The organism is Acinetobacter sp. 24-47-64 (assembly GCF_057737055.1).
The window spans coordinates 979,449-1,037,119 of the sequence record NZ_CM173215.1; the positions used below are offsets into that span (position 1 = coordinate 979,449).

Sequence of the window (57,671 nt, forward strand, 5' to 3'; positions counted from 1 at the left end):
CTTACATCAGTAGCTTGTGCTGATAAGGTCACAGCAACTAACAACTCAAAGGGTGAAGAATAATTCAGCTCTGTTTTAGGGTTTGGGCGTTGAGCTCTTAATCTTTCAAAAAAAATTTGAATTTGGTTTTTTGTCATCTTTTTTACAGTTTTAGGTGTTTTAACGTTCATTTAAACACCCTCAATTGAATTGAGTTTTTCATATAAAGTATTGAGTTGCTCTTGCTTATCGACACTCTCACGTACAGCAAGTTGTTTTTCAAGCTTTTTAATTTGTGTACGTAATTTGGCAAGTTCGATTGTAGATTTTGCATCTAATGTCTTATGAAGCGCTGTTTTTTTTATCGTTTGAATAGTAGGTACTGATTGTAATTGTTTTGAAAATTGAGCAAAAAGCGCAGTATCAATTTCAGCTTTAACGACAGGACCTTTGCGATGAAGACTGCGATTTTCCTCACGTTGAATATGAGCATAATAACGATTTCTAAGATCATTTTGTTCTAGGATGCGGGCTTGCTCATTTGGTATGGGCTGTAAATCTTCAACAAGATCGATACAGTCAACTGGACAAGGTGGTATACATAATTCGCATCCAGTACAAAGATCAGTTAACACAGTATGCATTAACTTTCCTGATCCAATGATGGCATCTACAGGGCAAGCACTGATGCATTTAGTGCAACCAATACACTCGTCTTCACGTATGATCGCTTTCATACGCTGTGGGCGACCATCAAATTGAATTGGCCAAACGCTTTCTTCAGCTTTAAGCTTAGGGCGATTCAGTAAGTGAGCAATTGCGTCAGCAACAGGTTGACCGCCAGGGACACATTTATTCGCGTCTTCTCCTTCTACAATAGCTTTAGCATAAGGTAAACAACCATCACGGTGGCCACATAGACCACATTGGGTTTGAGGTAGGAAAGCATCAACTTGTTGTATCAATGAGATTTGTGCGTGCATGTACGTTAAAACTTAATCAAGCGAAAAGGAGATCATAGGTGCGAAATATGAATGATTTTAACATGATTAGTGTTAGTTTGGGGTGCGCTGTTATGGGTCATTTATCGCGCAATAAAAGCGCCGAATAAGCATTAATTCATAATTAAAAGTAATGAATTTGATAATTTAAAATTATTAAATACTATAATTAAGTAATTGAAATTAAAAAAATATTAAAAAAAATTATGAAAACTATTGTACAGTGCCTGTAAAAGATATTTAATACTTTGCGCCAAAACTTATCAATATATTGAAATTTTGACCAATTTTGATCCATTTTCTGCTGAGGATTAAGCGTTGAAATACAACAGCCTTAACGACTTCCTAGACTACGTTAAAAAACGTGATGCACATCAACCAGAATTTCTTCAAGCTGTTGAAGAGGTGATGACAAGCTTATGGCCTTTTATTGAAAAGAACCCTAAGTATGCAGCTCATGGTTTATTAGAACGTTTAGTTGAACCTGAACGTGCGATTCAATTCCGCGTTTCTTGGGTTGATGATCAAGGTCAAACACACGTTAACCGTGCGTTCCGTGTTCAGTACAACTCAGCAATTGGTCCATTCAAAGGTGGTATGCGTTTCCACCCTTCAGTGAACCTTTCAATCCTAAAATTCTTAGGTTTTGAACAGACTTTCAAAAATGCGTTAACTACACTACCAATGGGTGGTGGTAAAGGTGGTTCTGATTTTGACCCTAAAGGTAAATCAGAAGGCGAAATCATGCGTTTCTGCCAAGCACTCATGATCGAGTTATACCGTCACTTAGGATCTGACACAGATATTCCTGCGGGTGATATTGGTGTTGGTGGCCGCGAAGTTGGTTACATGGCGGGTATGATGAAGAAGCTCAGCAATGACACTTCATGCGTATTTACAGGTAAGGGTTTAACTTTTGGTGGTTCACTAGCGCGCCCTGAAGCAACTGGTTACGGTACAGTGTATTTCGCTGAGGAAATGCTTAAGACTCGTAACGACAGTTTCAAAGACAAGGTAGTTACAATCTCTGGTTCGGGTAACGTTGCACAGTTTGCTGCTGACAAAGCAATGTATTTGGGCGCAAAAGTTGTTTCACTTTCAGATTCAGCTGGTACTGTATACATTAAAGACGGTTTAACTCCAGAGCTTTTAGCTGAAGTAATGGAGCTTAAAAACGTTCAACGTGGTCGTATCTCTGAGTTTGCAGCGAAGAATGGTTTTGAATATCTTGAAGGGCAACGTCCTTGGGGTATTAAGTGTGATATCGCACTTCCATGTGCAACACAAAATGAATTAGATGCTGATGATGCGGATAAATTGCTTGCAAATGGTGTGATCTGCGTAGCTGAAGGCGCAAATATGCCTTCTACACTTGCTGCAGTTGAAAAATTCGTTGATGCAAAAATTCTATATGCTCCAGGTAAGGCATCCAATGCTGGTGGTGTTGCAACTTCTGGTCTTGAAATGTCTCAAAATGCGCTTCGTTTAGGTTGGTCTTTCGAAGAAGTAGATGAGCGTTTACATGCAATCATGAAAGAAATTCACCGTAACTGCGTAAAATTCGGTACTCAAGAAGATGGTACTGTGAATTATGTAGATGGTGCGAACATTGCTGGTTTCGTAAAAGTTGCTGATGCGATGTTAGCTCAGGGTGTATTCTAAGAATATATTCAAAAATAAAAAAACCGAGGCTTAGCCTCGGTTTTTTATTCTTTATAAAGAACCTTTTACAGCTTCACGCTCTACAGCCATATCAAAAATATAAGCATACTTTGATTGATCTGCAGCAGGATTTTTAATTTCATAACGTTTTACACGAATGATTTGACGTTCATTCGGACTATGTGAAAAACCTTCAATTTGATCGTAGAATAAAGTCCAGTCTTTATCGACTTGCGTTTTAATACCACTATCGTTGTATTTTATTTCTCTGACTTGTAGACAAGTTTGGGGAGCTACACCAGTACATTGTTTAGTTTCTGGCGAAATTTCAAGAAATATGGTTTCACCTTGAGTTTTGTATTTGGTTTCAGGTGTCATTTTACCCGTGAAGATAATCTTTTCACCATTCGGCTGTACCAAAGTCAACGTTGGATTATCACGATCATTTAAATTAAGCACGAAAGGAACAGCAGCTTGGGAAAATAGATTCCCAGCAAAGTGTTCTTGTTCGGCAGCCAAACCATTGCATCCCTTCATGGTAGATGCAAGTTGAGCAGCTACGATAGTATTGTTTTTTAGCTCAAACCCGCCAAATAAAGTATTGCAGCTCGTATGAATTGAAAGTTTTTTATCAGCGGTGAAGTTTAAAGTGATTGGTTGAGGCGCATTTTGTGGATTGGCTTGCCATTGGTATGCAGCGAGAGTTTGATCAGCATTTTGTTGTTGAAGCACAGACACAGCTAAATCCCCAGCTTTTTGTAGATCGGAAGTCTGACACGCAGCAAGTGTGATAGGCAAAATAGCCAAGGTAATTAATTTTAATTTCATAACAAGCTTTCTAAATTGTATTGATCCGAGGAAGGATAACGCAGGAGATCTAAAAAATTATGGATACATTCTGCACTTTTCAGTATCAAAATGTATCCATTGATCGATGATTATTTCGTGATGGTCATTTAAAAAATGATATTTTATTTTCTCTCAATCAAAGCGATAAATATCCATTCCTAAAGCACCCATGGTAAAACTACTATGTACAATGCTAAAACGATCACCAGTGCCCATAGAGAAAAATAAAGGTGCAAAGTGTTCTATCGTAGGGTGGTTACGATGAACAAAAGGAATCGTATTCCACGCTAAAATAGCAGGATAATCCGAATGAGTGAGCTGCTGCACCACGTAGTTTCTAAAAGTTGATGCCCATTCTGGAACTTCACTCGTTTCACCATGCCAAGCAAGCTCTCTTAAATTATGAGTAATGCTTCCCGAGCCAATTAATAATATTTGCTGATCTCTTAATGGAGCGAGAGCTTGACCAATTTTAAATATCTCTTCAGCAGACATCGTCATGGGTAAAGAGATTTCGACTACGGGGATATCAGCTTCTGGATACATATGTAATAAAGGCATCCATACGCCATGATCACGAGGTCGCGTACTATTGGCATGTGCAGTAATTTGTGCCTCAGCGAATAAATTTAAAACTTGTTCAGCAACATCTGGAGCACCAGGGGCAGGATAGCGAATTTCATAGAGTGCATCTGGGAAACCTCGAAAATCGTGCCATGTTTCAGGTCTAGTCCCCGTACTTACTTCGAGTGCATTGCTTTCCCAATGCGCAGACATGACGATTATCGCTCTAGGTTTGGGCAAATTGAGACTCAAGCGATGTAAAGCTGGACCAACCTGTTCAGGATTCAAAGCCAGCATTGGAGAGCCATGTGAGATGAATAAGCCAGGTAGCGTTTGAATAGTCATGAGGTTGGTTCCATTCTTAGATGTATGAGGTGATCATCGCAAATTTTAGAAGTCAGAGTAACCATTTAAATTTGAACATCATGTTGCAAATTCGGAACGATTATCCAGCACGATGGTACGGATGGTTATGATTAATGCTCATGGCACGGTAAAGTTGTTCAATTAACAGAATGCGAACCATAGGGTGGGGTAGCGTTAATTTAGATAAAGACCAGTGCCAAGCAGCAGCTTTACGAACTGCATCAGAATGTCCATCAGGTCCACCAATCGCGAGCACAACATCATTCCCTTCAAGCATCCAACCTTTCATGGTTTCAGCTAATTTTTCTGTACTAAACTCTTTTCCTCCCACTTCAAGTGCAATTAAAAGTTCATTTCCTTTCAGTGCATTTAAAATGCTATCGCCTTCGATATTACGGTATTTTAAAATATCAGCTTCAGAGTCATTCTTTCCGCGTTTCGCCATAGGAAGCTCAACAATTTGAGTTTGTACAAAAGGTTGAATTCTTTTGAAATAATCTTCAAAACCAGTAAGAACCCATGCTGGCATTTTTTGACCAATGGTCAAGATACGAATTTTCATGAAAATGTGTCACTAGAAGTTTCACGATATTATACATTTCAAAGTGATGAATTTATAAAATCAAAAGTTAAAACATAATGAGTTGTTAAATTTGCATCCATTGATATCTTATAAAAAAAGAGAGCCTAAGCTCTCTTTCTTCAGTTAAAAGACCGATTAGTGTCGTGCAGATTTTGATTCGTCAACTGCTTTCACAATGGGTGTTTTTACTAATGGTTTAGGCATAGAGGTTAATGCTAGTGGTAAAATTTCATCAATTGATTTTACAACTTTGATATCTAAACCTTCTTTCACATTATCAGGAATTTCGACTAAATCACGTGCATTTTCCTGTGGAATAAAGACCATTTTTACACCGCCACGATGTGCAGCCAGTAATTTTTCCTTTAAACCACCAATACGCATTGCACGGCCACTCAAGCTAGTTTCACCAGTCATTGCAATATCAGGTCGAATCGCAATGCCAGTAAACGCTGAAACTAATGCTGTCGTCAAAGCAAGACCAGCTGAAGGACCATCTTTAGGCGTAGCGCCTTCAGGTAAGTGCACGTGAATATCGGTTTCTTCAAAGCGAGTAGAATCGATACCCAAAGCATCAGCTCGTGTACGCACTACGGTCATCGCTGCAGTAATAGACTCCTTCATAACATCACCTAAAGAACCAGTGGTTACAAATTTGCCTTTACCTTTCATTGCTGCAACTTCAATTGTCAGTAGTTCACCACCAACTGAAGTCCAAGCTAGACCATTAACACGACCGACTTGAGCTTCTTCTTCAGCCATACCAAAATCGAATTTATGCGGCCCTAAGTAGTCAGGTAGATTTGCCGAATTAACTTCAATTTGAAGATTTTTCGCTTTTTTACTAACCGCTTCTTTAACCACTTTACGTGCGATTTTAGAGACTTCACGCTCTAAACTTCGAACACCAGCTTCACGTGTATAGCGTTGTACGATATCTCGAATTGCTTCTTCGTGTACACTTAATTCCTTAGCACGTAAGCCATTATTCTTGATTGCTTTAGGTACTAAGTAACGCTCAGCAATATTGATTTTCTCTTCCTCTGTATAACCAGGAAGGCGAATGACCTCCATACGATCTAACAAAGCTTCAGGTATATTCATACTGTTTGCAGTACAAATAAACATGACTTCAGATAAATCAAGATCAAGATCGAGATAGTGATCGTTGAATTTGTGATTCTGTGAAGGATCAAGCACTTCTAACAAGGCAGATGCAGGATCACCACGATGATCTTGAGCCATTTTGTCAATTTCATCGAGTAGGAATAAAGGGTTTTTTACACCGACTTTAGAAAGTGATTGCACAATCTTACCTGGCATCGCACCAATATAAGTTCTGCGATGTCCACGAATCTCAGCCTCATCACGAACACCACCAAGTGCCATTCGAACGAATTCGCGACCTGTTGCTTTAGCTACAGACTCACCTAATGAGGTTTTACCTACACCAGGAGGACCTACGAGACACAATACTGGTCCACGTAGTTTTTTTACACGTGACTGAACAGCAAGATATTCAACGATACGTTCTTTAACTTCATCCAAACCATAATGATCAGCATCAAGAATATCTTGAGCTTTAGCAAGATTGATACTTACTTTGCTCGCCTTATTCCATGGTGTATCTAAAATAGTTTCGATGTAATTACGAACTACGGCTGCTTCACTCGATGCAGGCTGCATTGCTTTGAGCTTACGGAATTCACCTTCTGCTTTTTTACGAACATGCTCAGGAAGATCAGCTTCAGCTAAACGTTTTTCAATCTCTGCGATATCATCTTCAGCACCGCCATTCATGTCAGAAAGTTCACGCTGAATAACTTTCATTTTTTCATTTAGAAAATATTCGCGCTGATTCTTTTCCATTTGACGTTTTACATTGTCATGTAAATTTTGCTCAATCTGTTGTTCTTCAGACTGTTGAAGCAAATAAGTCATTAACTCTTGTAAATGAGCTTCAAATTCATCGTGTTCGAGGAATTTTTGTTTCACTTCGATATTTAACGGCACGCGTGTTGCGACGAAGAACATGAGTTGCAATAAATCATCGATTTTATTTGCAGCATTAATTAACTCACGCGCATTACGTAGTTTTGCTTCAGCGTATTGGCTGAAAAGACCACGTAATTCTTCGAGGCGAGTTTGTTGAGTTGCCGATTCCATACGGATCGTCATTGGGCTAAGGCTGTGCTCAGCTTCTAAATAATCGTTTTGATCGTAAATATTAATCAATTTAGAGCGATAAATACCCTCGATTAAAACCTTAATGCAGTTTTCATCGTTCTCATGATTTACGACTTGCACAATCTTCGCGACAGTACCGTATTGATATAAATTGTCGTGATCAATTTCTTCTGTAAGAGAATCTTGTTGAGCTACTACAAAAACTAAATTGTCACTGTTACGAGCTACATCAACTGCTTTAATCGATTTTTCACGGCCGACAAAAAGCGCAATTTGCATGTGTGGATAAACCACAACATCACGCAAAGCTAATAGCGGTAACACGCTAGGGGTCTGAAGTTCTAAGTTTTCTTCATTCATAATAATATCAGTCATGAGCACTCCTAATGAGTGACAACGGTGTTGCCATATTTTTATAGTGATGTGTAATTTAAAAAATACAAGGGTGAAAATCGATAAAATTCGATTTATTTCTACTAATCTTGATAAATTCAGTTGGATTTAGGGTTAATTAACATTCTCCGTTTGAATTTTAATCGTTTTTTAGGGGTGATTAACTCATCTAATGGCTGATCCCAAGGCTGGCGATTTAAAGGATCTAAAATTAATTGAAAGTCATGCGCTAAACCGATGCGATAGGGGTGATTGCTCGCATGCTTTAATGTTCTATCATAAAAGCCACCTCCCATACCCATACGTGTTCCATGATGATCACACGCAACAAGGGGCATCAACAGTACATCAAGTTGTTTTACATTTTGCCCCAATCTATGCATAGGCTCATACATGCCTAATTTATGTTTAGTAAAACGTTTATTTAGATATTGATGCTTTGAAATTGGAACCCATTTCAAAGTTGAATCAAGTCTGGAGACTTTTGGGAGATAAACGACTTTATGCTTCGAAAAGCAATGCATGATTAGGATATGTGTTTGAACTTCACCGAATGCATCTAAATAAATCCCAATTTTTTGTGCAGATTTAAATTTAGAGTGAGATTGGATTTTTGACAAAACCTGAAAAGCAGAACGTCGTTGCGTAAAAATTGAGAGTTGTCTTCTACGAGAGCGTAGAGTTTTTCTTAAAAGTTGTGTTTGCAACTGCATTTCAAACTATACCAATCTAAGTGCATGTGTAAGGTAAGTAGTTTATCGATTTTTACTCAGGTTTAATCAACCTGATTTGAATATTTTCGATAGTATATTTTTCATTTACTCTAGGTGTAACAAATAAAAGATTAGGGTCAATTTAATTGTAAATTGAAGCCGATAAGCTGAACTCTATCGGATCAGTTAAGTTCTGATCATAAAAAATAGAAAAGGGAACGATAATGAAAAATAAAAAATACGGTATTCTATTTAAAAAGAGCAAGCATGCTTATCGTATGGTTATGCTCACGACAGTAATTAGTCTTTCTGGTCTAATCACAAATCATGTAAATGCTCAAACTAACTCTAAGTTGGATTTATCATTGTCCAGCCATTCTGTGAATAAAATAAAAAAACTACTGAATGATCCAAAAGTTTGGCAACAGATTCCGAAACAAGTCACCTTATGTGTGTATTCACCGAGCGGTGCTCATGGTGAAGCATTTGAGCAGGCGACGAGCTATATGAGTGAATTACCACGAATTGCTAAAGTTGCTCAAGATTTCGGCGTGCAAATGACTGTCAATCGTACGGCTAAGCTACAAATGCAGATAGATTTGAATTATCCAAAATTAAAGCAAAAAACATCCACTGAAGTTAATTTAAAAGTCTATACAGATGAACGGGTTTTAACTGAAGACTTTAGAAGTAAACGTTGTGATGGTGCTGGAATAAGTAATTTACGTGCTAAGCAATTCAACTCTTTTGTTGGAAGTATTGATGCAATAGGTGCAGTTCAAAACTATAAACAACTGACTAAAGTGATTCAGCTGTTAGCAAGACCTGAATTTGACTCGAAAATGGTCAATAAGGATTATGAGGTTGTCGGTATTGTGCCTTTAGGTGCTGCTTATATTATGGTAAATGATCGTAAAATTGATACTTTATCTAAAGCAGCTGGGAAAAAAGTTGCTGTAATGAGTTTTGACGCAACCCAAAAAAAATTAGTCCAAAATGTTGGTGCTCAACCAGTTTCAGTGGATTTAACTTCTGTAGGCGGAAAATTCAACAATAAGGAAGTTGATATTATCGCAGCACCTGCAATCTTATTTGAACCTTTGGAACTCTATCGTGGAATGACAAACAAGGGCGAGGTACGAGGCGCAATTATTCGTTTTCCACTGGTTCAAGTGACGGGTACATTGATTATGCATCGAAATAAATTTCCTGCTGGAATGGGGCCCATAGCAAGGGAGATTATTTCCAAGCAATTAACACCAGCTTATAAATTTATTGATCAAACTGAATCTAAAATTGATACTAAATTTTGGATGAATATAAGAGATGCTGAGAAACCTGGATATTTGAAAATTATGCGCGAAGCTAGAATTCAGATGACAAAAGAAGGGCATTATCATCCTGAAATGATGTCTATCCTTAAAAAGATACGATGTAGTGATGATCCTAAGAATTATGAGTGTGCGCTTCAAGATGAGTAACTAATAATCTATAAAATAGATGGTTTTTATAATTTTAATCGGTTTTATTTGTTTTTAGCCATGCTTTAAATTACTCACATCTTGGTTCATGAGTAAATGTGAGATGAAAATTTTTATCGCAGTGGTTACTTATACTTTGTTGATAAGTGCATGCGCATATGATCCAGTGCATTATGAGCAGCTTAGAATGTCAGAGAACGCGCAACACATGAAATTAAATGGTTAAAAAAGCCCCCAGATGGGGGCTTTATGCCTATTTCTTTTTAACGATATCGCTCCAAGACACATTAGCTGGCACGCCTGAATTAAAGCGAACTGATGCGGATGATGAATAATCTTTAGTTTGTTCAACGACAATCTTTTGATTGTACTCATCAATAATTTCTAACTTACCGCCTGCTTTCGGGTAAATTCTCCACCACTCTTTTTCGAAGGGTTGAGTTACACTGAAGTTGAATGCATATGAAAAATTAGCATCTTTAGGTTGGCCAACGATTGTACCTTTACTTGACACACTTTGTAATTGATCATCAAAGAAACGGTATTCATAATCTTGTAGCCCCATATATTCCAATGTAGTGCTAGGGTTGTTTTTATCTAAAATCTGGAATTTTAAAGGATCTTTTACAGAATAAATTGCGCCATTAGAACCAACTGTATCTTTTACAATTTTACCAGTGACTAAATATAGTTTAGATGTATCAGTCCACGGTGTATAAAGCGCATTATTAAACTCTACTGTGGTTGAGCTTAATGTTTCAGTAAGCGAAATAGATCCTCCTTTAAATGTTACGACTTCCTTGCCGAAACTAGTAGCACAAGAATCATTACCACTTTTTAGCTTGATTATTTGAGTAGTTCCACTTTTAGTTAGCTCAGTACAAATTAAATTTCTAAAAATTGTAAATGCACTTGTTCCTTGATCTGTTAATTCAATTACTCTACCTGTACGAGTAATGGGTCCATCACCCAATGTTTCGCCAATCATGTGTCCTAATGCTTGATTAAATCGATCATCCATGACATTTAAAGATTCTGAAAAACCAAGCGTTTCTTTAAGTTTTGTTAAAAAATCTTTATCTTTAAAAGGTATAAATGTAGAGCTCACATCGCCTGGTTTAATATAATTATCATTTGGCGTGTCAAGCTTCGAGTCACTTCCACCACCACATGCACTTAGTAATGCAGCAATACTCGCAACCCCAGCCAATTTTGCTAATTTAGACATATTCTCTTCCTTTAAATATAAATCTATTCTCATTGTTTATAATGTTTGACTAATAATATGAAGTCTTTAAACAATAAGAAGACATTAAAATGAAATACTTTTTGTGTAATTTCTATTATGGGGAATAATAATTTAAATTTTAGAAAAGTTACTAGGTCATTATTAACCAAATTTACAAATAATATGTCAATTTTTTTATATTGTTAAATATATATAAAGCAATAGGTTTAAATAATTAAATAATATTGAGGATTAAATATATTTATTTTAGAAAAGTGTGTAATAATTTGTTTATGGTGATGATAATGTGATAAAAATCAAAAATTATTAATATTGATTATTAATTTGGGATAAAGCACAAGGATGTTTATTCAAAAATAAGAAAAAATAAAATAAAGACTCCGGAGATGCCGCTGCATGTGTCGTTACCCTGAACCCGACGAGTTCAAGGTGGACGCGACGTATACTTGCTGGGTTTCCCACTCGAGGTGGGCATACGCTCTAAATATACAGAACACAATCCATAAGTTTAAGTATCGGCAGGGGAATAGACCCGCTGGCGAACATCCCAGAGTTAAATTAAGTATAACGAAATGAGTGAGATTGGCAAACCTTGGTGTACCCATTATTTGCGTGATAATTCACTCAGTAAAACTGACTGTGCAAACTTAGATCAAATTTATACAGTTTTTTCAACGTCTTCCAAGATTGTTGCAAGTAAGCGTTCACAATGAGAATATTCTTGTAAGGATTTGTTCATTGTTAAAACTTCTTGCATAAGCTCTAAAGCCACCATGATAACGAGCTTATTGTGTTCTACGTTAGGTGCTTTTCTACGAAATTCTTGAAATTTCTCATTCAGCAAATCACCAGCACGTTGTAAATCATCTTTCCGATCTTGAGTGGTTGAAAGTCTAAATGTTTGTTCAATTAGTCTTAACTCGACTGTAACGACTTCAGACATAATTATGCTTCCTCATTTTGTTCAGCCGGATTTTCTAATTGTTGGATTTCTTGGGCATGATGATCTTGATCAGTACCTAAAATGGCCAATCGTTGAATGATTTGCTCAACCTTAGTTTTAGCGAGTTCATTTTTTTTGATTAAACGTTGATTTTCAGCCTTCAATTCATCAATTTCTTTTTGAGCTTGACGTTGTTCAGCCAACATTTTTTCTTTGATTACTCTCAACTCATTCCTTTCAGCCAAGATTTCCTGAAATCTATTTTTTAAATCAGTACAACTCTTTTCTAAACGACTATAACGTTCTGCTAAAGCAGTAGCATCTTGATTTAAAGTTTTATAAATACCATCCAATTGATTGTATTTGTCATTTAGACTTTCAATCTGTTCTTGCTTTTGAGTGATGACGCTATTTTTTTGAGCAGTTTGAGTTTGATGAGTTTCCTGAAGTTCTTTCTGCTTAGCTTCAAGAGAACTATTCATTTGTTCGGTTTCGGACAAACGATGTTTAAGCGTGCCTAAATGCGTTTGTAAACGCTGTAATTGTTCTAACATAACGAGGTCGCGTAGTTTCGCAATCAAAGGTAATATATACAGAAGTATAGAGATTGGAAAAGCGAATGCAAGACGATATTTCAGGTTGGACAGATTGGAACCAACAATTCGGTTCAATTGAGGAAATTACTAGTCCTAGTGAGTTACATGGTCTACTTACAGGTATTGTTTGTGTAACTGAACCGCCATCTCATGAGGAGTGGATACAAATTTTGTCTACATTGAATGTGCCTCAATTAGAACCTACGGCGCTTAATTTACTGGCTGAGGAATCTGAAGATGTTTCGCATGCTTTATCAGAAGATGAATTAGATTATTTACCCATTTTGCCTGATGATGAACATGTATTGTCTGAGCGTGTTCAAGCTTTAGCAGATTGGTGTGCAGGAGTGGTATTGGGGTTTGGATTAGCGTCTGGGCATATTCGTGCTGATGAAGCTGAGTTGATTGAACACTTGCAAGATATTGCAGCAGTCGAGTTTGAAGATTCTGATAATGATGAAGAAGGTGAAATTAGCTATCAAGAACTTTATGAATTTGTTCGATTAATTCCAGTAAGTTTATCTGTTGGACGAACCAAAATTACTGTTGAAGAAAGCTCATTACTGAAACATGTAAAACCAACAATTTCAAAAAAAAATGAGCAAAGTGTCGTTGAGATGTTTACACCTCATCGACCAAGTTGATTACATTTAATCAAGAGTACTACTTAACATATAAGTAGTACTGTATTTTCTTAAATTAAATAGCCTAAGCTGCAGAAAAGATATGAAACTTACTCAATCAGATTTTCAAAAACGACGTGATCAATTAGCCGCTGAAATAGGCCTAAGAAGCATTGCAATTATTGCAACACGTGAAGAAATGTTTAGAAATCGTGATGCTGATTATAAATATCGCGCTGATAGTAGCTTTTTTTATCTAACAGGATTTGCAGAGCCTGAAGCAGTTGCTGTAATTGAAACATTTGATACTGAAGAAGAAGGTTATACCTACAGTTTATTTTGTCGTGAACGCAATCGAGAGATGGAAATCTGGACAGGTTACCGTGCAGGGATTGATGGTGCAGTCGATGATTATGATGCGGATGAAGCTTATGCGATTGATCTACTAGACGAAGAAATCATCGCAAAGCTTCAAGGAAAAGAAAGATTATTTTATAGAATTGGTCAACAAGCCAGTTTTGATGCAAAAATTACAAAATGGATTGCAGAAGCAAGTGGTGAAAGCCGACGTGGTACCGCTGCACCGACACAATTGATTCAGTTAGATGCAATTTTAGATGAGATGCGTCTACACAAAGAGCCAAAAGAAATAGAGTTAATGCAAATCGCATCTGAGATTTCTGCTCAAGCACATACGCAAGCGATGAAATCTGTACGACCAGGAATGATGGAATATGCTTTAGAAGCGGAGCTGAATTATATTTTTGGTAAAAATGGTTGTGTACCATCGTATAACAGTATTGTGGGTGGTGGTAAAAATGCTTGTATATTGCACTATGTTGAAAATAACAAACAACTTAATGACGGCGATTTAGTTTTAATAGATGCAGCTTGTGAGTATGAGTTTTACGCATCAGATATCACTCGAACATTTCCTGTAAATGGTAAATTTAATCCTGAACAAAAGGCGCTTTATAATATAGTGCTTGATGCTCAAATCGCTGCAATAGATGCGGTTAGAATTGGTAACTCTTACAAAGAGCCACACTACGTTGCTGTTCGTATTTTAGTGCAAGGCTTGCTTAATCTTGGAATCATGCAGGGTGATCTCGATGAAATCATTGAGACAGAAGCCTATCGTCAATTTTATATGCATGGAACTGGTCACTGGTTAGGCATGGATGTTCATGACGTAGGGGCATATAAAGTCGATGGACAATGGCGAACATATCAAGAAGGTATGGTGGTGACCATTGAGCCAGGATTATATATTGCTCCTGATGATGAAACTGTCGATCCAAAATGGAGAGGGATTGGTATTCGTATTGAAGATGATATTGTTGTCACGCAAGATGGACCGAGAAACCTGACTGCTAAAGTAGTGAAAACCATTGAAGATATCGAAGCCTTGATGGCGAGTTAACCATTTTCACAAATCTCAAAAGTCGATGGAAACATCGGCTTTTTTTTAAATGCCATATTTAATACTGAAAAATGAATTATGGCTTCATCTTCAATAACGCTAATTCATTATAAAAAGTAAAAACTTTATTGTAAGATGAATTTGATTAAGAGTTTATGTGTATGCAGCTATTGCTTGCTTTTATAAGGATCAAAACATGCAACAAGAAGTCATCATTGTCGGTGGTGGAATGGTCGGATTAAGCCTTGCTCTTATGCTGGCTAAAACTAACATTGCAGTGAAATTGTTAGAGGCGATCAGCTATCCTAACTATGATGATGCTAACCTTGCACCATATCATTCAAGTTTTGATGCCCGTAATAGTGCGCTGTCACGTCGAAGCGTGCAAATTTATCAAGAATTGGGAATTTGGTATTCACTGCAACAATATGCAACGCCTATTTTAGAAGTAAATATCACAGAAGAAGGAAGCTTCGGTAAGGCACGTTTAATCGCGGCTCAAGAGAAAGTAGAAAGCTTTGGCCAAGTGATTGAGAATGCATGGCTTGGACGAGTATTGTTATCCGAAGTCAAAAAAAATCCACTCATTGAGTTAATTGATGGTGTTCAAGTGACGTCGCTTAAACAGGATGAGAATTTAGCTTATCTCGAAGCATTAAAAGCGAATGAACATTTGCAGTTTAAATCCAAATTAGTCATAGCAGCAGATGGACGTGATTCTTTCTGTCGAAAAGCACTCGGTGTTGGTGCATCAGTGCATGATTATGATCAAGTGGCGATTGTCACTACAGTGCAGACATCGAAACCTCACTCCCATGTCGGTTTTGAACGTTTCAGCCCACTTGGTCCTTTAGCATTGTTGCCTTTACCTGGTGAATACCATCGCTCTGTTGTTTGGCCAGTGCCTAAAGGTACTGAGGGAGAGTGGTTAGGTGATGAAAATGATCAGCATTTTTTAGATGCTCTTCAAAAAACCTATGGCGACCGAGCTGGTAAATTTGAGAAAACTGGTCGTAGATTTAGTTTTCCTTTATCTCAAGTATTGGCTGAAAAACAAGCAGTAGGACGTGTTGTACTTATGGGTAATGCTGCTCATACCATTCATCCAGTCGCAGGTCAGGGTTTTAATTTGTGTATGCGTGATGCATATGTATTGACCCGATATTTAAAACAACAAGTCATCAAAAATGCCGATTTAGGTGAAGCTGCTGTATTGAAAGAGTATGAAAAATCTCGACTCAAAGATCAGCAACGTGTGATTAAGTTTTGTGATTCTGTGGTGCGAGGCTTTAGTAATCAAAATCCAATTCTAAAATTTGTGCGAAATACAGGTCTAATGTGCTTTGAAAATATTCCAGGTATTAAGCCACTCGTTGCCAATTATGCAATGGGGTTAAAAGCATGAATGATGCTATTTTAGATGTCGTGATTGTGGGTGGTGGTTTAGTTGGTGGATTAACGGCTTTATTGTTGGCTAAAGGTGGAGTTCAAGCGACTGTACTTGATGCAGCACCGATATTGGATCACGAGAAGACCTTAAAATCATTGAATCCTCGTGTACTTGCATTGAGTCAAGCCACTATTCATTTGCTTAATCATGTTGATGTATGGGGTAAGTTAGCTCGTCAACAACCCTACACGGGAATGCAGGTGTGGAACAAAAATGGCTTTGGTGAAATCAATTTTGGAACATCAGCGCATTCTAAACCTGATCAAGCACAAATATTAGGTTCAATGGTCGAACCAAGTATCTTGAACCTTGCGATTCAGAGCATGATGATCGACCAGATTGATGATTACCGTACTCAGATTCAAGTGAAACGTATTGAGCAAGGAAATGGTTGTTGGATTCTTCATCTCGCTGATCAAACTCAATTGAAAACGAAACTTTTAATTGGTGCGGATGGTGCAAACTCATTCGTACGTGAACAAGCCATGATTGATTTGGATGTTTTGGATTATCATCAGGCTGGTATTAGCTGTGCGATCAAGACGGAACAAGCGCATCAACATGTTGCGAGACAAATCTTCTTAGAAACAGGGCCACTGGCTTTTCTCCCAATGGCAAGTTTAGAAGATCAAGAATATGGTCATTGGCAATCCATTGTATGGACTTTACCAGATGATTATGCAGACGAATTTTCGTCACTCTCAGATGAAGATTTTGTACAATTACTGACACGAGAGAGTCATCATATGTTGGGCAAAGTATTAGCCGCAACGCCTCGAGCAAAATTCCCACTGAAAGCACGAGCTGCTCAACGTTATATTAAAGATGGCTTAGCGCTAATTGGTGATGCAGCCCATGTTATTCATCCACTTGCTGGTCAGGGGGTGAATATTGGTTGTCTTGATGCAGCAATTCTATGCGATGCGCTACTTTCGGACTACGCACGTGGCGTTTGGGCTCATGAGCAAACTTTATTGAAATATGAGCATCGCCGTAAATTTCAAAACGATGCCATGATGCATAGTATGTCTATGATTGGGTGGATGGAATCTGCTCCTGTTTTTCCTATTGTTTGGGCGAGAAACTTTGGTTTGAAACAAGTTGAAAATATCAGTGCGTTAAAATCGGCGTTTATGTCGCAAGCGAATGGTTTGAGTCAGCTCAGTAATACAAGATATCAAGTGAATTGAAATCTGATCTAAAAAGAATCATCAATATATATTTTTTTACCAATATGATTAAAAAATATACAAATGAGGTGCTTTAGATACTATGCGAATGATAAAGAGCTTGATACATTTCTCTAAAAATCAAAGCACGTTCCAATCAGGTGCGTGAAAACATTGATGGGGAGTTTGAAATGACAGACGCAAATGATTTTGATGACAACGAAGACAGTGTTGTAGACGAAAATGAATCACAAGCAGCAGAAAAAGGTGCGGCCGTAAGTGACGTTACTGTATCTGATGCCGATGTCGCTGAAGCTGAAACATTAACAGTGACAGCTAAACTCAAACAACGTCAGGCACTGGAAGATGAAGTTGCTGCTTTTCTAGCACGTGGTGGTCGTATTACTGAAGTTCCACCTGATGAATCAATAAAAGATTAATAAAAAAAGCACCATCAATATGGTGCTTTTTTTATTTTGCTTAATCATTCGCACCACTGAGCTCTAGCGCGCGTTGATATGCGACTTTCTTTTTGATTCCGATGAGATCAGCTGCAAGTTGAGATGCTGCTTTTACAGATAAATCTTGCAATAAACGATTGAGTAATTTGTCTAATTCTTCTTGCTGCATGTCTTTTTCAGTGGCTGCTCCAGCAATGACCAGTACAATTTCACCTTTTTGCTGGTGATGATCATTTGCAATAAATGATTGTAAATCTCCAAGGGTCATTTTTTTGATTGTTTCGAAGGTTTTGGTAATTTCACGTGCAAACCCGACTTCACGGTCAGCCCCGAACACAGAGACCATATCCGTTACAGAGTCTAGGATTCGATGTGGTGCCTCATAGATGATCATGGTATGCGTGTTGTCTTTCAGTTTATTTAATTGAATAAGACGTTGTGATTGTTTCGAAGATAGAAATCCTTCAAAACTAAAGTGATCACTGGGTAGACCTACAGCGCTTAATGCTGCAATAGCTGCACATGCACCTGGAACAGGAACGACACGAATACCATGCTCCTGAGCTGCACGAACCAATTTAAAACCAGGATCACTAATCAATGGTGTACCTGCATCACTGACGAGTGCAACATTTTCACCATTTTTTAACTTATCGATAATTATATCAATTTTGTTACTTTCATTGTGATCATGGCACGCTGTAAGCGGAGTTGAGATATTATAGTGTTTCATTAAAAGAGCGGACTGACGTGTGTCTTCTGCCGCGATAAGAGAGACAGACTTTAAAACATCAATTGCTCGATAAGTCATGTCATCTAAGTGCCCAATTGGCGTCGCTACAACAAATAACTGAGCACTCATAAGGTTTCTCCATGTTGGATCTATTAAGAATAAAAAAAGAATTCATTGGTATTGGCTTATGTGGAATGATTTTCCAAGCCCAAGCGGAAGTATTGGTTATTTTACCTGATTCAGGCCCTATGGCGCGAGCAAGTAATAGTATTAAAAATGGTATTGATGAGGCTTATCAAAAGTCTAAAAGTGAAATGCCAATCAAATATGTCAATTCGGATCAAAAACGATTAAAAGAGATCCTAAAGACGCAAGTCAGTCAAAACACCAAACTTATTATTGGTCCATTAACCAGACAGGATGTCGAAGCAATAATGAAAGAACCGCTTAAAATTCCTGTTTTAGCACTGAATGAAGTTCCTTCAAAACATGTGAAAGTGTGGCAGTTTAGTTTATCGAAAACTGATGATGCTCAAGTTTTAATTAAACAGATTGAAAGTGATCGAGTTCAGCATCTCTATATCTTGCGTGAGTCTGGTACTGAGTCTGAGAGCTTAAGCTTTGTAAATGCCGTGTTTAAAAATTTTCATGGTAAATTTTCTCTAGTCCAACAATTGCCTGATATAAAGTCAAATGAAGGTGTGTTGCTTTTAGGCAGTATGGCGTGGATCAACTCATTGAAGAATAAGCCTTCAAAACATTTGTATGTTCAGGCTTTTGCTATTGATCATAATATGGATATTCCGAAGGGAACTAAATTCTGTGATGTTCCAGTCATGGTTCAATTTTTAAAAAAACCTAATCAAACAACAGAAAATACTGCTGCATTCCAACGTCTCAATGCCTTCGGTCAAGATGTTTGGCGTTTGGCGGATTTGATGTTGAAAACGAAGAATCCTGATCAAATATCAATTCAAGGTCAGACTGGGCACTTGAGTTTTAAAGAGCATCGGATCGAAAGAAAACCTGCGTGCTTCGAGAAAACATGGTTTAGATTAAAAAATATTTAAGAGGACTTAAATGGATGAGTTCTCAACAATTAGGTATATGGGCTGAAGACCAAACTGAAAAAGTCTTGATCTCACAGGGTTATATTGTGCTGGCTCGAAATTTTCATTCTCGTTATGGTGAGATAGACCTGATTGCTCAACGTGATCTTGAGCTTATATTTGTTGAGGTCAAAGCCAGATCAAAAACAACCTATGCTTCAGCCCTAGAATCAATATCATCGAGCAAGCAAATTAAAATTGCGAAAACAGCAATGTCATTTCTTCAAAAATTTCCAAGCTATACAGAGTTTTATTATCGTTTTGATGTGTTTTGTTTTGATTTTCATAAAAAAATTGCAAAACCGTTACAGCATGAAATTTCTGATATAGATTATGATCTCGAGTGGATTGAAAATGCATTTACAATAAATGCAGACTTGATTAATCTATGAACCGAATGAGCTAAGCCATTTCCAACAATAGAAAAAATTCAAGTTTCACGAGGAGACGGATTGAGTGTTGAAGCGTATTGTAATTTCGATGGCGTGTGTTGCTAGTCTTTCAGGCTGTGCAAGTTTTATTTCAGGTGGAACTGGCGCAGAACCAGTTGGGGTGGTGAGTGGAGCTCGTTCTTTAGGTCAGGTATTTATTGACTCTTCAATTGAACGTACAGCAAAGATCAATTTATACAAATTGGATGCTCGTTTTAAACAATCTCGAGTCAATGTGAATAGCTTTCACAGTAATGTCTTGTTAACAGGTCAAGTGCCTGATGCGCATTTGAAACAGTTAGCAGAAGATAACGTTCGAGCGATGAGTGATGTGAAATCTATTCATAATTACATCACAGTTGGTCCTCAAATTGGTTACTCTACCATCATGCAAGATGCGACTGCGACAGCGAATACACGTGGCTTAATTATGCGTGCGCCAGTTGTTTCAGACAGTAAAGTCTTGGTTCATACTGAAGATGGCGTGTTATATGTGATGGGACGCTTAAATACAGCTGAAGAGCAAGATCTCATTGAAGTTTTACAACGAGTAGGGAATGTCACGAAAATTGTTACTTTGATTGATAACGTGGAATCTGCTCAAGTAGGCGCAGGTGTTCAATCATCATCACTTATGAACCCTTCAGCGGTGAGTACTCAACCTTATGTTGAAACACCCGTTGCAATTGATCCTGACGCTGGTGTCAGTTACCAATAATGTCGAATAAGATTGCGCAATTTTTTCCGAAATCAGTTCAGTTAAAACTGACCGAATTGAATCAAAAACTGAATGCTTTTCGCCCATATAATTTGGGTGGTTTGGCATTAAATCAATTGACCTCAAATAAAGGCTATTCTGTAAAAAGAAATATTGCTTATGGTCTTAAAGCTCGGCAACGACTGGATCTTTATGTTTGCCAAGCGCCAGCGAATAAACCTTTAGTTATATTCGTGCATGGTGGTGCATGGAGTAGAGGAAGTAAGGACGATTACAAGTTTCTTGGAGAAAGTTTGACACGTGCTGGATATAACCTCGCCGTAATAAACTATCATCTGGCGCCAGAACATATTTTTCCTCGTTACGTAACTGACCTTGCAGATTCAATTCAATATTTAATCAAAAGTGCTGATAAATATGGTATTTGTGCAGATCAAATAGCGCTTATCGGACATTCTGCTGGTGCTTTTAATGTGATGTCACTGATTTACCATCCTTCATTCATTGACTTTGAAGGACGAGATCGAATTAAAGCGTTGATTGGTTTGGCTGGACCCTATCACTTTAACTATCTAGGTGATCATTTATCTGAACATGCATTCGATAAAGCAGTAAATTTCAAAGCGGTGATGCCATACTATTTTGTAGAGAAAAATAATATTCAGCACTATATTTTTCTAGCAGATCAAGATACGTTGGTAAAAGATCATAATTCTGAAGAGATGCATCAAGCACTGTTAGCTGTAGAGAATCATAGCCAGCTCATTCGGGTGCCTCGTACTGGACATGTATCAATCATGGCAACAACTGCCACATTATTTGATCGACTCTTCAAAACTCGATCTCTCATCCTGAAAGTTTTAGAAGAGTCCTTCAAATAAATCTGTAACGATTCGGATTTGATTTATTCAGATTTGAAAGGAGTATTGTGAATGACATGTTGAATCATGGCATGCGCAATACTTCCTGCAAATGGAATTTCTGGTAAGTCATCAAATTTAAAGAATTGGGCATCACTAATTTCATCTTCTTGAAGCACAATTTCACCTGAATCATACTCGGCTCGAAAAGCAATCATTAAATTACTTGGGAATGGCCAAGGTTGGCTGGCAAGATATTGAATATTTTTAACGTTTAGACCAATTTCTTCCATGGTTTCGCGTTGCACAGCCTCTTCTAAAGTTTCACCAACTTCGACAAAACCTGCAATCAAACCATACATATTGGATTTATTTTTTGCATTTTTCGCGAGCAAAATTTCATTGTCACCTCGTGTAATTACCGTAATGACACAAGGTTGAACACGAGGGTATTGGTGATAATTACATGCTGGGCAGATCATGGCATATTCTGAACGGTGCACATCTGTTTCTGTACCGCAATGACTGCAAAATTTATGATTACGACGCCATTCTAATAATTGAACTGCTCGACTCGCTTGTTCAAATTGTTGCTTAGACCATTGAGTGATCAACTGTCGGATTGGCACAAGTTGATAACCTTTAGGAATTGCTTCTTCAATATGTAGATCTCGTGCAATTACTTGATCACCAGATTTGAAAATCAGATCACTCTCTAAACGTTCAACACGTGGTAATTGGAAGTTTTCATCGACGAGAAGTTGATGTTGTTTAAAAATATAAGCAACAGAGAGTTCAGACATTAGGCAACCGCTTTAATTTTTTGACTGCTGATGAGTGCAGTCTCAGATACTGATTTATGAATAGGATAATCATACTTCAAGCCATCAAGATGAAGTTCTAGACTGGCAAGCACATCTAGAATGTGCTGAAGTTGTTGGTGGGTGAGTGATTTCTGAATATCGTAATAGTGTTCAACCGCCTCAGCACTATTTTTTAGCGCATTACTTAATATTTGAGCATCAAGAAATAGAGCAGCACCGCTTAATTGTCTTAAATTGGTTGTGATGTTTAATAAATCATTTGTGTCTTGAGCATCATTGTTCTGAAAAAGTTTATCGCCTAGTTCTTGCAAGAGAATTCGAGCTTCTTTTTGCAGCGTTTCATGCGCATCATCTAACCGATCCAGTGATATATTCATATTATTCACATCAAGTTGAATGCGAGTTGGTGCAAAATTTCGCTTCAAAATCCCGATAGAGTTCATAGCCGACAGCATGCTGTTCATTAATCGTTGAGCAAAATCGGCATTTTGTTGAATATAGGTTCGATGAAAATGCTCTGCTTGCAGTTTCATTTCTGCATAAGCTTCATTAAGATTCATCACTAAAAAGATATTTGCCATACGATAGAGCTTTAAGCGAATATCTAAAATTTGATCGTCAGTAAAACTTTGATAGTGACTTTCAATATCTAACCTTAATTGATTCAATTCTTCTGTAATCAAGTGAGCAACGGTATCGATTGTTCTTTGATCAGGTCCAAACAGATGGCGACTAAAAATTTGTAGTTGAACATCAGTCAAAATGTTGTCCGAGATTTGAAAATACTCACGAAGCATTTGTGAATCGTAGTTTTCTTGGCTAATACAAATCGCTAAAGCATTAGCAAAGTCAGTTTCATCGACCTGAAAATGCTGGGGTGCATTTAAAAACTCTCGGATCTGACTGCCAACTTTAGCCAACCATTTTAGGCGTGCATCACTGAGAATGATTTGGTCAAGTTGATTAAATGCGATTTGCATCAGAAGCCAATATTGTTGACTCGGTGTTTCAAGAGAGAGCAGTGCTATATGATCTACAATGAGTTTAAAACGATCAAAATCGTCTTCAGTTTCATTTTGCGTCACTATTTTTATTAAACAATCTTTATATAGTGTATTCCAATAATCAGATGAATTAATCTGATTCGATGATGCTTGCGGTGTTAAAGTTAATTGTTTCTGAGTGGTCTGAATTCCATTACCCAATGCTGTACAAGGGATATTCAATACTCGCTCTAGATGGTTAAGTGTATCTAAGAGAAATTGGGGGACATCGACTTCACGTAAGCAAATAAATTCAATATATCGTTTTAGCATTGTTGTGCCATCACTTAATGCGGCGGCGTATTTCAGGTTTTTTGCGGTTGGATTTTGCATCATCTTTGACATGACTTGCGCACAGTAGTGTGCAAGTTGTGCGAGATGAGGAAGTTCGATCATGGCAAAAACTTGATTGGATTGCTCAAGTCGAATGAATGCGTCATCTATCCCAAAAGGAAGTGTTTGATCCTCGATAAGCTCTGATACTGTATTTTCGACCTGATCGATGATTTGATCAATTTCTTTTTTAACAATAAGTAATGCTGTAGGGTCAAAATAAATTGAACTTTGATAAGACATCGATCGAAACCTATGTTGGCCATTAATTTTGCTCAGAGCCCAGATAAGGGGAATTTTTGCTCTAAATGAATATAGCCGAACTGATCGTACTTTACAAAATGAATCAAGCAGATGGAAGATTATTTAGCAAATAAGCACGGCTCGCCATTTTTTTCTTGGTAATCTTCGATCCATTTTTGGTGTGCTGCTAATTCCTCATCAGAAGCATAAATGATTGGTAAATCTACCTCAATTTTTTGGTACTGATTTTGTCCAGTTTCAGAATGATGATCATGCGCTGAGAGTGCATCGATATCAAATGAAACTTGACCACCTGTCATGGCTAAATAAACATCTGACAGAATTTCTGCATCCAGTAAGGCGCCGTGGAAGGTACGATCACGCTGTGGAACTTCGTAGCGTTTCACTAATGCATCCAATGAGTTCTTTTGACCTGGATGTTTCGCTTTTGCCATTGCAAGTGTATCGGTCACTGCGCAGACTTCTGAAAGCGTACCAAAGCCAGCACGTTTGAACTCCATATCTAAGAAGTTCATATCGAAAGTTGCGTTGTGTGCGATAATTTCTGCACCTTTTAAGTACTCGTACAGTTCAGCAGCGATTTCTTCAAATATAGGTTTATCTTTCAAAAAATCATCAGAAATACCGTGAATTGCTTCAGATTCACCGACTGTTTTTTTGGGATTGATATAAATGTGAATTGAACTTCCTGTCAGTTTACGATTGATCATTTCAATCGCACCTACCTCGATAATACGGTCTGTATCTTGATAATAAAAACCTGTAGTTTCCGTATCTAAAATCAGTTGGCGTGGTCCCTGTAAATTTAAACGAGCAGGTGTGACCACAATATGTGGATGCGATTTTTCAGCTAACTGAGGAACGCTTTGATCTACAGATTCAGAATTTAAGTCCTGTGCATCAACTGTCTTAATAATATCTGAGGAGTTTGAGGTGACTTCATCCGTGCTGTATTCAGCTTGATCATCATTTTCTGCTAAATCAATTTCAACTTCTTCATCTTGATCATTGAGATCTAAACCAAACGGATCATTGAGCAACCAATCTTCAGACTGTTGTTTTTTATCATTCGCTTGCAGGGAATTTTTAAATTGTTCAGCCGTTTGGTCAGCGCCTTGATTAGCTAACTGATCTGCCATTTCATTGCCTGGATGTCCTGCATGACCTTTAATCCAGTTCCATTCAATGTCTCGACCTTGACAAACTTGATCCAAAGTTTGCCATAAATCAGGATTTTTTACGTCTTTCCAATTTTTCTTTTTCCAACCACTGATCCATTCAGTAATACCGCGTTTTACATAGTTTGAGTCTGTCCAAATGATAAGCTTTGCATCAACAGGACAAAATTTGATTCCTTCGATTGCAGCGGTTAACTCCATACGATTATTGGTAGTGTCTGGTTCACCACCACATATTTTATGTTCTGTATCCTTAGTGATGATGTAAGCACCCCAGCCACCTAGCCCAGGATTACCACGACATGCGCCATCAACATAAAGTGTTATTTCAGACATAGTTTGAACCAATCAATCGAATAAAGTGTTGAACATCAAGTTCGGAAATTTTATTGTATACGTAAATGCGAAACATCAGTGCGATAACTGGATATTTTTTAATGTCTTGTAACATTTATAAGCAATTACTCATCAAGAAGAGACTTGCCTGAACAACGAGCTCCTCTAAAATGGCTTATATACAATAAATTTACTATGCGTCTTTCGGAATTTGTATGTCTAAAACAACCACCGCAGTGTGGCAGCCATCTGCAACTTTTTTATTTAAAATTTCAGTAATTACTTCCGCAGTAACCGGATTAGGCGTAATGACTGGCTGTACAGCGAGTCCCACTTCTGCAAAGACGCAAAAGTCGAATCAACTCGGCATGTTAGATGCCAGTAGCTTAGATTCACTTGAAGATCTTTTATCTGCAACTGATATGCGTGCAGTTGAAGGTGATCGTTTACTTATTTTAAAACACGGCGATGTTTGGAAACGTATGACCGTTGGTTTTAAAATGGATGAAACAAAGTGGGATCCACGGATTGATGCTCAAAGAAGTTGGTTTATTACGCGTCAGCCTTATCTGGATCGTTTATCCGCTCGAGCTTCTCGTTATCTTTATCATACTGTAAAGGAAGCAGAGCGCCGTGGATTACCTACTGAACTTGCTTTACTTCCCGTCATTGAGAGTTCCTATGATCCAGCTGCAACGAGTTCAGCGGCAGCTGCAGGGATGTGGCAATTCATCCCAAGTACAGGTCGTATTTATGGATTAAGACAGACCAATTTGTATGATGGACGTCGTGATGTAGTTGAGTCTACACGTGCAGCCTACGAGTTTTTAGGAAGTTTATATAACCAATTCGGTTCATGGGAATTAGCTTTAGCGGCTTATAACGCTGGTCCTGGACGTATTCAACAAGCGATTAACCGTAATAAGGCTGCTGGCTTGCCTACAGATTATTGGTCATTACGTTTGCCTCAAGAGACAATGAACTATGTTCCACGTTTCCTTGCGGTTGCACAGATTATCAAATCCCCTGAAAAGTATGGCGTCAGATTACCACCAATTGCGAATCGTCCTCACTTTAGAGAAGTTCCAATTCCAGCAGGTGCGAGTTTAAACGAAATTGCTTCTCTGACAGGCTTAAGTCGTGCAGAACTTTATCAACTGAATCCAGGGCATCGTGGTGATATCATTGATCCTCAAAGTCCACAGCGAATTTTAATTCCAGCAGATTTAAATCCAAATATTGATCGTAAACTGAAAGCACTCAAACCAAGCAGTACAGGTCTATGGGCGAGCGCTTCAAGCCCTGTTTCTACATCTACGCCAGCAACCACAATTACAACGACAGTAAATACACCAAAAGCTTCAAATGCTTCCGTATTGGCAACTCAAACAGTGAAGCCAGTTAATAATACTCAAACAGCTTCAGTTTCTACAACAATTTCAACTTCGAAGGGTAGGACTCCTTCTGGTTCTGATGCATTGGCAGCTTTTGCTGCTTCGGCAGTGGTGCCAAGCGCACCTCGTATACCTGTTGCTGTTACACCGGCGCAAAATGTTAAACCTGTACGTGTCGAACCCGAAATCACTGCTGAAGAAAAAGCCAGAATCTTAGCTTCAATTGCATCTGAAAAAACCACAACAACTACGAGTTCTGATCAAATTATTGCCTCGGTCATTGAGCCACAGGCCACTGAAGCAGAAAAAGCGGAAGTCGTTAGAGAGATTAGTGCCATTGCACCTCAAGGTACTGAGATCGTCGATCCTTTAGATGGCAAGATTAAATTAACTGCGATTCAGACAAGTCAGTCTGTGGCAGCAGGACAAGGTTCAGAAGTTAAAGTTGGCTTTGCTTATCCTAAATCTGTAGCAGAAAGTACATTGCCTACTTCTGAGGAAGCCCAGCTTAATCAAGGTAAGGCATTTAAGAAAACTGAAAGTGAAGTGGTTGTAGAACCACCTAAGGGTAAACGTAGTACGTATACGGTACTCCCTGGTGACACGCTGGCAATTATTGCAATGAAAAACGGCGTAAGTTGGAGAGATATTGCAAAATGGAACCAAGTAGATCCAAATGCAACCTTATATGTAGGTGCGACCCTATATCTGTACGATGCTAAACCAGTAGCATCTGCCCAGAAAACGGATATAAAGCCAGCAAGTTATATTGTAAAAGCAAATGATAGTCTGACTAGTGTTGCAAACCAGTTTGATTTAAGTGTCCAACAACTGGCTGAATTGAATGGTCTAACTATCAATAGTAATTTACTGGTTGGGCAGAAGTTAAATTTAACCCAGTCTCAAGCATCTAAATCAAGCAAAACTGAACAAGCGCTAACTAAGGTTCAAACGAAATCTTATACGGTCAAACGTGGCGAATACTTAAAGTTAATCGCTGATCGATATGGACTTTCGACTCAAGAGTTAGCGTCATTAAGCTCAGGACTGAAAGCTGATAGTAGCCTGTACGCGGGTCAAAAAATTAATGTTCCTTTAGAAGAAGTGCAATCTGCTACAGCTTCATCAACAACTCGCGCGAGTAATGCTAAAACTGTACCTGAAATTCAGACTGAAACTTACCGCGTACAACGAGGAGATACGTTGTACAACATTGCAAATGCGCATAAGTTAACCGTTGTTGAGTTGGCGACACTGAATAATTTGGATATTGAAAAAGGATTGATGGTTGGTCAAACCATTAAAGTACCAGCGGGATCTAAAGTACCAGAGCAATATGTTGTTCAATCAGGCGATAGCCTGAATGCCATTGCAAGCAAATATAATCTTTCTGTTGCACGGTTAGCAGAAATGAATGGCTTGCGAACGAATGCTGGTTTACAAGTTGGGCAAAAGCTGAATTTGAAAGAAGATGAAAATAAAGCTTCCACTAAGCAGAGTTCGACACGAAATAATTCGGTTGCTGAGAAAGTGGAGTTTCACACTGTGAAGAGTGGAGAGACCTTAGCAAGTATTGCGCGACAATATGATATGCCGCTTCAATCATTACTTACGCAGAATGATCTAAATGCGAGATCAGTCCTTCAAATTGGTCAAAAATTAAAAGTAAGTGGCGATGTTGAAAAGACGGCTGCAAGTACAGAAAAAACACCAGTCCGTCAATCAAAATCGCGTGATACCGAGGATTATGCTGTCAAATCAGGCGAGTCTCTTCATGTTATTGCTACACGATTTGACATGACTGCAAAAGAACTTGCAGATCTCAATAAGTTAAACCTACGTGCTGGATTGCAAAGAGGCCAAATTATTCAAGTTCCTAAAGTGGTCACAGATTATAAAGTCCGTAGTGGTGATTCCCTGTACAGAATTGCGAATCGATTTGGTATAGACATTGATCAGCTTGCAGAAATGAATGGTTTGAAACCAAACACACCTTTACAGATTGGTGCTACGATTAAAGTTCCACATTCTTAAGTCTGCTTAAGCAATCAGGAATTTCATATCGAGATGTGCATTTCATCAACTTTGTCAAAAGCAAAGTTTATTTTCCTCTTCTTGCCCATTCATATCAGTGCATGGGCAAATCTTCAAACGACGCCTTATATTGCTTTACAGTCAAAACCGAAATATCTGAATTTAGATGCGATGCCATATGCCAACCCAGACGCACCAAAGGGTGGAAAGTTGGTGAAAGCGGCTGATGGGACATTTGATAATCTAAACGGTATGAATGGGCAAGGAAGTTGGGTTGAAGGTACAAATTACTTGTTCGATACGCTATTTTCCAAGTCATTAGATGAACCAAATGTGTTTTATCCACTTTTGGCTGAGAAAATTCAGTTTGATCCAACCCGAACACAATTTGTGATTTTTCATTTAAATCCACGTGCTCGATTTAGTGATGGATCTCCTGTACTGGCTGAGGATGTTAAATTCACGTTTGAAATGTATTTAACTAAAACCAATCCCGGTTTACAGATGTATTTGTCTGATTTAGATAAAATTCAGGTTCTGTCTAAACATGCCGTAAAAATGGTATTTAAATCAGAAAGAAATACTGAAATGCCAGCAATACTTTCACAGATGCCAATTTTTTCTAAAAAAGATTGGCAATCTAAAGATTTTAGTCGAGCAACACTCAAACCCATTTTAGGATCAGGGCCATATACAATTAAAAATCTTGATGCTGGTCGTAGTATTACCTATCACCGTAATCCCCATTATTGGGCTAAGGATTTACTTGTAAATCGCGGTCGTTATAATTTTGATCAAATTAAATATGTTTATTACCGTAGTTCGGACATTGCATTTGAAGGATTTAAAGCTGGACAATATACATTTCACCAAGAGAAATTTGCTCGTAAATGGAAGACGGAATACAACTTTCCAGCATTTAACTCAGGATTGGTTAAAAAATATAGTGTAGCTTTACAAAACCCTGCTCCGACACAAAGTATCGTTTTTAACACACGAAAAAAACCGCTAAACGATATCTATTTTAGACAAGCAATGACCTATGCTTATGACTTTGAATGGCAAAATAAAGCATTGTTTTATCAACAATATCAACGTTTACAAAGTCATTTTCAGTTTAGTGAGCTCGAAGCAAAGTCAGTACCAAGTCCAAAAGAATTAACAATATTAAAACCTTATTTATCTCGGTTACATCCTTTACAACGAGAAGGGGTATTAAAAGCGTGGAAATATCCCGTCACTGATGGTACAGGTTACAATCGTAAAGGCTTACTCACTGCTCGGAAAATTTTAATTGAGCAGGGGTATTCATTTAAAAATGGTAGTTTGCATGCGCGTGATGGAAAACCAATTCAATTAGAATTGCTTCTTCATCAAGAGGGCTTACAACGGACGCTCATGCCTTATATTCGAAATTTAAAAAAATTGGGTATTCAAGTTTCGATTCGGCAAGTCGATATGCCTCAATATTTACAGCGGATGCGTCAATATGATTTTGATTTAACCACGATGGTGATGCCTCAATCACTAAATCCTGGGAATGAGCAAGCGCAATTTTGGAGCAGTCATGCTGCAGATGAAGAGGGAAATTATAATTTTTCTGGTGTGAAAAATAGCGTTATAGATGAAATTATACAACGTATTATTCATGCACTCGATCGAGAAAAATTAATATTAAATACACGTATCTTGGATCGTTTATTACGTGCAGGATATTATCAGATACTTACTTACGGAAATGATCGTGAATGGTATGCGTATTGGAATATGTATAAACAACCACAGATTAAACCCAAACTCGCTGTTGGTGAAGATTATTGGTGGGTAGATCAACAGCAAGCTCGCAAAGTGTCTGCTTATCTTGGTCGAAGTAAAGGCTCACGTTAAAGGTTAAATTTATGGGTCTTTATATACTTAAACGACTTTTGCTGATCATTCCCACCTTATTTTTGATAATGCTGATCAATTTCGCCGTCGTTCAAATTGCTCCTGGTGGACCTGTAGAACAGGCAATACAGAGAGCTGAACAATTTCAAGGCATTGGTGTTGTGTCTGGTTCGACATCTCATATCAATGAAGTCCAGAGTTATTATCAGGGTACACGAGGACTCAGTCCTGAAATGGTCGAGCAGATCAAAGCGCAATATGGATTTGACCGCCCTGTGCATGAGCGCTTTTTTCTAATGCTAAAAGGATATTTTCAACTCGATTTTGGAACGAGCTTTTTTAAAAATAAATCAGTAACAACATTAATTTTGGAAAAAATGCCAGTCACGATCTCCCTTGGATTATGGAGTACCTTACTGATCTACAGTATCGCCATTCCTCTAGGGATCAGCAAAGCGAAAAGACATGGCAGTCTGTTTGATCAAACGACCTCCTTAATATTGGCGGTAGGTTATGCAGTGCCAACTTTTGTATTTGCTATTCTACTTATTATGATTTTTTCGGGGGGATCGTATTTACAATGGTTCCCATTACAAGGATTGGTCTCTGAGAATTTTGCTGAACTCAGTTTCATTGATAAAGTTAGAGATTATTTTTGGCATCTTACAATGCCTGTCCTTACTATTATATTAGGTGGATTTGCGACCCTCACATATCTAACAAAATACTCTTTTATGGAAGAGTTAAATAAACAATATGTGACGGCAGCTCGTGCTAAAGGTCTGACCGAGCAACGCGTTTTATACAATCATGTTTTCCGTAACGCCATGTTAATCGTTATTGCAGGATTACCTGAAGCACTGATCGGAATTTTTTTTGTTGGTAATCTATTTGTAGAAATTATATTTAATCTTGATGGTTTGGGTTTGCTTGGATTTGAGGCAATTCAGCAGCGTGATTATCCCGTGATTTTTGGAACATTGTTTATCTTTACGTTGGTCGGTCTAATTTTGAGATTACTCAGTGATGTTCTATATCAATTGATTGATCCAAGAATTAATTTTGATCATCGAGGAGCATAAAAATGTCTCCACTTTTCGATCAACGAGTTTCAAAATTTAAGTCACATCGACTCGGATACTTCAGCTTCATTTTATTTATCGCGATCTTTATTTTATCCTTGGGGGCAGAGTTTATTGCCAACGAAAAACCAATACTTATTTATTATAAAGAAGAAATTTATTTCCCAATTTTTAAGCCTTATCCTGAAACAACATTCGGTGGTGTCTTTGAGACTGAGTCTGATTATAAAGATCCAGCTGTTCAAGAATTGATTAATGAGCATGGATGGCAGATTTGGCCTATCATCCCATTTTCATATCAAACACCTAATTATGAATTGGCAGAAGCTGTACCATCTCCACCGACCTCCGTGAATTGGTTAGGCACAGATGATCAAGGTCGTGATGTCTTGGCAAGATTAATATATGGTATTCGTATCTCTTTGCTGTTCGGCATTGCACTTACTATTGGATCTGCATTCATAGGAATTACCATTGGTGCTGTCCAAGGCTACTTTGGCGGTTGGTTGGATCTGATCGGTCAAAGGCTGTTAGAGGTGTGGGGTGGTCTACCAATGTTATTTATTGTGATGATCTTAGTGAGCATGTTTACACCAAGCGTATATTGGCTGTTTTTAATTATGCTGATGTTTGGTTGGACTGCGTTAGTTGGTCTTGTTCGTGCAGAGTTTCTGAAAGCCAGAAATTTGGATTATGTGCGAGCTGCGAGATCACTCGGTGCTACAGATAGTCAAATTATTATCAAACATATTTTACCCAATGCTATAAGTTCGTCACTCTCACAGCTTCCTTTCATTCTTACCGCTAATATTACCGCACTTACAGCATTAGATTTTCTGGGCTATGGTTTGCCACCTGATACAGCTTCAATTGGTGAAATTTTATTGCAGGGTAAGAATAATCTATCAGCACCGTGGTTGGTTTTATCTGGATTTTTTAGTCTAGCAGTTGTGTTATCTATTCTTATTTATATTGGAGAGGCTGCTCGAGATGCATTTGATCCAAGAGGCTAAACCAATACTTGAAGTCAACAAGCTCAATATACAGTTGAATGAACAAAAAATCTTAACTGATTTGTCTTTTAAGCTAAATGCGGGTGAGACAGTAGCCATTGTTGGTGAAAGTGGTTCAGGAAAATCTTTAGCTTGTCTAAGTCTTCTAGGTCTTCAAGATCGCGCTCTAGACTTAAGTGGTGAAATCATATTTCAAAATGAAGATCTGCGTCTAAAACACGAAGATCAGTTGCGCTTAATACGTGGCAATAAGATCGCGATGATATTTCAAGAGCCAATGACAGCGCTTAATCCATTACATACAGTTGAAAAAATTATTTCAGAACCATTATGGTCGAAGGGGCTTAAGAAGAAAGACATTCGAAAAAAAATAGAAGAAGTGCTTTGTGATGTAGGGTTGGGGAACTCATCAGACATCCTCAAGCGATATCCACATCAGTTGTCTGGTGGGCAGCGTCAAAGGGTGATGATCGCAACAGCTCTGATTTCGGAACCTGAAATTTTAATTGCAGATGAACCAACAACAGCCCTTGATGTATCACTACAGAAGCAAATTTTAAATTTAATTAAAGACCAAGCGCATCAAAAAAATTTGGCCTTAGTTTTGGTTAGTCATGATTTAAGGTTGGTGCAACAATATGCTGATCAGGTATTGGTTTTGTCTAAAGGTGTCACAGTTGAACAGGGTGATCTCTCTCAAATATTCCTGCAGCCTTGCCATGAATATACTCGAATGCTCCTTAATCAGCAGTTTGATTCGATTTCACCTATCAGTGAACAGGCGAAAGAACTTTTAAATACTGAACATCTTCGAGTGCAGTATCCACCTAAGCTGAATTTTCTGAATGTATTTAAAACTCAATTTATAGCGGTGGAAGATTTATGTTTTCAGCTTAAACAAGGAGAGTCGCTTGGTATTGTAGGTGAAAGTGGATCTGGAAAGACCAGTGCTGCACTCGCGCTTGCACGACTCATAGAGTCAACAGGTACCATTGAATTAAATCGTATCAATCTCAATCAGTTGTCTGACAAGCAACTTAGAGCGCATCGAAAAGATTTTCAAATCGTTTTTCAAGATCCTTTTTCGAGTCTCAATCCAAGAATGGATGTTTTGTCATTATTAACTGAAGGGTTAAGATTAAAAAAATTGAGAAAGAGTGAAAAATTAAATCTCGCGATTCAAGTCCTTGAAGAGGTTAATCTCACAAAAGAATTTCTTGATCGTTATCCTCATCAAATGTCGGGTGGACAGCGACAAAGAGTATCGCTGGCCAGAGCACTTATTCTGAAACCTCAATTACTCATTCTGGATGAGCCAACATCTGCATTAGATCGCAATACACAAATAAAATTGGTGAAATTACTTCAAGATATACAGCAGAGAACAGGGATCAGTTACATCTTTATTAGTCATGATCTGAAAATTGTGAAAGCGTTATGCCATCGAGTTATGGTGATGAAAGATGCAAAAGTTATAGAAATTCAAGAGACAGAACGTTTATTCCGTGCACCGATTCATGCTTATACGCAACATCTTATACAAAGTAGTTTATAAAAGTTATTTGACAAGAAGGATTGTCAATTCTAGACTGAAATTCAGGGAAGTCACGCCTAATTGGTTTTAGGTTTAGATAAGCACAAAATTGAGAACTTCAAGATGAGTAAAATTGCTGAGCCGATTCAAATTCGCAATACAACTTTCAAAAATCGCATTATTAAAGGCGCAATGAGTGAAGCTCTAGCGAATGCTGCTGGTGAACCAAATCATTTGCACACAGGCTTGTATGAAGCTTGGGCAAGAGGTGGTTTAGGGTGTTCAATCACAGGAAATGTGATGGTTGATCTACGTGCGAAGAATGAGCCTGGTGTCGTCGTGGTCGAAAATGAACGAGATTTACCTAAATTAAAGGCATGGGCTGACCTAGGTAAACGTTATGGTATGGTCCAGCTTGTTCAATTGTCTCATCCGGGCAGACAGTGTCCTAAAGGCTTAAATAAAGAAACTGTTGCACCGTCTGCTGTTCCATTTAGTGCTATGTTGGCTACTACCTTTGCTACTCCACGGGCTCTCGAGCATGAGGAAATCCTAGATCTAATCCAAAGATTTGCAACCTCTGCAGCGATTTGCGAAAAAGCGGGCTTTGAAGGTGTTCAATTACACGGTGCTCATGGATATTTAATCAGTGAATTTCTATCGCCACTGACCAATAAGCGTAATGATCAATGGGGTGGAAGCATTGAAAATCGTATGCGTTTCTTATTAGAAATTTATAAAGCTGTTCGAGCTGCAACATCCGAGAATTTTATCGTTTCAGTGAAATTGAATTCCGCAGATTTTCAACGTGGTGGAATTACTGAAGAAGAAGTGATTCAAGTATTTAAAGCTATTGATGATGCAGGTATCGATTTAATTGAAATTTCAGGTGGTACGTATGAAGCGCCCGCAATGGCAGGTGCTAAAGCTGAACAGCGTAAAGCAAGTACCATTGCACGTGAGGCTTACTTTTTAGATTTCGCAGAGAAAATACGTAAAGAAGTAAAATGCAGACTGATGGTTACAGGTGGATTCAGAACCGTTAAAGGGATGAATGATGCTTTAGAAAGTGGTGCATGTGACTTTATTGGAATTGCACGCCCGCTCGCTGTAGAAACGGATTTAACTGATCGTTTGATTGCAGGACACGATGTTAGATATGCAGTAAAACCAATTAAAACAGGGATTCCATTTATTGATAAAATGGCAATTATGGAAATTATTTGGTATGCGGCACAATTCAAAGCGATTGGTGAGGGTAATCAACCTAATCCAAAACTTTCACCTTTAAAAGTTTTTCTGAATTATGCAAAAGGAAATGTGAAGGCTATCATTCAAGGTAAAGTTAATTCAAGAAAATCTGCATAGTGTGAATCAATATATATAAGGAGCCTTCATGGCTCCTTATTTTATGCTGCGACTTAGAACTAAAGCGCAAGCGTTTGAAAAGGGAAAAGTATCTTAGAAACTTCTTGGGTTGCCCATAATCCGATCGCTCGTGGATGATAGTAAGGTGAGAGATATGGAATTAATAATGCTAGTTTATCGTTTGTATGATCTAATGAATCACATTGATGTTTGATCTGTTCAAGTTCATGTTGATTATTGTATTTTGAGAGCCAGTTTTGATCTCCTGTTAGAGGCATTCTTTTTAAACGAATAGTTAATGATTCCCCTTGAATCCAGTCTTTGATCAGCATTTTCTCAGTTGCATTAAATACACCAAACATTTTGCCATCACTATCGTGAATAAGTTTCCAAAAACGACTTTCTTCGACAGGTCTGTTTTTAATAATCCATTGTTTATCAATTAAGATTTGAACAAATTCAGATATTAATTGAGGTTGAGCGAGCCACTCATTAATAGACTTGCCACTGAATTGACATTTTTGGTTATGGATATGTTGACCGACAACTGCTTTTCTTTGCAGAAGTTGATAAATGCTTTTAGTCAGATCAATTTCTTGAATGATATTCGTCGAGCTCAAGCCAAGATCATTCATTTGGAAGCCCATTTTCACCAGTTCAAGATATTTTGATTTATCTTGAGCTTGATGATAATGATCAATAAATGCCTGTATTGATTTTTCAGCATGTCCATTGTGTGCATTATCAATCGTAATATGAACATTAAAATAATGAGGATCAATTCCAAGTTCTGCTAATTCATAATTGGTAATTAACAGGTGTAGTGGTAATTGTTCATAACCCAAGTTAAATCCAATTACTATTGGAAATAAATCATGTGGTACATATGCGAGAGCAAGTTGAACAGCGGCTTGTTCGAAATAAATATCATCTAAATAATTAATGTATGGTTCAAGCTCGAAATGTCGCAGTAAGTTTTGATACATGCAAACATGATTTGCTTTAGCATCTCCCAAGCCAAGTTCTTCTAAGTAGATATAGCTTAGATCTTTGCTTTCAAACAGAGAGGGGTGCGTAAGAGATGAATATAGCCATGAGCCATCTACATACTTAACTGGAGCAACTTTATATAAAAATTCTAAAGCATGAGAGATGGTTGGAAAGTAGTCACGCCCAAGGCCTGATTTTCGTTGATCTAGATAACTTTGAAATTTAGAACAAGTTTGATCATGTTCGTGTTGTATATGTTGCCTAACTTGGTCTACCTGATCAATCCACGATAAATGAGTCGTATTGAGTTGATCGAATAGTGAAAGAACATAGGTTTCAGCATATTCTGTTTTACATTCACGATTCACTTTAGGGTCTAAAAAAAACTCAACCCAGTCTTTATTTGTTTTAGGACTAATTGTATTTAATTGTGATGGGGATGCTAGGGGATTAAGTACGGTGTTGTCCAACATCATCTTCTCCAAGCGTTATTTAGGGTTTAAACCACCATAACCTGCAAAGATGATAATGTTGTTTATTTTGTGTTCGATTTTTAGGGTGACTAAGTTATAAAAAAAGCCCAAGTCTTAAATGCTTGGGCTTTTTTATGAGATGTATCATCTCGAATATGGCGTCCCTACGGGGATTCGAACCCCGGTTACCGCCGTGAAAGGGCGATGTCCTAGGCCTCTAGACGATAGGGACAGTGCAGAAATATATTTTAAACCATGTTATTTCAATTGAAATTAATGGCGTCCCTACGGGGATTCGAACCCCGGTTACCGCCGTGAAAGGGCGATGTCCTAGGCCTCTAGACGATAGGGACTTAATAAAATCTACTTCTGAAAATTGGCGTCCCTACGGGGATTCGAACCCCGGTTACCGCCGTGAAAGGGCGATGTCCTAGGCCTCTAGACGATAGGGACGTTTCAGAGGTGGGCGTATAATAGGGTGAAAATAGGGGGGTGTCAAACGCATTTCAGCAAAAAAATTAAAAAAATGGTGTGTTCGTATGAAAATAAAACAATATTGAATTTAAAGGCTAAATTTAGATCAAATCTCCAAGAAATATTAGAAAAGCATTGGAAAAATAGGAACTGTCTAAGTAAAAAATAGCGACCGAAGTCGCTATTTCAAAATCAAGATTTATCGTGATAAAACAGGTAATAACTGGCATAGCATACAGCAATGAACGCTAAGCACCCGAAAAAGCTAATACGCATACTTGGATCAAATACCATACTTAAGCATGTGATAAAACAGAACACAAAACCTAAGATTGGGACAATTGGAAATAATGGAGCAGCAAAGCCCAGCTCTTCTTTTTTGCGCCCTTGCTTATACCAATCGCGTCTGAAATTAAATTGGCTTAAACAAATACTCATCCACACAACGACCATTGTAAACGCAGCAATACCTAATAAATTGGTAAAAATAGTCTCAGGTGCGAATTGTTCTGACAATAAGCCTGGTAACCCACCGATCATTGTCACGATCACTGCAACATAGGGGATACCACGTGCATTCACTCTAGAAAATACTGCAGGGAGCTGCTTTTTGTAAGATAAAGACCACATCATGCGTGACGCAGCAAACAAACCAGAGTTAGCAGCTGATAATAAAGCGGTAATAATTACAAAACGGATGATATCTTCTGCATAGGGAATACCAATATGCTGGAAAACAGTCACAAATGGAGAGCTACTCACACCTTCAGCAGCTAAGCCAGCTTCTTGATGTGGAAGAAGTGACGTTACTACAATGATTGTACCTACGAAGAAAATCAACAGACGAAAAATCGCTGTATTAATCGCTTTAGGAACATTTTTAGCTGGGTCTTTAGTTTCACCAGCAGCAACCCCAATTAATTCTGTTCCAGAGAATGCGAAGTTTACGATAAGCATCGTAGCAAAAATTGGGAATAGACCTTCAGGGAACCAACCTTGAGCAGTTAAATTGCTAAATAAAGGCGCCGTTTCGTAACCTTGATAGCCAATTACGCCAAAAATTGCGAGTAGGCCTAAGAGAATAAATGCAACAACAGTAATAACTTTAACTAATGCCAGCCAAAATTCAGATTCTGCGAACCATTTTGTGGAAATCATATTTAAAACAAATACGAATACACCAAAGACTATAGTCCACATCCACATGGAACTATCTGGGAACCATTCCTGCATGAGGAGGGCGGCGGCTGTAAACTCAGTTCCTAAAGTAACCGACCAAGTTAACCAATATAACCAAGTGATGGTATAGCCTGTTCCTGGTCCAATATATCTTTTGGCATAAGCACCAAACGAACCAGACTCAGGCATATGAACGGCAAGCTCACCTAAACACAGCATAACCATGTAGGCGATAATCCCGCCAAGGATATAAGAAATAATGGCACCTACAGGCCCCGTTTGTGCAATGACTTCACCCGAACCTAAGAAAAGTCCAGTACCGATTGCGCCGCCAAGCGAAATCATAACCAGATGTCGAGTACTCATAGCGCGTTGTAAAGGCGCAGAATTGCCCTGATGCGAAGCATCATTCGGAGATGAGTGCATAGGATTGAAAATTCGAAACATATGAAGCGAGTTATTGTAGTGAAAAACTACAATTCTTCAATGAAATAATAGTAATTTTGAATATTGAGTGATCGTATGAAACGATAATGGCGTCCCTACGGGGATTCGAACCCCGGTTACCGCCGTGAAAGGGCGATGTCCTAGGCCTCTAGACGATAGGGACGTTGCGAGGTGCTTGTATATTAAGGATAGACATATCAATTGTCAAAAGCTTCGTATCAAAAAAAGTTTTAATCGTTCATACATTAAGCACAAACAAACAATTAGTTTTAATTTTGATTAAACTGACAACAATAAGGTTTTTCATGTATTTGAATAATATGGAGAGAAGGTCCTCACTATAAAAAAACGATCCGCTTTATATTCATCATATCAAACCAGCCATCTGTAAAATTTGATAAGATGACGTGGTAAGACAATGAAGGAAAGAGGCGTGTTGCCATTTAAACTCTGGGTCGATGCTGATGCATTACCTAAAATTTTGCGTGAAGTCATTTTAAGAGCTTCTGATCGTTATCAACTCGAAGTAACTTTTGTCGCCAATCAAAATGTAGGAATAACTCCTTCCGTTCGTATTAATTCAATACAGGTGATGAGTGGAGCAGATCAAGCTGATAAAGAAATTATCGAACGTATGAAAGAGCATGATATTGTCATGACGCAGGATATTCCTCTAGCAGCTCAAGTCATCGAAAAGGGTGGCGTTGCAATTCATCCACGTGGTGAAATTTGGACAGAAGCTAATATTAAGGCACGATTACATTTGCGTGATTTCATGGAAACTTTGAGAGGGGCTGGGGTTCAAACCGGTGGACCACCGCCAATTTCAGAAAGAGATAAGCGTGAATTTTCAAGTGCTTTGGATCAAACGATTCAAAAACAAAAAAGAAAAACTGCCTGATTTATCTTATCAATCGAGTTCACATGCCAGAAAAATCTAAACTTATGCTCATTTATGCCTTATTGGTCATCATCTGGGCAACAACTCCACTTGCGATTGTGTGGAGTGTAGAAGATATTTATTTAATGTGGGCATTGGTGATTCGATTAGGCTTGGCACTGCCTATCGCGGCATTGCTTCTCATTGTTTTAAAGGTGAAATTTCCATTAAATTCAATTGCATTGCATAGTTATTTTGCTGGTTCATTTAGCTTGATTGGTTCGCAATTTTTTACTTATGTAGCTACTGATTATCTAAGTTCTGGCATGATTGCACTGATGTTTGGATTAGCACCAATTATGGCAGGGCTTATTGGAAAATTTATCTTTCAACAAGATTTGCATAAGCTGCAATGGTTAGGAATGATCGTCGCGATTACTGGGCTCGTAGTGATCAGTTTTACTGGATCATCACAACATATCCATCCCATTGGAATTGGTTTAATGTTGCTTAGCGTTTTTTCATACGCAATGTCAATTTTTTGGGTAAAAAAAATAAATGCTGATGTAGCACCGATGGCACAGGCGACAGGTTCAATACTGGTTTCTACCTTTGTTGCATGTTTAATTGTGCCATTTATATGGAAATATTTACCTACTGAATTACCTTCAATGAAGTCATTACTTGCGATCATATATTCTGTTGTTATGGCTTCATTAGTGGCTATGTTTTGTTATTTCTATTTGGTCAAAAAAATCCAACCGACGACATTGTCACTGACAAATGTAATGACTCCAGTTCTAGCACTTGGTGTAGGCGCTGCATTTAATCATGAGAAATTAACGCTAGGTATGATACTGGGAGCAATGATCCTACTTCTGGGATTGTTTATGTATTTTTATCGGGATATAGAAGCGAATCAGAAATTTAAACAAAAAGTATTAAAGCCTTAAGTTGGATGCTCAGCAATTCTGTGAGTTTTTTAAATGCTTCAAGGCTTCTGTTAACTTTACTTTGTCTTGGGGATGTAACGTTAGAAAATATGCACCGGTTCTAAACAGCCCATTTTCTTCTTGATTGCTGTAGACAACTTGTGCAGTTGCAGCGATATGAAAATCGTTTTCAGGGTGACTCAATGTGATGTGTATATAGGTTTGTTCAGGGATATGTTGCTCAGCATAAAAACTAAAACCCGTTTCAGACAAATTGACTTGAGTAGGTACTGGTAACATGGTTTGTACAATAGAGTCGTAAAGTGAGCCCGTAATCAGGTTTAATTTTTGATTAAATAAGGATAATATCCGAGCAATTTGTTGATCTTTTTGATTTAATTGTTCTAATTCGTACATAAGCGCATGATCAAATTGATCTAATTCTGCAAGTAAGAGAAAATAGCGCGGTAGTACAAAATTTGAATCATAGGGATCATTCAAAGCGACATCTTTAGTGATGATCTGATAATTTATTCTTAAGGCAGCATCAATACGTGACATGACGCGTCTTTCAATATTGCCACTTTGATGCTGAAGATTTTCCATTAAAACACCTCGGACTAGATGGTATGTTTAAACCGATCTCGCTGTATATAGGGTTGAGATACACTCGCGCACGGCGAAGTAATCACTTTATTTCTTTTATTGCTTTAGTTTCCATGATCGGTCTGACTTTGGGCGTCGCTGTTCTCATTACTGTGTTATCTGTAATGAACGGTTTCGATCGTGAATTAAAAAACCGTGTCTTGGGAATGGTACCTCAAGCGACTGTTTCCTCTACACAAATTCTAACAGACTGGCCTGAGCTTGCAAAGAAAATAGACCAACATGAACATGTGACGGGTGTTGCACCTTTTACACAGTTGCAGGGGATGTTAACAGCCCAAGGACAGGTTGCAGGGATAATGGTCACGGGTATTGAGCCTGACTATGAAAAAAATGTATCTATTATTCAAAATCATATGGTTCAAGGCGACATCAACTCATTAAAGAAAGGTGAGTTCGGGATTGTTTTGGGCAAGCAGATGACGGATGCTTTAGGTTTAAGTCTCAATGACAATGTAACATTGGTATTACCTGAAGCGACACCATCACCCGCTGGCGTTGTTCCAAGATTTAAACGTTTTAAAATTGTCGGTATTTTTAGTATTGGTGCGGAAGTGGACTCGATGATGGGTTACATCGCGCTAAATGATGCTTCGACATTGTTGAGACTGCCGGATGGTGCACAAGGTATCCGTATGAAGCTAGATGATATCTTCAAAGCACCACAAGTCGCTGAAGAAGTTGTTATGGATTTACCAGGCAATTTCTATCCATCAAATTGGACTTATACGCACGGCAATCTCTTTAGTGCCATTCAGATGGAAAAAGCAATGGTTAGCCTTTTACTTTTCCTCATTGTCTTGGTTGCAGCATTTAATATTGTATCTTCATTGGTGATGGTGGTTACTGATAAAAAATCCGACATTGCTATTTTAAGAACCTTAGGTGCTTCACCAGCAACGATCACTAAGATTTTTATGGTACAGGGTACGGTGATTGGTGTTGTAGGAACACTGGCAGGAGCAGCACTAGGTATCATCTTTGCAACGAGCATCAGTGGATTTATTGGCTGGCTGAACACCGCTTTTGGACTAAATTTATTCGATGCATATTTCATTAACTATTTACCATCGTATCTACGTTGGCAAGATGTGGTGGTGATTGTTAGCTTATCACTAGCGCTAAGTTTCCTTGCAACAATTTATCCAGCGCTGCGTGCTGCTAAAGTTCAACCAGCAGAGGCTTTACGCTATGAGTAATATTGTCTTAGAAGCCAAAAATATTCATAAACATTTTACAGATGGTAAATCAACTGTTGAAGTGATTAAGGGATTGGATTTAGTTGTTGAGCAAGGACAATTTGTTTCAATTGTTGGATCAAGTGGTTCGGGTAAGAGTACGCTGTTACATGTATTAGGGGGGCTTGATCGTCCGTCCGAAGGTGTAGTGATGCTTAATGGGCAGCGTTTTGACACTTTAGGCGAAGCTGAACGCGGTTTCCTACGTAATGAACACCTCGGATTTGTGTATCAATTTCACCATTTACTTCCTGAGTTTACGGCTTTAGAAAATGTATCAATGCCGCTGATGTTACGTAAAGATGCAAATTTTAAAGAAGTAAAAGAACGTGCAGAATATTTGTTGAATAAAGTGGGTTTATCACATCGTTTAACGCATAAACCAGGTGAGTTATCTGGCGGTGAGCGACAACGCGTTGCGCTTGCACGAGCTTTAGTGGCTCAACCTAAATTGATGATGGCAGATGAGCCTACTGGAAATTTAGATCGTAAAACTGCCGTCACAATTTTTGAATTGCTTTCCGATCTGCGTAAAGAATTTAATATGGCAATGCTCATCGTGACCCATGATGAACAGCTCGCACAAACTGCTGATAAGATTTTGCATATGCAAGATGGATTGTGGGTATAGGCTCAAAATCCGATTAACAGTCTTGTTAAAGCCCACTTAGGTGGGCTTTAATCTATTTAAGAAAAATAAACATAAAAGTTAGATGTTTTTAATATTTATTCTCATCTTTTGGATCATTGGTGTTGCTACGATCAGCTTTCAGGTTGAAGCTGAATATTCAACTCTCTTGCTGGGTATGGCAAGTATCATTTTGATCATGGGTTACTTTTTACGATTAATAAGGCAACCTGATCGATTCATTTATCCTCACACCTCAAGTATTGTCCAGTCATCATCAAGAATGCTTGTGCTAACGGGAATTTGTCTGATCACATTTGTTTTGGGGCATCAACATGCAAAAACAGCCTTACACGATTGTTTAGATAAACGTGTTCAATATATTGAAGAAAAAGAAATAGTTGTTTATATCAATAAAATTAATCAGCTGAAAATGGATCAGGAAGGTCGATCAATACAGCAGCGTGCGCAAGTGATCGACAAGAAGCAAGGACAATCTCAAACGCTATTATTATATTTGCGAGAGTCAAAACTTGATACGACATTAGAACTTGGGCGCTATTATAAAGTTACGGGAAAATTAAGACCCGCACATAGTTATGCAGTAGATGGGGTCTTTGATCAAGAGAAATGGTTGTTGCAGCAAAATATAGCTGGAACAATGCGTGTAGATTGGATCGTACCTGTAAGTGAAGCGGTGTTATATTCTGAAGGTTATTTATCTTCAACCGATGTGCATCGGAGCCTTATCGCACGATTGAGCCTGAGCATTGAAAAAGCACGTTTAGCTTTTAGGGATGATATCGAACAGGGAGTATTCAGGAATAAGGGTTTGCTAGTCGCGTTACTCACAGGTGATAAGAGTCTACTGACGGAGCAACAAGAAGAATTATTTAAAAAACTAGGCATTACGCATTTATTGGCTATTTCAGGTCCACATGTTCTAATTTTTGCTGGCTTATTATCGTGGTTCATGGGGTATCTTGTATCAATTTTTCGTCCTCATATTTTTCTAAAAGTTCCCAAAACATATTTACTTTTAATCCCTTTCGTATGTGGGGTAATTATTTATAGTTTTTTTTCAGGGCTCGAAATTCCTGCACTAAGAACTACATTGTCAGTTTGTCTAATTAGTATCGCTATTTTATTCAAATTTAAGATTAAGCCTTTTGTGCTATTACTTATAAGTGCGAGCTTAATGCTCTATTTAGACCCTTTTAGTATTTTATCTGCTGCATTTTGGCTTTCTTACGGCGCATGTTTGATTTTGATTCGTGTATACCAAACGATCGCTCATGAACAGCAAAACACTGCTTTAATCAACAAATATCATTTTCTAGATAAAGCAAAAATGTATCTTAAAATACTTTTGCAATCCCAATGGAAAATATTTATTGCACTGATACCACCCACTTTACTGATATTTCAACAGATTTCTTTACTTGCGCCATTTGCTAATTTAGTTGCTGTTCCAATGATTGGGACCTTGATCGTGCCATTGGAAGTACTGGGCTATTGTCTTAGCTATATTCCTTTTGTTGGTCAATTTTTATTTCATCTGGCTGATGTATTGATATCGGTTCTTTTGGTGCTACTGACTAAGCTGGGAGCAATATTAGACAATCCATTGAAATGGGTAGCGTTAACGAAAGCACAAATGTTATTGCTCGTTTTGGCAGTATTCATGTTCTTTATGCCAAAGAATGTAATCCCTCGATTATGGATACCCGTATTAGGTGTGGCATTGCTGATGCCTAAACGTGATGATGGATACGATATCATTGAAATTTTGGACATAGGGCAGGGGCAGTCCATACTCTTACAGTCATCAGGGAAAACTGCTTTAGTTGATACAGGCGGGAGCTTTGATGAGAATACATTTAGTATCGGAGAAAATGTAGTTGTCCCTTTCTTAATTCAACGTGGCATATCAAAATTAGATCAAGTTTTTATCAGTCATCTTGATCAAGATCATGCTGGAGCATACCGCACTATTGGAAAACATATACAAATTGATCAAGTTATCTCAAATGAAAAAGATGATAGGTTTCAGTATGTTGAATTTGATTATTGTCGACAGCATCAACAGGTACAATTGGGTAAGATCAATATACAATTTCTTTCACCAGTTGAATCACAATTAAATTTTGTCAGTCAAAATCGTAATGAGCTTTCGTGCGTAATGTATCTGACATTACCCTATGCTAACGATTTTAAGCATATTCTGATTATGGGGGATGCAGGGTGGGAGACAGAGTATCGTATTTTAAAGCAGTATCCTGAACTTAGAGTAGATATTTTAATCTTAGGACACCATGGCAGTCGACATAGTTCATCTTACGACTTTTTAAAAAATACCAAACCTAAAATTGCCATTGCATCGGCTGGTTTTGATAACCGCTATAATCATCCACATCCTGTTGTCAAAGAGCGCTTAAAAGCGCTTAATATTCCGCTACTCGATACCCAATCGAAGGGCAGCATTCGAATGACCTTCGATAAAAACGGAGATGTACAATTTCGATATCATCGAGATCAAAAAGCATGGTTAACTCGGAATAACCCCATAGATTAACTTGCTTTTCTAACTTGTTCTATTTTTGCTCTGGCTTGTTCTGCAGGGATACGATAAATGTTATGTAGATCAGGATTTGCACGGAAACGTTTATAGCTCCAATGAGCATGTTCAGGATAACGATGAATCAGGCTTTCTATTGCACGGTGAATTACTAACGTTCCGTCAGCGGGAGTGCCTTCATAAATCGAAGCATCCATTGGTTCAATAAATACATCAAAATCTTCAGTTTCATTGCGAATTGCATAGACCAAAAGGCCTTTGGCTTTAGTTTTTTGGATGAGTTTGGCACTTAAATTACTGGACTCGAGTGGTATGCCAAAATAATCGATCATTTCACCACCGTGTTTAGGATTGTGATCTGGAAGAATCACAGTTGTCCCCCCTAATTTAAGGGCTTTAAAAATTTGTCTTATACCACTCTCATCTGTAGGGACTAAAGTTGCTTGTTCTCGACTACGAGCCTGGCGCACAAATTGATCTGCTTCTTCATTCTTGATGGGTTTATACATGATGGTCATCTTAGTATATTGTGCGAACCACGCATTCATGACTTCCCATGTACCAAAATGTGGTGCGAGTAAAATAATACCTTTCTTTTCAGCCATTGCTTCATGAAAATATTCAGCACCAGTGACATTGCGTATTCGTGAAATATTGGTTTCGTTTGAGCTTCCCCAAATACTAAAAAATTCCATATAAGATTGAAGTTCGTTTCTTACCGCTGCACGAGTCACTAAATGTTTTTCTTCATCAGAAAGATGCGGTAAGCAAATGTCGATATTGAGGCGGATGGTATTCGTAGTTTTTGTAATTTTTAGCGTATTAATCAGCCCTGCAAGCATTTTTGCAAAAAAACGAGAAAAACGAATCGGACGGCGACTGAAGAAATTTAACAGGCGGGTTGTGGTCGATGTTTTGGTTTCAGGCATTAGATTCAAAATTTGGTAAGTTCATAGAATATTGTGATTTGGGTTTATTATATGTTAAATCTTGACTTATAAATAGTTTGACCTCATTCCTTGTATATAATGTCAGCTTAAATTTAATTTGGATGGTATGTATGTCCGCTTGGCCGCCTGAACCACAAAATGAAAATCAAAAACCAAATAACCAACCGAACGGAAAAGAATGGCAAATTTTAGAAAAAGCTGTTCTCGCATCTGTAGAAGAACAGAGACGTGCAAGACGTTGGGGAATCTTTTTTAAATTTCTTACTTTCGCATATCTGTTGTTTATAGTTTTGGTCATGGGGAAAAGTTGTTCAACGACTTCCACTGATAGTGCGGTGTCATCACAGCATATTGCTACAGTCGATATTGTAGGAACGATTGCTGCAGACCAGCAAAGTGTGAATAGTGCAGATACGATCAAAGGTTTGAAAAAAGCATTTGAAAGCAAGCAATCGCAAGCTGTTGTTTTAAATATTAACTCTCCGGGTGGATCTCCAGTTCAGTCTGATGAAATTTGGCAAGAGATCCAATATTTAAAGTCGGTTTATAAAGATAAAAAACTTTATGCATTAATTGGTGACACAGGTGCTTCAGGTGCTTATTACATAGCGTCTGCAGCGGATGAAATTATTGTTAATCCATCAAGTTTAGTCGGCTCAATTGGCGTCATTATGCCAAACTATGGAGTGAGTGGTTTGATGCAAAAACTTGGCGTTGAAGATCGCACCATGACTTCAGGTGAGAACAAAGCATTATTGTCGATGACACAACCAGTTGATCCTGCACAACGTGCACACGTACAAGGTGTATTGGATAATGTTCATCAACATTTTATTGATGCAGTTAAAAAAGGTCGTGGCAATAAATTGAAATCGCAAGATCCTGCTATATTTTCAGGTTTGTTTTGGACTGGTGAGCAGGCTGTGAAGCTCGGTATCGCAGATCGGATTGGCAGTATTCACACACTGAAACGCGAATTAAAAGTCGAAAAAACGGTAGATTATACTATTCAACGTAGCCCCTTTGATTCTGTGCTTGGGCGACTTGGAAGTGAATTTGGTCAAGGTTTTGCTTCTTCAATTTCCAAGCAGATTCAATCTGAGCAGGTGAATCGAATCCAATGAAACCATTGATCCATTTTGCTCATGCCAACGGGGTTCCATCGAAAGTTTATCAAAAATTTTTTGATGCTTTGTCTGATCAATTCGATGTGATTTATACGACCAATCTTGGTGTTGATCAACGTTATCCTGTAGATCAACACTGGGAAAGTATGACACAGCAAGTGATTGATAATATTGTTCAGAAATCCCATGGTCGTAAAGTGATTGGTATCGGGCACTCCTTAGGAGGAGTTTTGACGTTCAAAGCTGCTTTGAAATGCCCAGAACTTTTTAGTCAAACTATTCTTCTCGATCCACCTCTTATTATGGGGCTAGAATCATTTGCTATGCATATTGCAAAGTCTTTGAAGTTAAAAGCAGTGGATCAAATGTCACCAGCGGCATTGTCTAAACGTCGACGTGATCATTGGGATAGTCGAGAGCAAGCTGCAACATTACTTCGACCAAAAGCCCTATATGCAGCATTTGATGAGCAATGTTTTAATGACTATATTCAATTTGCATTAGTTGAAGATCCAACGCGTGGCGGCGTTGAGTTGGCGATTCCAAAATCTATTGAAGTGGATATTTTTAGAACCAATCCTTCATTATGGTGGCTGCCTCAACCTAAGCTCAAAGTTCCAAGTCAATTAATTGTTGCTTCTGAAGGTCCATTCTTAGCACGTAAATTCCCTCATAAAGTGAGGAAAAAGTTTGGTGTGCCTTTTAGTATTTTTGAAGGTGGACACATGTTCCCACTTGAACATCCTGAGCAATTGGCTGCGCATTTAAAAACTATTTTGACGCCACTAAAAAACGCAGCCTAAGCTGCGTTTTTTAAATCAAATATGACAGAACTGTATTGGATCTTTCAAAATTTGATTTTTATAGTGCACGCCTTCGGATGTGACTTGAATGGTTTGATTACAAATCCATTCTACAACTTGAGGATAAATTAAATGTTCAAGTTGATGTACACGATCAGCTAAAGATGCAACATTATCATGGTGCGACACTTTGAGTACGCCTTGAGCAAGTGCTTGACCTGCATCTAGTTCTGCAGTGACATAATGTACTGTACATCCATGCCATAAATCACCAGTATTTAATACACGTTGATGTGTATGCATTCCTTTGTAATTTGGTAGTAGAGAAGGGTGGATATTGATCATTTTACCCTCCCATGCTTTAACGAACTTAGCACTTAAAATACGCATAAAGCCCGCTAAAACTACAAGATCAGCTTCCCAGTCGAGCAGTTGCTGATGCATAACATCATCAAACGTTTCACGGTCTGGGAAGTTTTTGTGTTCAATCACTGCAGTTGCAATGTTGGCATGAGTAGCACGCTCAAGTGCGTAAGCATCAGGTTTATTTGAGATCACACCGACAATTTGACCTGAAAGGTTTGCATCAATTAATGCTTGTAGGTTTGATCCGTTACCTGATACTAAAACAGCAATTTTAATCATGTTTTAACAATAAACTGATTAAGCGAAGATCACACGAATTTTTTCGTCTGCACCTTCGACAGATTCAGCATTGTCAACAATGTGGCCCATTGTCCATGCTTTTTCACCGAGTTGATTTAAGAATTCAACTGTTTTATCAGCTTCAGCAGCATCAACAACTAGAACCATACCTACGCCACAGTTGAATGTGCGGTACATTTCAAATTGTTCTACACCACCTTCACGTTGAAGAAGTTTGAACAGCTCAGGCCATTCCCAAGAAGATTCGTTTACTACAGCTTGGGCACCATTTGGTAATACGCGAGGTAAGTTACCTGGTAAACCGCCACCTGTGATGTGTGCCATCGCGTGAACATCAACCTGTTTGAGAAGCTCTAAAATAGGTTTAACGTAGATACGAGTTGGCTCCATTGCAACATCAGCAAGTGGACGACCATCAACAATTTGAGTTAAATCAACATTTTTTACATCTAAAATTTTACGAAGAAGAGAGTAGCCGTTAGAGTGTGCGCCGCTTGAAGCAACACCAACTAATACATCACCAGCTTTAACTTTAGAGCCATCAATAATTTTACTTTGTTCTACAACACCTACACAGAAACCAGCTAAATCGTAATCTTCACCTTCATACATGCCTGGCATTTCAGCAGTTTCACCACCGACCAACGCACATCCAGCAAGTTCACAACCTTGACCGATACCTGTCACTACATTTGCTGCGACATCAACATTGAGGTGACCAGTTGCGTAATAATCAAGGAAGAAGAGTGGTTCAGCACCACAGACAAGTAAATCGTTCACACACATTGCAACCAAATCCTGACCAATTGTGTCATGACGGTTTAAATTCAATGCTAAACGTAATTTTGTACCAACACCGTCTGTGCCAGATACGAGAACAGGTTCTTCATAACCTTTAGGAATTTTACAAAGTGCACCGAAGCCACCAAGACCGCCCATTACTTCAGGACGAGTCGTGCGTTTAGCGACAGATTTGATACGATCGACTAACGCGTCGCCCGCCTCAATGTCGACACCTGCATCTTTGTAGCTTAAACCAGTGTTTGGGGTAGAAGTTGAGTTGCTCATATTGAAGTCTCCGCATTCGCGCGGGGATTATAACCCGAATATACGAAACTCTTATGTTATTTATGCACTAAAATGTTATCTTTACTAAAATATTTTCCTTTACATAACGAATAATCTTAAAAAAGGCGAGTTTCTATGGTAGATCGTACCCTACGCCGTGTTTTTATCCTTGCAGGGATAGCTTTATTTCTCTGGATTTTATACTTATTAAAACCGGTCGTAATCCCATTTATTGGTGCATTTTTAATAGCTTATCTTTTCAGTCCATTGGTTGATCGATTGCATAAGATAGGTTTACCTCGTTGGTTGTCTATCAGTTTGGTATTTATTGGTATTGGTGTCGTGATCACATGGGCAATGTGGTATTTGGTTCCATTAATTTGGGAACAGCTGATGTATGCTAAATCTAGTATCCCGAAAGTAGTTCATTGGGTAAATTTTAGCTTCTTACCGTGGTTATCAGATACTTTCAATATAGTGCCACTAGAATTAGATGTAGATCAGATTTCAGCAGCTGTTATGGAGTATGTTCAAACCAATTATAGTGCTGACAGTATCCAAGCGATGGCACTCAAATTGGCACAATCTGGTCTGAATTTTATTCAGATTGGTGGGACAATTGTACTGATTCCAATTATTGCATTTTATTTCCTCTTAGATTGGGATCGAATGCTCAATAGTTTGCGTCGACTCATTCCACGTCCTTATGAAGCTTCAACGCTTGAAATCGTAGGTGAATGCCATAGCGTACTAGGTGCATTTGTAAAAGGACAATTCCTCGTGATGATCCTTTTGGGGATTGTTTATGCTGTTGGTTTACAACTGATTGGTCTGGAAGTTGGTTTGATTATTGGCATGATTGCAGGCTTGGCAAGTATCATCCCATATTTAGGATTTGCAGTAGGAATTATTGCTGCTGTGATCGCAACTTTCTTCCAATTTGGTATGGATTGGACTCAACTCCTTTTAGTTGCAGTGGTGTTCATGGTAGGGCAAGCTGTTGAAGGTTATGTGCTTCAGCCATTCTTATTGGGAGATAAAATTGGTCTTTCTCCAGTAGCGGTCGTATTCGCTGTATTGGCTGGTGCACAATTGGCTGGTTTCTTGGGTATGTTGATTGCATTACCTGTTGCAGCTGTAATCGTGGTACTGCTCCGACATGCACGTGACACTTATGAAAGGAGTACAATTTATGGTACGCCACCTGTTGCCGTAGCTGATCATGGTGGTGGTGAAATTACAATCCAAACCGATCAGGTTGATATTGAGCTTGATCTCAAACCACAATCAATCAATAATCAACAAGATATTGCAACATCTGAAAAAATCGATGTGCAGAAACAAAATAAAGAACCTTAAGGTGACCAAGCATTTATGCGGCAACTGCAACTTGATATAGAACCTCAACTTGATGCACGGATCAGTGATTTTTCCGGCCCAGGTTGGGGACCCGTCATTGATGCAGTTCGCCAACTTCATGCTGGATTAATGAATCGATTTTACCTTTATGGCGGTGCGGGCACAGGTAAGAGTCACTTATTAACTGCGATATGTGACTCATATCTAGATGTTGGGAAATCTGCAATTAAAGTTTCATTGCTAGAATTGCTCGATGCTCCAATTGAGGCGATTACTTCATTGGATCGCTATGATTTGGTCGCTCTAGACGATATTGAAGCGATTAGTGGTGTACCGCATTGGCAAAAGGCGGTATTTCATTTAATAAATAATAATAATGATGGTGGAGGACAACTAGTCTTTTCATCTAGATCTGCGCCAATTGAATTGAAACTTGAATTACCAGATCTTCAGTCGAGATTAACTCAAGCGGTGAGTGTTAAAGTGCCAACAGGTCAATCCTACGCTGACCGCTATGCCTTATTACATTCTGTGTTAGATCGTAAAGGTGTGCATTTTGATCCTTTAATTATTGATTATCTGCTGACCAATGGCCCGATACAGACCAGTACCTTATTACAAACGGTTGATCAATTATCAAAGTTACTACAGGGTGAAAAAGTTAAGCTATCCAACGCAACCCTTAAGCAAATCTACGCGCTCATCGATCAGTATAGTGCTTAAATGCTTTTTAAATGTTATTCAAAACTCAAAATGTAGACTTTATCTGAACTCGGCAATTTTTTACTTAAAAATAATTGAGAATTCTAAAAATTTGTGACAGATTAGTCAAAATGGACAAATAGCGCTACATAATTAAAGTTCGCTACTTAAAAAAATAAAGAAAAATTAAGGAGATGGTAATGCTCAGACGGGGCTTAGGTCTTGTATTGTTGTGTGCAACAGGGCATGTATTCAGTGCAGATATTGTGGTTACGACCACTGAAGATATCACCAAAAATGATGATCAATGTTCGTTGCGTGAAGCAATTGAATATATTAATCAGGGTAAACCTGAAGCAGGTCTCAATGGCTGTGGTGGTAAAGATGCCACAGATAATATTATCTTATCTACGAAAGAATATCTCCTAAACGAGCAAGTTCGCATCTCTAAACCGATGGTTTTTAGAACGCAGTATGAAACTACCATTGTTGACGATATTCCTGGTACAAAAAATGCCGTCATAGCAATGAAGGGTACTGATAGAATTTTCCATATTGAGCGAATTCGTCCTAAAGCTGATAATGAAATTAGAGATGCTGCAATTGGTGTGGAATTTTACGAAATTACCTTGCAAGGTTGTACTGCATCTGTATGCAAAGACAAAGGTGGGTTAATTCTCAATTATGAACGGCTAAAATTTGATAAAAGCCATCTTATCAATGGCAAAGCAAATTTTGGTGGTGCGATTTATAATGTTGAATCATTTATTGAATCCGAAACTAGCAAAATTCGTTCCGCGCGAGTGAATCTAGTTAATTCGTTACTGGAAAACAATCAAGCACAACAAGGTGCTGTTTTGTATAGTGAATTTCCTGATTTTGACATTGGTGCTTCTGTTATTAAAGGTAATAAAACAACAGATTCAGAAGGTTTCGCAATTTATAGCCATAAAGTGTTGAGTGAAGATGAAACTAAGGTGACCAATCTCAATTATGCCAAAGTGATCAATTCAACAATTTTTAATAATAAGGGCTATATTATCAATGTGAAGGATGGTATTGCGCTTAATAACAATACGCTGGTCTTTAATGATTTTGGCTTGATTTTTAATGCGCCGTTTAAGAAGGCATTGCTTACTAACAATATAATTGCAAAAAATGGCAATCTAGACTGTCGTGTAGAGACTGCAATAGATCAATCAAATTTAAACAATAATTTATATGGTTTTGGTTGTGAGGGCACAGCTTCAGAACAACTGGGCGAGCGCACATTATTAGCTGGGACTGATGTAGAAGGTGAATGTGATGTTAATTCATCTGGCATTTTATGTCCGTTCAAAGTCTATTCTGGCTATGCTTTAGGATATTTCCGCCCGAGAGTGTTGCCTAGTTATCGACAATTAACAGATTCTCCGATCATTAATCGTGGACCAGATTTAAATGGTACATCATGTGAAACAGTTGATCAGCGTGGCAACGCACGTAAGGATCGTATTTTGTGTGATCGAGGCGCAATCGAACTTATTCAGTCAAGTACGTCTTCAGGCAGATTTGGCAAGGATATCTTTTACGGAGAAATTGTTAAGTTAAATATTAATGATTTTCTAGGAGATGGTGAGCTAATACCTGCTAGTCAATGTGATGCCTTAGTCGGACCTCATCCCAAAAAAGAAGAATGGCAAGCGGGCTGTATGATCATCCAACAAAATAATTCTCCAAGTAAAGGTAAAGCAGAACTACTCCAAAATGGGGAGTTTACTTATACGCCTCAAGGGAATTGGCACGGAACTGATGATTTTAAAGTTTTGGTCGTTGTATCTACACGTCAATTGAATGAGTCAATGAATCCTTATATCGAAATTCCAACTGTCATTAAACAAGACCCCAGAGATACTTATACAAGCGATAAAGTAAAAACTTCTGGTGGGGGGCTAGGTCTAATCTCCGTATTAGGTCTGATGACTTTAATCGCGATACGTAGAAAAAAATAATAAGGGAATCGTATGTTGAAAAGTAGAAAAGCTTTTTTGACCTTAGCAGTCCTTTCTGCAATGTCCTTGATGGCTGCTGAAGATACAATAATTTATGTCACTACCTTTGATGATGAAGACGGTACTAATGATGCAAAGTGTTCACTCAGAGAAGCGTTGACGGCTGCTTCGACTAATCGAGCTTATGGAGGTTGTGCTAAAGGTAATACGGATCGAGTACAAACTGACATTATTCAGCTTGAAGCTGGTACCTATAGCTTGAATGCAGAGCTTCAGCCAACTTCTTCAGTGATTATTAGGGGTAAAGAGCCTGTCGATTATTCCAAACCGAATGTCATTTCAAATAGTTATCCTGCGCAAACTAAAATTCAAACTATAATTAATGGTCAAAATACACATCGAATTTTTAATACGACCAATCTAAATCGACCGAGTTTGAGTTTAAGAAATATAGAGCTGAGAAATGGTAAATCATCTACCAACGGTGGCGCTTTGCTATTGGGAGGCGAGACTGATTTATATAATGTAAATATCACTAGCTCTTCTGCATTAAGAGGTGGAGCGATATTTTTGAATGACAGTGATAGCTCTTTAAGTTATTCGGTCGGGTGGGTGAGTGGTAATACAGCTCAACAAGGCGCTGTTATAGCGATGTCTTGTTTGGATAATCTTGTGTTCACACGTCGTAAGATTGATTTATCCCGTATGTCTATTACCGAAAATGGAAATACAGCTTCAAACAGTTTATTCTCATTTTGTGGTGAACCTACAACTCAATTGCAAGCAAATACAATATCTTCCAATGTATTAAATACTACACAAGGTCAAATTTTTCAATTTAGTGATCGTTTAACAGATGGGGGTCAAATAAATTTGAGTCCCAATTCTATTTTGAAGCTCGATAGTAATACGATTATCGCGAATACCGCGCGATCTGTGCTTTGGTATGGAAATACAGGTGCAAAAGCCTTAAATCATAATGTGATAGGTTTTAATCAGGCTAAAGCCTGTATATATAGTCACGGTGATGTGAGCCAAGTTGAGTCAGCAGGTATTGAATTATTGGCAAATGCTATTCCACTGAGTAATCCATCTATAGACTGTGATCTACCAGCAAAAGCGTCAGAAAATGCACAAAAAAATAGTCTTGATGTTAGTCAATTGAGTATCAATGATCTGTTTTCAACATCGTTACCAGTTAATGATGAGAATACTAACTTTCATCCTGTCTTTTTTCCGAAGATTAATTCTAGTGGTACAGATTTAGTTGATTTTGGTACTGATGGTTGTTCGCTGCTTGATCAACGAGGTATTAATCGGATTGGATTGGACTCGCTCAACAGTTTAGATGCGACTCCCAATACTTGCGATATTGGTGCGATAGAAACATTAAAGTTGACTGTTTCCAATTTAAGTAAAGCAAATGAATCACTGGTTCAGATAAAGCAATCAACTGAGAATAGAATTAAAGCATTCGAAGAAGCTATTGCCGATCCTGAAACCAAAGAAGAAGTGATTGATTATTATAATAAGGAGCTCACCGATCAAAAAGCATTTTTGAATGAGTTAAATAATCTTAATCAATATCGTCCAATTTTGTTCGATCCATTTAAATTGAATTTACCGGATGAATTTGTTTCTCCTGATGGTAAGGTCCGAAAAATTGAGCATCTTAATGTTGATAATTATGATGTCAAAGTTGAGGTTGTGGGAGTTGGGAAATTAGATATCGATAAAACATTCTTAGGTAAGTTTGATGATCGGTTGAAATGTGAGTGGAAACCGCAGCTTAAGCAGATAGTGATGTATAGAACAGATGGTCGCATAACACCGAGTGGAGACTCTGAATTCTGTACATATACGCTTACTTCAAAAAGCGACAGTAAAAAAACATCAAGTGCATATTTAATTGGTAATTTTATCAATATCGTGCCAACTGTTCCTGAACGTGTGGAATATACAATCAATCCAAAAAAATCGACTCAAATCAGTGTAAATTTACTGGCTGAAGCGAGTGATGCTGGTGATGGCAACAGAAATGCAATCAATCCTCCAAATAAAAAGGAGTTTTACCATAATGCTAATGGGGATGAGGTATCAATTTATTTTGCAAGAGTACCGAATCCCGTTTCAATTATCGCAGATCGGGTAGAGCCATGTGCTAATGACCGTTTTAAAAAGTGCTATGGTGGAAACATTCGAGTTCAGTTGAACAATAATTTGGATGTCTTTTCCTATGATCTTAAGTACTCAGTATTGGACGCAGACGGCGCTTCATCAGGTGAGGGAACATTAGCTGTTCTAAATACGGAAACAGGGCCTGTAAGTTCTCGTACGAGTGGAGGGGGTAGCCTAGGTGGGTTTGGGCTTTTAGGACTCATTGGTTTAAGTTGGCTTAGAATGAGAAAATCTAAACCTCATTAATAAAAAAGCCAGCATTTGCTGGCTTTTTTTTGTGTTTGATTTTGTGTAATATTTTGCAAAAAATTAGTATATTTTGAACAGTTTATTGCTACATTTGAAGATTGCTGATCACTTTCTTAAATTACACCAATGTCATCTTTTAATGAGCTTATACCCTTAAATCAAATTGAAGTTAATCCTTCGGATTTGCTCTCAATTAAGAGGCATGATCTTGTTCCTTTATTGACTGATTCCTCTAAACTTAATTTATATGCTGAACATAT

General features: G+C 38.1%; 49 protein-coding genes, 4 tRNA genes and 1 other RNA gene (2 of these 54 cut by a window edge). 29 read left to right on the forward strand and 25 right to left on the reverse strand.

The annotated features are described in order from the left end of the window. Both nth and AC1M85_RS04700 read right to left on the reverse strand, forming a co-directional pair. A protein-coding gene (gene nth / locus AC1M85_RS04695) for an endonuclease III (protein WP_488213637.1) crosses the window boundary here: on the reverse strand, window positions 1–170 show its beginning. It extends 532 nt beyond the left edge of the window; 170 of the gene's 702 nt are visible here — the first part of the coding sequence; its start codon is at window positions 168–170; the stop codon falls past the left edge of the window. Further along, a complete protein-coding gene (locus tag AC1M85_RS04700) occupies window positions 171–962 on the reverse strand; it encodes an RnfABCDGE type electron transport complex subunit B (RefSeq protein ID WP_488213638.1) in 792 nt (263 codons plus the stop codon). Window positions 963–1,298: 336 nt separating this feature from the next. Here AC1M85_RS04700 and gdhA point away from each other — a divergent pair, with 336 nt between their 5' ends. Beyond that, entirely contained in the window at window positions 1,299–2,642 is a 1,344-nt protein-coding gene (gene gdhA, locus AC1M85_RS04705; RefSeq protein ID WP_488213639.1) for an NADP-specific glutamate dehydrogenase, read from the forward strand. A 51-nt stretch (window positions 2,643–2,693) separates the two neighbouring features. On the opposite strand, the gene AC1M85_RS04710 is transcribed toward gdhA, so the two are convergent. From AC1M85_RS04710 to AC1M85_RS04730, 5 genes are all read right to left on the reverse strand, one after another. Beyond that, entirely contained in the window at window positions 2,694–3,470 is a 777-nt protein-coding gene (locus AC1M85_RS04710; protein WP_488213640.1) for a DUF4377 domain-containing protein, read from the reverse strand. Window positions 3,471–3,623: 153 nt separating this feature from the next. Then, a complete protein-coding gene (locus AC1M85_RS04715; RefSeq protein WP_035268472.1) occupies window positions 3,624–4,400 on the reverse strand; it encodes a DODA-type extradiol aromatic ring-opening family dioxygenase in 777 nt (258 codons plus the stop codon). Between the two features lie 100 nt (window positions 4,401–4,500). Next, entirely contained in the window at window positions 4,501–4,983 is a 483-nt protein-coding gene (gene rlmH / locus AC1M85_RS04720) for a 23S rRNA (pseudouridine(1915)-N(3))-methyltransferase RlmH (RefSeq protein ID WP_035268469.1), read from the reverse strand. A 156-nt stretch (window positions 4,984–5,139) separates the two neighbouring features. Continuing rightward, complete coding sequence (gene lon / locus AC1M85_RS04725; protein ID WP_035269773.1) at window positions 5,140–7,566, reverse strand: endopeptidase La; 2,427 nt, start codon at window positions 7,564–7,566, stop codon at window positions 5,140–5,142. Between the two features lie 116 nt (window positions 7,567–7,682). Continuing rightward, entirely contained in the window at window positions 7,683–8,297 is a 615-nt protein-coding gene (locus tag AC1M85_RS04730; protein WP_035269772.1) for a 5-formyltetrahydrofolate cyclo-ligase, read from the reverse strand. 224 nt (window positions 8,298–8,521) lie between these two features. Between AC1M85_RS04730 and AC1M85_RS04735 the strand changes: the two genes are divergently transcribed. Next, window positions 8,522–9,778, forward strand: coding sequence for a putative solute-binding protein (locus tag AC1M85_RS04735; RefSeq protein ID WP_488213641.1), 1,257 nt, complete (start codon window positions 8,522–8,524; stop codon window positions 9,776–9,778). 253 nt (window positions 9,779–10,031) lie between these two features. Here the strand turns inward: AC1M85_RS04735 and AC1M85_RS04740 are convergent, their stop codons facing one another. The 4 genes from AC1M85_RS04740 to AC1M85_RS04755 all read right to left on the reverse strand — a co-directional run bounded on the left by AC1M85_RS04740 (window position 10,032) and on the right by AC1M85_RS04755 (window position 12,524). Further along, window positions 10,032–11,006, reverse strand: coding sequence for a hypothetical protein (locus AC1M85_RS04740; RefSeq protein WP_488213642.1), 975 nt, complete (start codon window positions 11,004–11,006; stop codon window positions 10,032–10,034). A 394-nt stretch (window positions 11,007–11,400) separates the two neighbouring features. Beyond that, window positions 11,401–11,584: non-coding RNA, 6S RNA (gene ssrS, locus AC1M85_RS04745), on the reverse strand. A 101-nt stretch (window positions 11,585–11,685) separates the two neighbouring features. Beyond that, window positions 11,686–11,970 carry a cell division protein ZapA gene (locus tag AC1M85_RS04750; RefSeq protein ID WP_180027932.1) on the reverse strand — a complete coding sequence of 95 codons (285 nt, stop codon included), beginning with the start codon at window positions 11,968–11,970 and terminating at the stop codon, window positions 11,686–11,688. 2 nt (window positions 11,971–11,972) lie between these two features. After that, window positions 11,973–12,524, reverse strand: coding sequence for a hypothetical protein (locus AC1M85_RS04755; protein ID WP_035269763.1), 552 nt, complete (start codon window positions 12,522–12,524; stop codon window positions 11,973–11,975). A gap of 65 nt (window positions 12,525–12,589) precedes the next feature. On the opposite strand from AC1M85_RS04755, the gene AC1M85_RS04760 reads away from it, so the two are divergent. From AC1M85_RS04760 to AC1M85_RS04780, 5 genes are all read left to right on the forward strand, one after another. After that, a complete protein-coding gene (locus AC1M85_RS04760) occupies window positions 12,590–13,210 on the forward strand; it encodes a UPF0149 family protein (RefSeq protein WP_488213643.1) in 621 nt (206 codons plus the stop codon). Between the two features lie 82 nt (window positions 13,211–13,292). Beyond that, window positions 13,293–14,612: a Xaa-Pro aminopeptidase gene (gene pepP / locus AC1M85_RS04765; RefSeq protein ID WP_488213644.1), complete on the forward strand. Its 1,320-nt coding sequence runs from the start codon at window positions 13,293–13,295 to the stop codon at window positions 14,610–14,612. A gap of 196 nt (window positions 14,613–14,808) precedes the next feature. Beyond that, on the forward strand, window positions 14,809–16,017 hold the full coding sequence (locus AC1M85_RS04770) for an FAD-dependent monooxygenase (RefSeq protein WP_488213645.1): 1,209 nt from the start codon (window positions 14,809–14,811) through the stop codon (window positions 16,015–16,017). Then, entirely contained in the window at window positions 16,014–17,252 is a 1,239-nt protein-coding gene (locus tag AC1M85_RS04775) for an FAD-dependent monooxygenase (protein ID WP_488213646.1), read from the forward strand. The genes AC1M85_RS04770 and AC1M85_RS04775 overlap by 4 nt, the downstream gene beginning before the upstream one ends. Window positions 17,253–17,422: 170 nt before the next feature. Continuing rightward, on the forward strand, window positions 17,423–17,671 hold the full coding sequence (locus AC1M85_RS04780; protein WP_035269751.1) for a hypothetical protein: 249 nt from the start codon (window positions 17,423–17,425) through the stop codon (window positions 17,669–17,671). Window positions 17,672–17,711: 40 nt separating this feature from the next. Here the strand turns inward: AC1M85_RS04780 and rsmI are convergent, their stop codons facing one another. Then, on the reverse strand, window positions 17,712–18,554 hold the full coding sequence (rsmI, locus tag AC1M85_RS04785; protein ID WP_481590228.1) for a 16S rRNA (cytidine(1402)-2'-O)-methyltransferase: 843 nt from the start codon (window positions 18,552–18,554) through the stop codon (window positions 17,712–17,714). Window positions 18,555–18,565: 11 nt separating this feature from the next. Between rsmI and AC1M85_RS04790 the strand changes: the two genes are divergently transcribed. From AC1M85_RS04790 to AC1M85_RS04805, 4 genes are all read left to right on the forward strand, one after another. Beyond that, window positions 18,566–19,495, forward strand: a complete 930-nt coding sequence (locus AC1M85_RS04790) for a penicillin-binding protein activator (protein ID WP_488213647.1) — start codon at window positions 18,566–18,568, stop codon at window positions 19,493–19,495. Window positions 19,496–19,509: 14 nt separating this feature from the next. After that, window positions 19,510–19,926, forward strand: a complete 417-nt coding sequence (locus tag AC1M85_RS04795; RefSeq protein WP_481588941.1) for a YraN family protein — start codon at window positions 19,510–19,512, stop codon at window positions 19,924–19,926. A gap of 64 nt (window positions 19,927–19,990) precedes the next feature. Continuing rightward, the gene (locus tag AC1M85_RS04800) at window positions 19,991–20,683 is read left to right on the forward strand and encodes a BON domain-containing protein (protein ID WP_035266827.1); all 693 of its coding nucleotides are present in this window, start codon (window positions 19,991–19,993) and stop codon (window positions 20,681–20,683) included. Next, on the forward strand, window positions 20,683–21,564 hold the full coding sequence (locus AC1M85_RS04805; RefSeq protein WP_481593055.1) for an alpha/beta hydrolase: 882 nt from the start codon (window positions 20,683–20,685) through the stop codon (window positions 21,562–21,564). Before AC1M85_RS04800 ends, AC1M85_RS04805 begins: the two co-directional genes overlap by 1 nt. Window positions 21,565–21,587: 23 nt before the next feature. Here AC1M85_RS04805 and nudC read toward each other — a convergent pair whose 3' ends face one another. The 3 genes from nudC to dnaQ form a co-directional block, all read right to left on the reverse strand. Further along, window positions 21,588–22,346 (reverse strand): NAD(+) diphosphatase, encoded by a 759-nt coding sequence (gene nudC, locus AC1M85_RS04810; RefSeq protein WP_092766807.1) that lies wholly within the window; start codon window positions 22,344–22,346, stop codon window positions 21,588–21,590. Then, window positions 22,346–23,986: a chemotaxis protein gene (locus AC1M85_RS04815; RefSeq protein WP_488213648.1), complete on the reverse strand. Its 1,641-nt coding sequence runs from the start codon at window positions 23,984–23,986 to the stop codon at window positions 22,346–22,348. Before AC1M85_RS04815 ends, nudC begins: the two co-directional genes overlap by 1 nt. Before the next feature lie 119 nt (window positions 23,987–24,105). After that, the gene (gene dnaQ / locus AC1M85_RS04820) at window positions 24,106–25,521 is read right to left on the reverse strand and encodes a DNA polymerase III subunit epsilon (protein WP_488213649.1); all 1,416 of its coding nucleotides are present in this window, start codon (window positions 25,519–25,521) and stop codon (window positions 24,106–24,108) included. Window positions 25,522–25,736: 215 nt separating this feature from the next. Here dnaQ and AC1M85_RS04825 point away from each other — a divergent pair, with 215 nt between their 5' ends. The 6 genes from AC1M85_RS04825 (at window position 25,737) to AC1M85_RS04850 (ending at window position 35,833) form a co-directional block, all read left to right on the forward strand. Further along, window positions 25,737–28,949 carry a LysM peptidoglycan-binding domain-containing protein gene (locus AC1M85_RS04825; RefSeq protein WP_488213650.1) on the forward strand — a complete coding sequence of 1,071 codons (3,213 nt, stop codon included), beginning with the start codon at window positions 25,737–25,739 and terminating at the stop codon, window positions 28,947–28,949. A 33-nt stretch (window positions 28,950–28,982) separates the two neighbouring features. After that, window positions 28,983–30,836, forward strand: coding sequence for an extracellular solute-binding protein (locus AC1M85_RS04830; protein ID WP_488213651.1), 1,854 nt, complete (start codon window positions 28,983–28,985; stop codon window positions 30,834–30,836). 11 nt (window positions 30,837–30,847) lie between these two features. Continuing rightward, window positions 30,848–31,918 (forward strand): microcin C ABC transporter permease YejB, encoded by a 1,071-nt coding sequence (locus AC1M85_RS04835; RefSeq protein ID WP_488213652.1) that lies wholly within the window; start codon window positions 30,848–30,850, stop codon window positions 31,916–31,918. A 2-nt stretch (window positions 31,919–31,920) separates the two neighbouring features. Then, window positions 31,921–32,931, forward strand: coding sequence for an ABC transporter permease (locus tag AC1M85_RS04840; protein WP_488213653.1), 1,011 nt, complete (start codon window positions 31,921–31,923; stop codon window positions 32,929–32,931). Further along, entirely contained in the window at window positions 32,909–34,486 is a 1,578-nt protein-coding gene (locus tag AC1M85_RS04845; protein WP_488213654.1) for a dipeptide ABC transporter ATP-binding protein, read from the forward strand. Before AC1M85_RS04840 ends, AC1M85_RS04845 begins: the two co-directional genes overlap by 23 nt. A 102-nt stretch (window positions 34,487–34,588) precedes the next feature. Next, entirely contained in the window at window positions 34,589–35,833 is a 1,245-nt protein-coding gene (locus AC1M85_RS04850; protein ID WP_481588950.1) for an NADH:flavin oxidoreductase/NADH oxidase family protein, read from the forward strand. 59 nt (window positions 35,834–35,892) lie between these two features. Here AC1M85_RS04850 and AC1M85_RS04855 read toward each other — a convergent pair whose 3' ends face one another. The 6 genes from AC1M85_RS04855 to AC1M85_RS04880 all read right to left on the reverse strand — a co-directional run bounded on the left by AC1M85_RS04855 (window position 35,893) and on the right by AC1M85_RS04880 (window position 39,559). Beyond that, window positions 35,893–37,296 (reverse strand): iron-containing redox enzyme family protein, encoded by a 1,404-nt coding sequence (locus tag AC1M85_RS04855; RefSeq protein ID WP_488213655.1) that lies wholly within the window; start codon window positions 37,294–37,296, stop codon window positions 35,893–35,895. Window positions 37,297–37,452: 156 nt separating this feature from the next. Beyond that, window positions 37,453–37,528: transfer RNA gene (locus tag AC1M85_RS04860), tRNA-Glu, on the reverse strand. A gap of 45 nt (window positions 37,529–37,573) precedes the next feature. Next, window positions 37,574–37,649: transfer RNA gene (locus tag AC1M85_RS04865), tRNA-Glu, on the reverse strand. Between the two features lie 24 nt (window positions 37,650–37,673). Continuing rightward, a tRNA-Glu gene (locus AC1M85_RS04870) sits at window positions 37,674–37,749 on the reverse strand. A 213-nt stretch (window positions 37,750–37,962) separates the two neighbouring features. Beyond that, window positions 37,963–39,375 (reverse strand): amino acid permease, encoded by a 1,413-nt coding sequence (locus tag AC1M85_RS04875; protein WP_035266846.1) that lies wholly within the window; start codon window positions 39,373–39,375, stop codon window positions 37,963–37,965. Window positions 39,376–39,483: 108 nt separating this feature from the next. After that, window positions 39,484–39,559 (reverse strand) — tRNA-Glu (locus tag AC1M85_RS04880). A gap of 255 nt (window positions 39,560–39,814) precedes the next feature. On the opposite strand from AC1M85_RS04880, the gene AC1M85_RS04885 reads away from it, so the two are divergent. Both AC1M85_RS04885 and AC1M85_RS04890 read left to right on the forward strand, forming a co-directional pair. Continuing rightward, the gene (locus AC1M85_RS04885; RefSeq protein WP_155756969.1) at window positions 39,815–40,297 is read left to right on the forward strand and encodes a YaiI/YqxD family protein; all 483 of its coding nucleotides are present in this window, start codon (window positions 39,815–39,817) and stop codon (window positions 40,295–40,297) included. 23 nt (window positions 40,298–40,320) lie between these two features. After that, a complete protein-coding gene (locus tag AC1M85_RS04890; RefSeq protein ID WP_481588953.1) occupies window positions 40,321–41,229 on the forward strand; it encodes a DMT family transporter in 909 nt (302 codons plus the stop codon). Between the two features lie 9 nt (window positions 41,230–41,238). Here AC1M85_RS04890 and AC1M85_RS04895 read toward each other — a convergent pair whose 3' ends face one another. Further along, complete coding sequence (locus AC1M85_RS04895; protein ID WP_488213656.1) at window positions 41,239–41,814, reverse strand: PilZ domain-containing protein; 576 nt, start codon at window positions 41,812–41,814, stop codon at window positions 41,239–41,241. Window positions 41,815–41,837: 23 nt separating this feature from the next. Here AC1M85_RS04895 and AC1M85_RS04900 point away from each other — a divergent pair, with 23 nt between their 5' ends. From AC1M85_RS04900 to AC1M85_RS04910, 3 genes are all read left to right on the forward strand, one after another. Continuing rightward, window positions 41,838–43,073 (forward strand): lipoprotein-releasing ABC transporter permease subunit, encoded by a 1,236-nt coding sequence (locus tag AC1M85_RS04900; protein WP_035266853.1) that lies wholly within the window; start codon window positions 41,838–41,840, stop codon window positions 43,071–43,073. Beyond that, on the forward strand, window positions 43,066–43,743 hold the full coding sequence (gene lolD, locus AC1M85_RS04905; protein WP_035266856.1) for a lipoprotein-releasing ABC transporter ATP-binding protein LolD: 678 nt from the start codon (window positions 43,066–43,068) through the stop codon (window positions 43,741–43,743). The genes AC1M85_RS04900 and lolD overlap by 8 nt, the downstream gene beginning before the upstream one ends. 82 nt (window positions 43,744–43,825) lie before the next feature. Next, entirely contained in the window at window positions 43,826–46,315 is a 2,490-nt protein-coding gene (locus tag AC1M85_RS04910) for a DNA internalization-related competence protein ComEC/Rec2 (protein ID WP_488213657.1), read from the forward strand. On the opposite strand, the gene AC1M85_RS04915 is transcribed toward AC1M85_RS04910, so the two are convergent. Next, window positions 46,312–47,247, reverse strand: coding sequence for a lysophospholipid acyltransferase family protein (locus AC1M85_RS04915; RefSeq protein ID WP_035266859.1), 936 nt, complete (start codon window positions 47,245–47,247; stop codon window positions 46,312–46,314). The two genes, AC1M85_RS04910 and AC1M85_RS04915, sit on opposite strands and share 4 nt — an antisense overlap. A gap of 131 nt (window positions 47,248–47,378) precedes the next feature. On the opposite strand from AC1M85_RS04915, the gene sppA reads away from it, so the two are divergent. Both sppA and AC1M85_RS04925 read left to right on the forward strand, forming a co-directional pair. Beyond that, a complete protein-coding gene (gene sppA / locus AC1M85_RS04920; protein WP_488213658.1) occupies window positions 47,379–48,392 on the forward strand; it encodes a signal peptide peptidase SppA in 1,014 nt (337 codons plus the stop codon). Then, window positions 48,389–49,198, forward strand: coding sequence for an alpha/beta fold hydrolase (locus AC1M85_RS04925; RefSeq protein ID WP_481588958.1), 810 nt, complete (start codon window positions 48,389–48,391; stop codon window positions 49,196–49,198). Before sppA ends, AC1M85_RS04925 begins: the two co-directional genes overlap by 4 nt. 15 nt (window positions 49,199–49,213) lie before the next feature. Here AC1M85_RS04925 and purN read toward each other — a convergent pair whose 3' ends face one another. Together purN and purM are read right to left on the reverse strand one after the other, a co-directional pair. Next, window positions 49,214–49,843 carry a phosphoribosylglycinamide formyltransferase gene (gene purN / locus AC1M85_RS04930; RefSeq protein ID WP_092766790.1) on the reverse strand — a complete coding sequence of 210 codons (630 nt, stop codon included), beginning with the start codon at window positions 49,841–49,843 and terminating at the stop codon, window positions 49,214–49,216. An 18-nt stretch (window positions 49,844–49,861) separates the two neighbouring features. After that, entirely contained in the window at window positions 49,862–50,932 is a 1,071-nt protein-coding gene (purM, locus tag AC1M85_RS04935) for a phosphoribosylformylglycinamidine cyclo-ligase (RefSeq protein ID WP_481586445.1), read from the reverse strand. 135 nt (window positions 50,933–51,067) lie between these two features. On the opposite strand from purM, the gene cxpE reads away from it, so the two are divergent. From cxpE to AC1M85_RS04960, 5 genes are all read left to right on the forward strand, one after another. Next, on the forward strand, window positions 51,068–52,291 hold the full coding sequence (gene cxpE / locus AC1M85_RS04940) for a chloramphenicol efflux transporter CxpE (RefSeq protein ID WP_092766788.1): 1,224 nt from the start codon (window positions 51,068–51,070) through the stop codon (window positions 52,289–52,291). 15 nt (window positions 52,292–52,306) lie between these two features. Then, window positions 52,307–53,014 (forward strand): DnaA regulatory inactivator Hda, encoded by a 708-nt coding sequence (gene hda, locus AC1M85_RS04945; protein ID WP_035266869.1) that lies wholly within the window; start codon window positions 52,307–52,309, stop codon window positions 53,012–53,014. Window positions 53,015–53,193: 179 nt separating this feature from the next. After that, window positions 53,194–54,984 (forward strand): rhombotarget A, encoded by a 1,791-nt coding sequence (gene rbtA, locus AC1M85_RS04950; protein WP_488213659.1) that lies wholly within the window; start codon window positions 53,194–53,196, stop codon window positions 54,982–54,984. Between the two features lie 12 nt (window positions 54,985–54,996). Further along, window positions 54,997–57,408 carry a CSLREA domain-containing protein gene (locus AC1M85_RS04955; protein ID WP_488213660.1) on the forward strand — a complete coding sequence of 804 codons (2,412 nt, stop codon included), beginning with the start codon at window positions 54,997–54,999 and terminating at the stop codon, window positions 57,406–57,408. A 129-nt stretch (window positions 57,409–57,537) separates the two neighbouring features. Continuing rightward, window positions 57,538–57,671 carry the 5' portion of a tellurium resistance protein gene (locus AC1M85_RS04960; RefSeq protein ID WP_481607610.1) on the forward strand. Its footprint extends 649 nt past the window's final position, so only the first 134 of its 783 coding nucleotides appear in the window; the start codon lies at window positions 57,538–57,540; the stop codon falls past the right edge of the window.

Bases quoted from the DNA above. Each gene is read 5' to 3' on its own strand.
- AC1M85_RS04700 (WP_488213638.1), bottom strand. From the start codon at position 962: ATGCACGCACAAATCTCATTGATACAACAAGTTGATGCTTTCCTACCT.
- AC1M85_RS04710 (WP_488213640.1), bottom strand. From the start codon at position 3,470: ATGAAATTAAAATTAATTACCTTGGCTATTTTGCCTATCACACTTGCT.
- AC1M85_RS04715 (WP_035268472.1), bottom strand. From the start codon at position 4,400: ATGACTATTCAAACGCTACCTGGCTTATTCATCTCACATGGCTCTCCA.
- rlmH (WP_035268469.1), bottom strand. From the start codon at position 4,983: ATGAAAATTCGTATCTTGACCATTGGTCAAAAAATGCCAGCATGGGTT.
- lon (WP_035269773.1), bottom strand. From the start codon at position 7,566: ATGACTGATATTATTATGAATGAAGAAAACTTAGAACTTCAGACCCCT.
- AC1M85_RS04730 (WP_035269772.1), bottom strand. From the start codon at position 8,297: ATGCAGTTGCAAACACAACTTTTAAGAAAAACTCTACGCTCTCGTAGA.
- AC1M85_RS04735 (WP_488213641.1), top strand. From the start codon at position 8,522: ATGAAAAATAAAAAATACGGTATTCTATTTAAAAAGAGCAAGCATGCT.
- AC1M85_RS04740 (WP_488213642.1), bottom strand. From the start codon at position 11,006: ATGTCTAAATTAGCAAAATTGGCTGGGGTTGCGAGTATTGCTGCATTA.
- AC1M85_RS04750 (WP_180027932.1), bottom strand. From the start codon at position 11,970: ATGTCTGAAGTCGTTACAGTCGAGTTAAGACTAATTGAACAAACATTT.
- AC1M85_RS04755 (WP_035269763.1), bottom strand. From the start codon at position 12,524: ATGTTAGAACAATTACAGCGTTTACAAACGCATTTAGGCACGCTTAAA.
- AC1M85_RS04760 (WP_488213643.1), top strand. From the start codon at position 12,590: ATGCAAGACGATATTTCAGGTTGGACAGATTGGAACCAACAATTCGGT.
- pepP (WP_488213644.1), top strand. From the start codon at position 13,293: ATGAAACTTACTCAATCAGATTTTCAAAAACGACGTGATCAATTAGCC.
- AC1M85_RS04770 (WP_488213645.1), top strand. From the start codon at position 14,809: ATGCAACAAGAAGTCATCATTGTCGGTGGTGGAATGGTCGGATTAAGC.
- AC1M85_RS04775 (WP_488213646.1), top strand. From the start codon at position 16,014: ATGAATGATGCTATTTTAGATGTCGTGATTGTGGGTGGTGGTTTAGTT.
- AC1M85_RS04780 (WP_035269751.1), top strand. From the start codon at position 17,423: ATGACAGACGCAAATGATTTTGATGACAACGAAGACAGTGTTGTAGAC.
- rsmI (WP_481590228.1), bottom strand. From the start codon at position 18,554: ATGAGTGCTCAGTTATTTGTTGTAGCGACGCCAATTGGGCACTTAGAT.
- AC1M85_RS04790 (WP_488213647.1), top strand. From the start codon at position 18,566: ATGTTGGATCTATTAAGAATAAAAAAAGAATTCATTGGTATTGGCTTA.
- AC1M85_RS04795 (WP_481588941.1), top strand. From the start codon at position 19,510: ATGAGTTCTCAACAATTAGGTATATGGGCTGAAGACCAAACTGAAAAA.
- AC1M85_RS04805 (WP_481593055.1), top strand. From the start codon at position 20,683: ATGTCGAATAAGATTGCGCAATTTTTTCCGAAATCAGTTCAGTTAAAA.
- nudC (WP_092766807.1), bottom strand. From the start codon at position 22,346: ATGTCTGAACTCTCTGTTGCTTATATTTTTAAACAACATCAACTTCTC.
- AC1M85_RS04815 (WP_488213648.1), bottom strand. From the start codon at position 23,986: ATGTCTTATCAAAGTTCAATTTATTTTGACCCTACAGCATTACTTATT.
- dnaQ (WP_488213649.1), bottom strand. From the start codon at position 25,521: ATGTCTGAAATAACACTTTATGTTGATGGCGCATGTCGTGGTAATCCT.
- AC1M85_RS04825 (WP_488213650.1), top strand. From the start codon at position 25,737: ATGTCTAAAACAACCACCGCAGTGTGGCAGCCATCTGCAACTTTTTTA.
- AC1M85_RS04830 (WP_488213651.1), top strand. From the start codon at position 28,983: ATGTGCATTTCATCAACTTTGTCAAAAGCAAAGTTTATTTTCCTCTTC.
- AC1M85_RS04835 (WP_488213652.1), top strand. From the start codon at position 30,848: ATGGGTCTTTATATACTTAAACGACTTTTGCTGATCATTCCCACCTTA.
- AC1M85_RS04840 (WP_488213653.1), top strand. From the start codon at position 31,921: ATGTCTCCACTTTTCGATCAACGAGTTTCAAAATTTAAGTCACATCGA.
- AC1M85_RS04845 (WP_488213654.1), top strand. From the start codon at position 32,909: ATGCATTTGATCCAAGAGGCTAAACCAATACTTGAAGTCAACAAGCTC.
- AC1M85_RS04850 (WP_481588950.1), top strand. From the start codon at position 34,589: ATGAGTAAAATTGCTGAGCCGATTCAAATTCGCAATACAACTTTCAAA.
- AC1M85_RS04855 (WP_488213655.1), bottom strand. From the start codon at position 37,296: ATGTTGGACAACACCGTACTTAATCCCCTAGCATCCCCATCACAATTA.
- AC1M85_RS04875 (WP_035266846.1), bottom strand. From the start codon at position 39,375: ATGCACTCATCTCCGAATGATGCTTCGCATCAGGGCAATTCTGCGCCT.
- AC1M85_RS04885 (WP_155756969.1), top strand. From the start codon at position 39,815: ATGAAGGAAAGAGGCGTGTTGCCATTTAAACTCTGGGTCGATGCTGAT.
- AC1M85_RS04890 (WP_481588953.1), top strand. From the start codon at position 40,321: ATGCCAGAAAAATCTAAACTTATGCTCATTTATGCCTTATTGGTCATC.
- AC1M85_RS04895 (WP_488213656.1), bottom strand. From the start codon at position 41,814: ATGGAAAATCTTCAGCATCAAAGTGGCAATATTGAAAGACGCGTCATG.
- AC1M85_RS04900 (WP_035266853.1), top strand. From the start codon at position 41,838: ATGTTTAAACCGATCTCGCTGTATATAGGGTTGAGATACACTCGCGCA.
- lolD (WP_035266856.1), top strand. From the start codon at position 43,066: ATGAGTAATATTGTCTTAGAAGCCAAAAATATTCATAAACATTTTACA.
- AC1M85_RS04910 (WP_488213657.1), top strand. From the start codon at position 43,826: ATGTTTTTAATATTTATTCTCATCTTTTGGATCATTGGTGTTGCTACG.
- AC1M85_RS04915 (WP_035266859.1), bottom strand. From the start codon at position 47,247: ATGCCTGAAACCAAAACATCGACCACAACCCGCCTGTTAAATTTCTTC.
- sppA (WP_488213658.1), top strand. From the start codon at position 47,379: ATGTCCGCTTGGCCGCCTGAACCACAAAATGAAAATCAAAAACCAAAT.
- AC1M85_RS04925 (WP_481588958.1), top strand. From the start codon at position 48,389: ATGAAACCATTGATCCATTTTGCTCATGCCAACGGGGTTCCATCGAAA.
- purN (WP_092766790.1), bottom strand. From the start codon at position 49,843: ATGATTAAAATTGCTGTTTTAGTATCAGGTAACGGATCAAACCTACAA.
- purM (WP_481586445.1), bottom strand. From the start codon at position 50,932: ATGAGCAACTCAACTTCTACCCCAAACACTGGTTTAAGCTACAAAGAT.
- cxpE (WP_092766788.1), top strand. From the start codon at position 51,068: ATGGTAGATCGTACCCTACGCCGTGTTTTTATCCTTGCAGGGATAGCT.
- hda (WP_035266869.1), top strand. From the start codon at position 52,307: ATGCGGCAACTGCAACTTGATATAGAACCTCAACTTGATGCACGGATC.
- rbtA (WP_488213659.1), top strand. From the start codon at position 53,194: ATGCTCAGACGGGGCTTAGGTCTTGTATTGTTGTGTGCAACAGGGCAT.
- AC1M85_RS04955 (WP_488213660.1), top strand. From the start codon at position 54,997: ATGTTGAAAAGTAGAAAAGCTTTTTTGACCTTAGCAGTCCTTTCTGCA.